Origin of the sequence: Hydrogenophaga sp. (assembly GCF_050182545.1) — a bacterium.
GTDB lineage: Bacteria > Pseudomonadota > Gammaproteobacteria > Burkholderiales > Burkholderiaceae_C > Hydrogenophaga.
The window spans coordinates 112758-170428 of sequence record NZ_JBFXCD010000008.1; the positions used below are offsets into that span (position 1 = coordinate 112758).

Annotated in this window: 53 protein-coding genes and 1 tRNA gene (2 of these 54 cut by a window edge); 8 read left to right on the top strand and 46 right to left on the bottom strand. The window is 64.9% G+C overall.

What is annotated here, in order from left to right:
- A protein-coding gene (locus AB7P10_RS10775; RefSeq protein ID WP_428293848.1) for a hypothetical protein crosses the window boundary here: on the top strand, positions 1-1207 show its 3' portion. Its footprint begins 146 nt before the window's first position; the window shows 1207 of its 1353 coding nt (coding positions 147-1353); its start codon lies off the left edge, out of view; it ends in the stop codon at positions 1205-1207.
- A 64-nt stretch (positions 1208-1271) separates the two neighbouring features.
- Here AB7P10_RS10775 and lpdA read toward each other — a convergent pair whose 3' ends face one another.
- The 3 genes from lpdA to aceE are packed head-to-tail and all read right to left on the bottom strand — an operon-like array spanning position 1272 to position 7565.
- Complete coding sequence (gene lpdA, locus AB7P10_RS10780; protein WP_428293849.1) at positions 1272-3113, bottom strand: dihydrolipoyl dehydrogenase; 1842 nt, start codon at positions 3111-3113, stop codon at positions 1272-1274.
- 60 nt (positions 3114-3173) lie between these two features.
- Entirely contained in the window at positions 3174-4838 is a 1665-nt protein-coding gene (aceF, locus tag AB7P10_RS10785) for a dihydrolipoyllysine-residue acetyltransferase (RefSeq protein ID WP_428293850.1), read from the bottom strand.
- A gap of 15 nt (positions 4839-4853) precedes the next feature.
- Positions 4854-7565 carry a pyruvate dehydrogenase (acetyl-transferring), homodimeric type gene (aceE, locus tag AB7P10_RS10790; protein ID WP_428293851.1) on the bottom strand — a complete coding sequence of 904 codons (2712 nt, stop codon included), beginning with the start codon at positions 7563-7565 and terminating at the stop codon, positions 4854-4856.
- 214 nt (positions 7566-7779) lie between these two features.
- On the opposite strand from aceE, the gene AB7P10_RS10795 reads away from it, so the two are divergent.
- The 3 genes from AB7P10_RS10795 (at position 7780) to folD (ending at position 11884) form a co-directional block, all read left to right on the top strand.
- A complete protein-coding gene (locus tag AB7P10_RS10795; protein WP_428293852.1) occupies positions 7780-10335 on the top strand; it encodes a PAS domain-containing sensor histidine kinase in 2556 nt (851 codons plus the stop codon).
- Positions 10332-10958 (top strand): response regulator transcription factor, encoded by a 627-nt coding sequence (locus AB7P10_RS10800; RefSeq protein WP_297651090.1) that lies wholly within the window; start codon positions 10332-10334, stop codon positions 10956-10958. The genes AB7P10_RS10795 and AB7P10_RS10800 overlap by 4 nt, the downstream gene beginning before the upstream one ends.
- A gap of 74 nt (positions 10959-11032) precedes the next feature.
- Entirely contained in the window at positions 11033-11884 is an 852-nt protein-coding gene (gene folD / locus AB7P10_RS10805; protein WP_428293853.1) for a bifunctional methylenetetrahydrofolate dehydrogenase/methenyltetrahydrofolate cyclohydrolase FolD, read from the top strand.
- On the opposite strand, the gene AB7P10_RS10810 is transcribed toward folD, so the two are convergent.
- The 22 genes from AB7P10_RS10810 to rpsB all read right to left on the bottom strand — a co-directional run bounded on the left by AB7P10_RS10810 (position 11881) and on the right by rpsB (position 34653).
- The gene (locus tag AB7P10_RS10810) at positions 11881-12321 is read right to left on the bottom strand and encodes a DUF4149 domain-containing protein (protein WP_428293854.1); all 441 of its coding nucleotides are present in this window, start codon (positions 12319-12321) and stop codon (positions 11881-11883) included. The genes folD and AB7P10_RS10810 overlap by 4 nt on opposite strands.
- Positions 12321-12797 carry a transcription elongation factor GreA gene (gene greA / locus AB7P10_RS10815; RefSeq protein WP_428293855.1) on the bottom strand — a complete coding sequence of 159 codons (477 nt, stop codon included), beginning with the start codon at positions 12795-12797 and terminating at the stop codon, positions 12321-12323. Before greA ends, AB7P10_RS10810 begins: the two co-directional genes overlap by 1 nt.
- Positions 12798-12928: 131 nt before the next feature.
- Complete coding sequence (locus AB7P10_RS10820) at positions 12929-13657, bottom strand: alpha/beta fold hydrolase (RefSeq protein WP_428293856.1); 729 nt, start codon at positions 13655-13657, stop codon at positions 12929-12931.
- A gap of 128 nt (positions 13658-13785) precedes the next feature.
- The gene (locus AB7P10_RS10825) at positions 13786-14760 is read right to left on the bottom strand and encodes a helix-turn-helix domain-containing protein (protein WP_428293857.1); all 975 of its coding nucleotides are present in this window, start codon (positions 14758-14760) and stop codon (positions 13786-13788) included.
- Between the two features lie 85 nt (positions 14761-14845).
- The gene (gene carB / locus AB7P10_RS10830; RefSeq protein WP_428293858.1) at positions 14846-18103 is read right to left on the bottom strand and encodes a carbamoyl-phosphate synthase large subunit; all 3258 of its coding nucleotides are present in this window, start codon (positions 18101-18103) and stop codon (positions 14846-14848) included.
- A gap of 24 nt (positions 18104-18127) precedes the next feature.
- The gene (carA, locus tag AB7P10_RS10835; RefSeq protein ID WP_428293859.1) at positions 18128-19294 is read right to left on the bottom strand and encodes a glutamine-hydrolyzing carbamoyl-phosphate synthase small subunit; all 1167 of its coding nucleotides are present in this window, start codon (positions 19292-19294) and stop codon (positions 18128-18130) included.
- Between the two features lie 198 nt (positions 19295-19492).
- Positions 19493-20269, bottom strand: coding sequence for a TrmH family RNA methyltransferase (locus AB7P10_RS10840; RefSeq protein ID WP_428293860.1), 777 nt, complete (start codon positions 20267-20269; stop codon positions 19493-19495).
- A complete protein-coding gene (gene rnhB, locus AB7P10_RS10845) occupies positions 20266-20913 on the bottom strand; it encodes a ribonuclease HII (protein WP_428293861.1) in 648 nt (215 codons plus the stop codon). Before rnhB ends, AB7P10_RS10840 begins: the two co-directional genes overlap by 4 nt.
- Positions 20885-22030 (bottom strand): lipid-A-disaccharide synthase, encoded by a 1146-nt coding sequence (gene lpxB / locus AB7P10_RS10850; protein WP_428293862.1) that lies wholly within the window; start codon positions 22028-22030, stop codon positions 20885-20887. The genes rnhB and lpxB overlap by 29 nt, the downstream gene beginning before the upstream one ends.
- 7 nt (positions 22031-22037) lie before the next feature.
- Complete coding sequence (gene lpxA / locus AB7P10_RS10855; protein ID WP_428293863.1) at positions 22038-22832, bottom strand: acyl-ACP--UDP-N-acetylglucosamine O-acyltransferase; 795 nt, start codon at positions 22830-22832, stop codon at positions 22038-22040.
- 19 nt (positions 22833-22851) lie between these two features.
- Positions 22852-23292: a 3-hydroxyacyl-ACP dehydratase FabZ gene (gene fabZ, locus AB7P10_RS10860; protein WP_428293864.1), complete on the bottom strand. Its 441-nt coding sequence runs from the start codon at positions 23290-23292 to the stop codon at positions 22852-22854.
- Positions 23289-24341 carry a UDP-3-O-(3-hydroxymyristoyl)glucosamine N-acyltransferase gene (lpxD, locus tag AB7P10_RS10865; protein ID WP_428293865.1) on the bottom strand — a complete coding sequence of 351 codons (1053 nt, stop codon included), beginning with the start codon at positions 24339-24341 and terminating at the stop codon, positions 23289-23291. Before lpxD ends, fabZ begins: the two co-directional genes overlap by 4 nt.
- A gap of 14 nt (positions 24342-24355) precedes the next feature.
- Positions 24356-24874 carry an OmpH family outer membrane protein gene (locus tag AB7P10_RS10870; protein WP_428293866.1) on the bottom strand — a complete coding sequence of 173 codons (519 nt, stop codon included), beginning with the start codon at positions 24872-24874 and terminating at the stop codon, positions 24356-24358.
- Positions 24874-27198, bottom strand: coding sequence for an outer membrane protein assembly factor BamA (gene bamA, locus AB7P10_RS10875; protein WP_428293867.1), 2325 nt, complete (start codon positions 27196-27198; stop codon positions 24874-24876). Before bamA ends, AB7P10_RS10870 begins: the two co-directional genes overlap by 1 nt.
- A gap of 13 nt (positions 27199-27211) precedes the next feature.
- Positions 27212-28576 (bottom strand): RIP metalloprotease RseP, encoded by a 1365-nt coding sequence (gene rseP, locus AB7P10_RS10880; RefSeq protein ID WP_428293868.1) that lies wholly within the window; start codon positions 28574-28576, stop codon positions 27212-27214.
- Positions 28577-28632: 56 nt separating this feature from the next.
- Entirely contained in the window at positions 28633-29817 is a 1185-nt protein-coding gene (gene ispC / locus AB7P10_RS10885; protein WP_428293869.1) for a 1-deoxy-D-xylulose-5-phosphate reductoisomerase, read from the bottom strand.
- A gap of 10 nt (positions 29818-29827) precedes the next feature.
- The gene (locus tag AB7P10_RS10890; RefSeq protein WP_428293870.1) at positions 29828-30649 is read right to left on the bottom strand and encodes a phosphatidate cytidylyltransferase; all 822 of its coding nucleotides are present in this window, start codon (positions 30647-30649) and stop codon (positions 29828-29830) included.
- A complete protein-coding gene (gene uppS, locus AB7P10_RS10895; protein WP_428293871.1) occupies positions 30642-31385 on the bottom strand; it encodes a polyprenyl diphosphate synthase in 744 nt (247 codons plus the stop codon). The genes AB7P10_RS10890 and uppS overlap by 8 nt, the downstream gene beginning before the upstream one ends.
- Positions 31386-31431: 46 nt before the next feature.
- Positions 31432-31992 (bottom strand): ribosome recycling factor, encoded by a 561-nt coding sequence (gene frr / locus AB7P10_RS10900; protein ID WP_297651052.1) that lies wholly within the window; start codon positions 31990-31992, stop codon positions 31432-31434.
- 41 nt (positions 31993-32033) lie between these two features.
- Entirely contained in the window at positions 32034-32744 is a 711-nt protein-coding gene (gene pyrH / locus AB7P10_RS10905; RefSeq protein WP_428293872.1) for a UMP kinase, read from the bottom strand.
- A gap of 150 nt (positions 32745-32894) precedes the next feature.
- Positions 32895-33782, bottom strand: a complete 888-nt coding sequence (tsf, locus tag AB7P10_RS10910; protein WP_428293873.1) for a translation elongation factor Ts — start codon at positions 33780-33782, stop codon at positions 32895-32897.
- Between the two features lie 115 nt (positions 33783-33897).
- Entirely contained in the window at positions 33898-34653 is a 756-nt protein-coding gene (gene rpsB / locus AB7P10_RS10915; protein ID WP_428293874.1) for a 30S ribosomal protein S2, read from the bottom strand.
- A gap of 356 nt (positions 34654-35009) precedes the next feature.
- Here rpsB and AB7P10_RS10920 point away from each other — a divergent pair, with 356 nt between their 5' ends.
- Positions 35010-36308, top strand: coding sequence for an FAD-dependent oxidoreductase (locus AB7P10_RS10920; RefSeq protein WP_428293875.1), 1299 nt, complete (start codon positions 35010-35012; stop codon positions 36306-36308).
- A 124-nt stretch (positions 36309-36432) separates the two neighbouring features.
- The gene (locus AB7P10_RS10925; protein ID WP_428293928.1) at positions 36433-38022 is read left to right on the top strand and encodes an NAD(P)H-hydrate dehydratase; all 1590 of its coding nucleotides are present in this window, start codon (positions 36433-36435) and stop codon (positions 38020-38022) included.
- A gap of 9 nt (positions 38023-38031) precedes the next feature.
- Here the strand turns inward: AB7P10_RS10925 and AB7P10_RS10930 are convergent, their stop codons facing one another.
- Both AB7P10_RS10930 and rnr read right to left on the bottom strand, forming a co-directional pair.
- Positions 38032-38583: a YggT family protein gene (locus AB7P10_RS10930; protein ID WP_428293876.1), complete on the bottom strand. Its 552-nt coding sequence runs from the start codon at positions 38581-38583 to the stop codon at positions 38032-38034.
- 268 nt (positions 38584-38851) lie between these two features.
- Complete coding sequence (gene rnr / locus AB7P10_RS10935) at positions 38852-41143, bottom strand: ribonuclease R (protein ID WP_428293877.1); 2292 nt, start codon at positions 41141-41143, stop codon at positions 38852-38854.
- Positions 41144-41177: 34 nt separating this feature from the next.
- On the opposite strand from rnr, the gene AB7P10_RS10940 reads away from it, so the two are divergent.
- A tRNA-Leu gene (locus AB7P10_RS10940) sits at positions 41178-41262 on the top strand.
- 88 nt (positions 41263-41350) lie between these two features.
- Here AB7P10_RS10940 and rimO read toward each other — a convergent pair.
- Both rimO and phaR read right to left on the bottom strand, forming a co-directional pair.
- On the bottom strand, positions 41351-42736 hold the full coding sequence (gene rimO, locus AB7P10_RS10945) for a 30S ribosomal protein S12 methylthiotransferase RimO (protein ID WP_428293878.1): 1386 nt from the start codon (positions 42734-42736) through the stop codon (positions 41351-41353).
- A 43-nt stretch (positions 42737-42779) separates the two neighbouring features.
- Positions 42780-43322: a polyhydroxyalkanoate synthesis repressor PhaR gene (phaR, locus tag AB7P10_RS10950; RefSeq protein WP_428293879.1), complete on the bottom strand. Its 543-nt coding sequence runs from the start codon at positions 43320-43322 to the stop codon at positions 42780-42782.
- 365 nt (positions 43323-43687) lie between these two features.
- Here phaR and AB7P10_RS10955 point away from each other — a divergent pair, with 365 nt between their 5' ends.
- Positions 43688-43945, top strand: coding sequence for a hypothetical protein (locus tag AB7P10_RS10955; RefSeq protein WP_428293880.1), 258 nt, complete (start codon positions 43688-43690; stop codon positions 43943-43945).
- 22 nt (positions 43946-43967) lie between these two features.
- On the opposite strand, the gene AB7P10_RS10960 is transcribed toward AB7P10_RS10955, so the two are convergent.
- The 17 genes from AB7P10_RS10960 to AB7P10_RS11040 all read right to left on the bottom strand — a co-directional run.
- The gene (locus AB7P10_RS10960; RefSeq protein WP_428293881.1) at positions 43968-44447 is read right to left on the bottom strand and encodes a DUF2514 family protein; all 480 of its coding nucleotides are present in this window, start codon (positions 44445-44447) and stop codon (positions 43968-43970) included.
- Positions 44444-44923: a TIGR02594 family protein gene (locus AB7P10_RS10965; RefSeq protein WP_428293882.1), complete on the bottom strand. Its 480-nt coding sequence runs from the start codon at positions 44921-44923 to the stop codon at positions 44444-44446. The genes AB7P10_RS10960 and AB7P10_RS10965 overlap by 4 nt, the downstream gene beginning before the upstream one ends.
- Positions 44920-45297: a hypothetical protein gene (locus AB7P10_RS10970; protein ID WP_428293883.1), complete on the bottom strand. Its 378-nt coding sequence runs from the start codon at positions 45295-45297 to the stop codon at positions 44920-44922. Before AB7P10_RS10970 ends, AB7P10_RS10965 begins: the two co-directional genes overlap by 4 nt.
- Positions 45294-45689, bottom strand: coding sequence for a hypothetical protein (locus tag AB7P10_RS10975; RefSeq protein WP_428293884.1), 396 nt, complete (start codon positions 45687-45689; stop codon positions 45294-45296). Before AB7P10_RS10975 ends, AB7P10_RS10970 begins: the two co-directional genes overlap by 4 nt.
- On the bottom strand, positions 45686-46597 hold the full coding sequence (locus tag AB7P10_RS10980) for a tail fiber protein (protein WP_428293885.1): 912 nt from the start codon (positions 46595-46597) through the stop codon (positions 45686-45688). The genes AB7P10_RS10975 and AB7P10_RS10980 overlap by 4 nt, the downstream gene beginning before the upstream one ends.
- Before the next feature lie 7 nt (positions 46598-46604).
- A complete protein-coding gene (locus AB7P10_RS10985; RefSeq protein ID WP_428293886.1) occupies positions 46605-48680 on the bottom strand; it encodes a hypothetical protein in 2076 nt (691 codons plus the stop codon).
- A 2-nt stretch (positions 48681-48682) separates the two neighbouring features.
- Complete coding sequence (locus AB7P10_RS10990; RefSeq protein WP_428293887.1) at positions 48683-49993, bottom strand: hypothetical protein; 1311 nt, start codon at positions 49991-49993, stop codon at positions 48683-48685.
- Positions 49993-50685 carry a hypothetical protein gene (locus AB7P10_RS10995; protein ID WP_428293888.1) on the bottom strand — a complete coding sequence of 231 codons (693 nt, stop codon included), beginning with the start codon at positions 50683-50685 and terminating at the stop codon, positions 49993-49995. Before AB7P10_RS10995 ends, AB7P10_RS10990 begins: the two co-directional genes overlap by 1 nt.
- Positions 50669-51166 (bottom strand): GNAT family N-acetyltransferase, encoded by a 498-nt coding sequence (locus tag AB7P10_RS11000; protein WP_428293889.1) that lies wholly within the window; start codon positions 51164-51166, stop codon positions 50669-50671. The genes AB7P10_RS10995 and AB7P10_RS11000 overlap by 17 nt, the downstream gene beginning before the upstream one ends.
- Positions 51163-51726, bottom strand: a complete 564-nt coding sequence (locus AB7P10_RS11005; protein ID WP_428293890.1) for an aspartyl/asparaginyl beta-hydroxylase domain-containing protein — start codon at positions 51724-51726, stop codon at positions 51163-51165. Before AB7P10_RS11005 ends, AB7P10_RS11000 begins: the two co-directional genes overlap by 4 nt.
- Positions 51727-51890: 164 nt before the next feature.
- A complete protein-coding gene (locus tag AB7P10_RS11010) occupies positions 51891-52226 on the bottom strand; it encodes a hypothetical protein (RefSeq protein ID WP_428293891.1) in 336 nt (111 codons plus the stop codon).
- 12 nt (positions 52227-52238) lie between these two features.
- Positions 52239-52571, bottom strand: coding sequence for a hypothetical protein (locus AB7P10_RS11015; protein WP_428293892.1), 333 nt, complete (start codon positions 52569-52571; stop codon positions 52239-52241).
- Position 52572: 1 nt separating this feature from the next.
- Complete coding sequence (locus tag AB7P10_RS11020; RefSeq protein ID WP_428293893.1) at positions 52573-53973, bottom strand: packaged DNA stabilization protein; 1401 nt, start codon at positions 53971-53973, stop codon at positions 52573-52575.
- 2 nt (positions 53974-53975) lie between these two features.
- Positions 53976-55505, bottom strand: coding sequence for a hypothetical protein (locus tag AB7P10_RS11025; RefSeq protein ID WP_428293894.1), 1530 nt, complete (start codon positions 55503-55505; stop codon positions 53976-53978).
- Positions 55502-55993, bottom strand: coding sequence for a hypothetical protein (locus AB7P10_RS11030; protein ID WP_428293895.1), 492 nt, complete (start codon positions 55991-55993; stop codon positions 55502-55504). The genes AB7P10_RS11025 and AB7P10_RS11030 overlap by 4 nt, the downstream gene beginning before the upstream one ends.
- A gap of 74 nt (positions 55994-56067) precedes the next feature.
- Complete coding sequence (locus tag AB7P10_RS11035) at positions 56068-57210, bottom strand: hypothetical protein (protein ID WP_428293896.1); 1143 nt, start codon at positions 57208-57210, stop codon at positions 56068-56070.
- 3 nt (positions 57211-57213) lie between these two features.
- A protein-coding gene (locus AB7P10_RS11040) for a packaged DNA stabilization gp4 family protein (protein ID WP_428293897.1) crosses the window boundary here: on the bottom strand, positions 57214-57671 show its 3' portion. 28 nt of this gene lie beyond the right edge of the window; the window shows 458 of its 486 coding nt (coding positions 29-486); its start codon lies off the right edge, out of view; it ends in the stop codon at positions 57214-57216.

A 57671-nucleotide genomic window follows, 5' to 3' on the forward strand; every position in this document is an offset into this window, starting at 1 on the left:
CGGTCTGGGTGGCTTCTACTGGATGGCCCTGCCATCCGGATGGAAGCCGCAAACCGGTGTGCTCGTCATGCACGCCCATGGCGGCCCGGCCGACACAGGCCCTGCCAAACGGGAGCGCAGCGAGGCGGACCTCAAGCGGTGGGCTGTGACAGTGAAGGCGGGATACGCCTGGGCCGGTGCCAGCTACCGGCGCGGCGGCTTCGGCGTGAGCATGGCCGCCGAGGACACCGAACGCGTGCGCCGGATCTTCGTGAGGCACTTTGGCCCGCCCCGCCGCACCCTCCTGCACGGTCAGAGCTACGGTGCCGCCGTCGCCTCCAGGGCAGCGGAACTCTATGCCATGGTGGACGGGCCGACGGGTCAGGTGCGTGGCCCCTATGACGGCGTGCTGCTCACCAGTGGCGTGCTGGGTGGCGGCACGCGCGCCTACGACTTCCGGATCGACCTGCGCACGGTCTATCAGTACGTGTGCAAGAACCACCCACGCGCCGACGAACCGCAGTACCCGCTGTGGCAAGGGTTGCCCATGGACTCAAAGCTCACGCGCGCCGAACTCGCCGCGCGCGTGGACGCCTGCACGGGCGTGCGCAAACCTGCGGCCCAGCGCACCGAGCAACAGAAGGCGAATCTGGCCACCATCACCCAGGTCATACAGATCCCGGAGCGCTCGCTGATCGGCCACCTCAACTGGGCGACCTGGCTGTTTCGCGATCTCACGCAGCTGCGCCTGGGCAACCGCAACCCGTTCGGCAACGCCACCGTGCGGTACAAGGGTTCCGCGGACGATGCGGCCCTGAACGCGGGCGTGCCACGCTATGCCGCCGACCCTACCGCCGTGGCCGATCTGGCGATGGACAGCGACCCTCAGGGGAAGATCAATGTGCCCGTGCTCACGCTGCACGCGGTGAACGATCCCACCGCCTTCGTGGAACTCGAATCCGCCTACCGCGAGATCGTGGAGCGCGCCGGCAACGGCGCCCTGCTGGTGCAGACCTTCAGCGACGAGTCCGAGCACAGCTATCTCAGCGAACCGCAGTACCCTGCCTTGTTCACGGCGCTGCTGGACTGGATCGACAAAAAGGACAAGCCCACGCCACAGAAAGTGGCGGCGCTGTGCAAGGGGTATGAGGCCGCCTACGGCGACACCTGCAAACTGCTGCCGGATTTCCGCAGCGCGCCACTGGCCAGCCGCGTCGCCCCACGCTGAATCGCGCACCCATGAAAAAAGGCCGCCAGCCCGCGAGGGCTTGCGGCCTTTTCCCGATGCTGGATTACTTGCGCTGCGGTGGCACGTCCGTGCAGGAACCGTGCGCGATCTCGGCGGCCATGCCGATGGATTCGCCCAGCGTGGGGTGCGGGTGAATCGTCTTTCCGATGTCGACCGCGTCCGCGCCCATCTCGATGGCCAGGGCAATCTCGCCGATCATGTCGCCCGCGTGCGTGCCCACCATGCCGCCGCCCAGGATCTTGCCGTGGCCATGGGCCTCGGGTGAATCGTCAAACAGCAGCTTGGTCACGCCCTCGTCGCGGCCGTTCGCAATGGCGCGGCCCGATGCGGACCAGGGGAACAGGCCCTTCTTCACCTTGATGCCCTGCGCCTTGGCCTGGTCCTCGGTCAGGCCCACCCAGGCCACCTCGGGGTCGGTATAGGCCACGCTGGGGATCACGCGCGCGTTGAACGCGGCACTGGCCAGTTCCTTGTTGCCCTGCAGCTCACCGGCGATCACCTCGGCCGCCACGTGCGCCTCGTGCACCGCCTTGTGCGCCAGCATGGGCTGGCCCACGATGTCGCCGATGGCGAAGATGTGCGGCACGTTGGTGCGCATCTGGATGTCGACGTTGATGAAGCCGCGGTCGGTCACAGCCACGCCGGCCTTGTCGGCAGCGATCTTCTTGCCATTGGGCGTGCGGCCCACCGCCTGCAGCACGAGGTCATAGACCTGCGGCTCGGTCGCCTTGCCGCCTTCTTCGGCCGCCGAGAACGTCACCTCAATGCCCGCGGGCGTGGCCTTGGCCCCCACCGTCTTGGTCTTGAGCATGATGTTGTCGAAGCGCTTGGCGTTCATCTTCTGCCAGATCTTCACCAGGTCGCGGTCGGCGCCCTGCATCAGGCCGTCGAGCATCTCCACCACGTCCAGGCGCGCGCCCAGCGTGCTGTAGACCGTGCCCATCTCCAGGCCGATGATGCCGCCGCCCAGGATCAGCATGCGCTTGGGCACTTCCTTGAGCGCCAGCGCTCCGGTGCTGTCGACCACGCGCGGGTCCTCGGGCATGAAGGGCAGGCGCACGGCCTGCGAGCCGGCGGCGATGATCGCCTTCTTGAACGCGATCACCTGCTTCTTGCCGGTCTTGTCCTGCGCCGGGCCGCTGGTTTCTTCCACCTCGAGGTGGTTCGCCCCCACGAATGCGCCATAGCCGCGCACGGTGGTGACCTTGCGCATCTTGGCCATCGCCGCCAGGCCGCCGGTGAGCTTGCCGATCACCTTTTCCTTGTGGCCTCGCAGCTTCTCGATGTTGACCACCGGGCGGCCGAATTCAACGCCCAGGTCGGCCATGTGGCTGACCTCATCCATCACGGCGGCCACGTGCAGCAGCGCCTTGGAAGGGATGCAGCCCACGTTCAGGCACACGCCGCCCAGGGTGGCGTAGCGCTCGACCAGCACCACCTTCAGCCCCAGATCCGCCGCGCGGAAGGCGGCCGAGTAGCCACCGGGGCCGCCGCCGAGCACGAGCACATCGCAATCCAGATCGGCGCTGCCGGCGAAGCTGGCCGCAGCCGGAGCGGCCACAGGGGCCGATGCGTGCACAGCCGCTGGGGCCGGGGCCGCGGGCGTCGGCGCTGCGGGCGCCGGTGCCGGAGCGGCAGACGCCGCGCCCTCGGCTTCCAGCGTGAGCACCACGCTGCCCTGTTTGACCTTGTCGCCCAGCTGAACCTTGAGTTCCTTGACCACGCCCGCCGCGCTGGATGGAATCTCCATCGAAGCCTTGTCGGACTCCACGGTGATGAGTGACTGCTCTGCCTTGACGGTGTCGCCCACCTTCACCAGCAGCTCGATCACCGCCACTTCGTCGAAGTCGCCAATGTCGGGAACCTGAATGTCGATCAGTGCCATAAATTTCCTTGTTCGGTTGGGGTCAGAGCACCGCTGCGCGGTGGTCTGACCCGCAAGGCATCAGAGGAGAACACGACGGAAGTCGCTCAAGATCTGGCCCAGATACGCGTTGAAGCGCGCGGCGGCGGCCCCGTCGATCACCCGGTGGTCCCAGGTCAGCGACAGCGGCAGCATCAGGCGCGGCACGAAGGCCTTGCCATCCCACACCGGCTCCATCTGGCTCTTGCACACGCCCAGGATGGCCACCTCGGGCGCGTTGATGATGGGCGTGAAGTAGCGCCCGCCTATGCCACCCAGGCTGGAGATGGTGAAGGTCGCTCCGCTCATCTCGGCCGGGCTGAGCTTGCCCTCGCGTGCCTTCTTCGCCAGTTCGCCCATTTCCTGACTGATCTGCAGCACGCCCTTCTTGTCCGCATCCTTGAGCACCGGCACCATCAGGCCGTTGGGCGTGTCGGCCGCGAAGCCGATGTGCCAGTACTGCTTGTAGATCAGGGCATCGCCGTCGAGCGAGCTGTTGAACTCGGGGAATTTCTTCAGCGCGGCCACGCAGGCCTTGATCAGGAAGGCCAGCATCGTGACCTTGACGCCGCTCTTCTCGTTTTCCTTGTTGGTGGCAACGCGGAAGGCTTCGAGCTCGGTGATGTCGGCATCGTCGTGGTTGGTGACGGCGGGGATCATGACCGCGTTGCGCAGCAGGTTGGCGCCGCTGATCTTCTTGATGCGACCCATCTCCTTGCGCTCGATCGGGCCGAACTTGGCGAAGTCGACCTTGGGCCAGGGGATCAGGCCCAGGCCGGCACCATCGCCGCCACCACCAGCCGGGGCCTTGGCCGCCTGCGCCTTCGTCTGTGCCGTGCCGCTCATCACCGCCTTGGTGAAGGCCTGCACATCGTCGAGCACGATGCGCCCCTTGGGTCCGCTGCCCTTGACTTCTTCCAGGGGCACGCCGAGTTCGCGCGCGAACTTGCGCACCGAGGGCGAGGCGTGCGGCAGACCGATGGGGGCTGTCGTGGGGTTGTGCGCCGCAGCGGCGGCAGGTGCGGAGGTGGTGGCTGCCTGGGGTGCGGCCGCGGCAGATGCCGCAGGGCTACTGGCCGCAGCTGGCTTGGCTGCCTCGCCCCCCTGGGGAGCAGGCTGTGGAGCGGAACTCGCGGCGGCGGAACCCTCCAGAACGGCCAGCAGATCCCCGATGTTCACCGTGTCACCCACCTTGACCTTGAGCTCCTTCAACACGCCGGCGGCCGACGAGGGAATTTCCATCGAGGCCTTGTCCGACTCCACCGTGATCAGGCTCTGCTCCAGTGCGATCGCGTCGCCGGGTTTGACCAGCACCTCGATCACCGCCACGTCCTTGAAGTCGCCGATGTCAGGCACGCGCACTTCGACCGGACCTGCCGCAGCAGGCGCTGGCGCGTTGGCAGGTGCAGGTGCAGGAGCGGGTGCCGAAGCGGCCGGCGCGGTCGCCGCTGGCGCAGGGGCTGCTGCGCCCTCCGTCTCCAGGACCAGCACCACCGAACCCTCTTTCACCTTGTCACCCAGCGAGACCTTGAGCTCTTTCACCACACCCGCAGTGCTGGAGGGAATCTCCATCGAGGCCTTGTCGGATTCGACCGTGATCAGCGACTGCTCGGCCTTGACCACATCACCCACCTTCACCAGCAGTTCGATCACCGCCACTTCATCAAAATCCCCGATGTCCGGGACCTTCACATCAATCTGTGCCATGTTGTTGTCTCCGGTTCAGGCGTACAGCGGGTTCACTTTGTCGACAGCAATGCCGTACTTCTTGATGGCGTCGGCCACCTTGGCCGCGGGCAGCTTGCCGTCTTCACTCAAGGCCTTGAGTGCGGCCACAACGATGTAGTGGCGGTTGATTTCGAAGTGCTCACGCAGCTTGCTGCGGAAGTCGCTGCGGCCGAAGCCGTCGGTACCCAGCACCTTGTAGGTCCGGTCCTTCGGAATGAAGGGCCGGATCTGTTCGGCGTAGTTCTTCATATAGTCGGTGGACGCAACCACCGGCCCGGAGGTGGACGACAGCTGCTCCGCCACGAAGGGCACGCGCGGCGTCTCGGTCGGGTGCAGCAGGTTCCAGCGGTCGGCGTCCTGACCATCGCGGGCCAGTTCGTTGAAGCTGGGGCAGCTCCACACGCCGGCGCTCACGCCCCAGTCCTCCTCCAGCAGCTCCTGCGCGGCAATGCTCTCGCGCAGGATGGTGCCGCTGCCCAGCAGTTGTACGCTGGGCGCGTCCTTCTTCAGCGCGGGCGCCTGCTTGCAGTAGTACATGCCCTTGATGATCTGCTCCTCGGTACCCGGCTGCAGGCCCGGCATGGCGTAGTTCTCGTTGAGCAGGGTCAGGTAATAGAAAACGTTGTCCTGTTTCTCCACCATGCGCTTGAGGCCATGGTGCAGGATCACGCCCACCTCGTGGGCGAAGGTCGGGTCGTAGCTGATGCAGTTGGGGATCGTGCCGGCCAGGATGTGGCTGTGCCCGTCCTCGTGCTGCAGGCCTTCGCCATTGAGCGTGGTGCGCCCGGACGTGCCACCGAGCAGGAAGCCGCGCGCCTGCATATCGCCCGCCGCCCAGGCCAGGTCGCCGATGCGCTGGAAGCCGAACATCGAGTAGTAGACGTAGAACGGCACCATGATGCGGTTGCTCGTGCTGTAGCTGGTGGCGGCCGCGATCCAGCTGCTCATGCCGCCGGCTTCGTTGATGCCTTCCTGCAGGATCTGACCGGCCTTGTCTTCCTTGTAGTACATGACCTGGTCCTTGTCGACCGGGGTGTACTGCTGGCCCGCAGGGTTGTAGATGCCGACCTGGCGGAACAGGCCTTCCATGCCGAAGGTGCGCGCCTCGTCCACCAGGATGGGCACCACGCGCGGGCCCAGGGCCTGGTCCCGCAGCAGCTGCGTCAGGAAGCGCACATAGGCCTGCGTGGTGGAGATTTCGCGGCCTTCCGCCGTGGGATCGAGCACCGCCTTGAAAGTCTCGAGCGACGGGACCGTGAAGCTCTCATCGGCCTTCACGCGGCGCTTGGGCAGATAGCCGCCCAGCGCCCTGCGCCGCTCGTGTAGGTACTTCATCTCCGGCGTATCGTCCGCCGGCTTGTAGAACGGGATCTTCGGGAGTTCGCTGTCGGGAATCGGCAGGTTGAAGCGGTCGCGGAAGATCTTGATGTCCTCGTCGGTGAGCTTCTTGGTCTGATGCACCGTGTTCTTGCCCTCGCCCGACTTGCCCATGCCGTAGCCCTTGACGGTCTTGATCAGCAGCACCGTGGGCTGGCCCTTGTGGTGCACGGCCTTGTGGTACGCGGCATAGACCTTCTGTGGATCGTGACCGCCGCGCTTGAGGTTCCAGATGTCGTCGTCGCTGAGGTGGGCCACCATTTCCAGCGTCTTGGGGTCGCGGCCGAAGAAGTGCTTGCGCACGTAAGCGCCGTCGTTGGCCTTGAAGGCCTGGTAGTCGCCGTCGACCGTGTCCATCATGATCTTGCGCAGCGCGCCGTCCTTGTCGCGTGCGAGCAGGTTGTCCCACTCGCTGCCCCACAGCAGCTTGATCACATTCCAGCCGGATCCGCGGAATTCGCCCTCGAGTTCCTGGATGATCTTGCCGTTGCCGCGCACGGGGCCGTCCAGGCGCTGCAGGTTGCAGTTCACCACGAAGATCAGGTTGTCGAGGTTCTCGCGGGCGGCCAGGCTGATGGCACCAAGCGACTCCACCTCGTCCATCTCGCCGTCGCCACAGAACACCCATACCTTGCGGTTCTCGGTGTTGGCGATGCCACGGGCATGCAGGTACTTCAGGAAGCGTGCCTGATAGATCGCCATCAGCGGGCCCAGCCCCATGGACACGGTGGGGAACTGCCAGAACTCTGGCATGAGCTTGGGGTGCGGGTAGCTCGACAGCCCTTTGCCGCCGACTTCCTGACGGAAGTTGAGCAATTGCTCCTCGGTCAGGCGGCCTTCCAGGTAGGCGCGGGCGTAGACGCCGGGCGAGACGTGGCCCTGGATGTACAGGCAGTCGCCGCCATGGTTCTCGCTCTCGGCATGCCAGAAGTGGTTGAAGCCGGCCCCGAACATGTGGGCCAGCGAGGCGAACGAGCCGATGTGACCGCCAAGGTCACCCCCATCTTCGGGGTTGTGGCGGTTGGCCTTGACGACCATGGCCATGGCGTTCCAGCGCATGTAGGCGCGCAGACGCTCCTCGATTTCAATGTTGCCGGGGCAGCGCTCTTCCTGGTCCGGCTCAATGGTGTTGACGTAACCCGTGGTCGCGGAGAACGGCAGGTCGATGCTGTGCTGGCGCGCCTCTTCGAGCAATTGCTCCAGCAGGAAGTGCGCCCGCTCCGGCCCCTCCCGCTCGATCACGGCGCCCAGCGCCTCCATCCACTCACGCGTTTCCTGTGCGTCCAGATCACCCGCGCCACGGCCATTGAGTGCGTCGTTCGCTGCCATCGTTGTCTCCTGTTGATTGAATCGAGCTTACGGATGTGTTTCCGCAGTGTCACGGATTCTTCCATAAAAGTTTTCAATTTTCAACATATGCTTTGTCATTTCATATATTGAAATTCTAATCGCCATTCCTCAGTACCGCATGGCAGCAGAAGTCGTCGCCGTCTCGACCGAGGCAAGGACTTGTGAGGCCCTGCTCACGTAGACTTGCGGGCTCATGATTCCGCAACCCCACGCCCCGACATTGCCGCCAGCGCCCGCCAGGGCGGTGTGGTGGAAACGCTGGTGGCGGCGCCTTCCTCCGTCGCGTCAGGATCGATTTGCCACCCTGGGTCCGTTGCTGGCGGTACTGCTTTTTCTCTCTGCCATCGTGGTGGCCATCACCTACCTTCGCTATGAGGAACTGGAGCGCGAACAGGAGGCGGTGACGCGCGACGTCGAGTACGCTCAGCAACGCCTGCGCCTGCGCCTGCTCGAGCGCCAGGAGCAACTCATGCGCCTTGCACGCGAAGTCAGCAACAAGGACATCGCGGGCGACGAGTTCGAGTTCCAGGTGGAGTCACTGGTCAGCCAGTTCCCGGAGATGTTTGCGATCAGCTGGATCGACGGGCGGCGCAACGTATTGGCCAGCTACGCGTCCCCCAGCGCGCCCGCTAGGCTGATGCGTCCTGTTGGCAGCACGCTCTCACCGGGCGAGACCGATGGCTCCTTCGAGCTCGCACGAGACCTGCGCCAGCCCATCTATTCCCGCCCACTGGGAGAGGAACCCCGCAACGCCACACTGATGCTGCACGTGCCGTTCACCGAGCAAGGTCGGTTCGCCGGCACGATCATGGGGGAGTATTCGATCGACGGCCTGATGCGCTTCGGCATTCCGCCCGAGATCATGGCCCGCTACGCCGTGGCCTTGATGGACGACCGTGGCCACGTGCTGGCGGGAAGCCTGCAAACACCCACCACCGTGCTGCGGCTGCTGCCCTGGTCCAACCCGCCGCTGGAGCACGAGGTACCGGTTTCTCCCGTGGGCAACGGCCTGATCCTCAAGGCCCAGGGCTACCGCACTTCGCAAGACATCGTAGGCAGCGGTTTCTTCTGGGTGATCGGCGCGCTGTCCGCACTCACGGTCTGGATGCTCCTCGGCACCTGGCGGCACACCCGCCGGCGCGTGCAGGCCCAGCAGGCACTGGTGGCCGAGACCAACTTCCGCCGCGCCATGGAGAACTCCATGCTCACGGGCATGCGCGCGCTCGACATGCAGGGGCGCATCACCTACGTGAACCCCGCCTTCTGCTCCATGACCGGCTGGACCGAAGGCGAACTTGTAGGGCGTACCGCACCCTTCCCTTACTGGCCCGAGGAGGAGCACGACCAGCTCGCGGCCCGTCTGGAGGACGAACTGCGCGGCCGCTCCACGCCCGGCGGATTCGAAGTGCATGTGAAGCGCCGCGATGGCAGCATCTTCGACGCCCGCATGTACGTCTCGCCACTGATCGACCCCAAGGGTCATCAAACCGGCTGGATGACGTCCATGACCGACATCACCGAGCCCAAGCGCATCCGGGAAGAACTCTCCGCCTCGTACGAGCGGTTCACCACCGTGCTCGAGAGTCTCGATTCGGCGGTCTCCGTGGCCCCGCTCGGCAGCGACGAGATGCTGTTCGCGAACAAGATGTACCGCCTGTGGTTCGGCACCCGTGGTGCCGGCCACCGGCATCTGGTCGATCTGGCGGGCAACCAGCCCTCGCCCAGCCCGGACGACGGCGATGCGGTCGACTCGTTCGCCGGCATGCCCACCGACACCCTCACGGACGCGGGCGCCGAAAACGCCGAGGTGTTCGTGGAAGAGCTCGACCGCTGGCTGGAAGTGCGCACGCGTTACCTGACCTGGGTCGACGGGCGTCTGGCGCAGATGGTGATCGCCAGCGACATCACGCCACGCCGCTATGCGGAAGCCCAGGCATCGCGCCAGGCCGAGCGTGCGCAGACCGCCAGCCGCCTGATCACGATGGGTGAGATGGCTTCGAGCGTGGCGCACGAACTCAACCAGCCGCTGACCGCCATCACCAACTACTGCAACGGCATGATCACGCGCGTGAGCGAGCAGCGCATCAGCACCGACGAATTGCTGGGTGCGCTGGAGAAAACATCCCGCCAGGCGCAGCGTGCCGGTCAGATCATCCAGCGCATCCGCGCGTTCGTGAAACGCAGTGAACCCAACCCCAGCCCCTCGGACGTGGCCCAGATGGTGAGCAATGCCATCGAGCTGGCCGACATCGAGCTGCGCCGCCAGCAGGTCCGCCTTTCTCCCTACGTGGCTGCGCGAATGCCCAGCCTCATGGTCGATCCGATCCTCATCGAGCAGGTGCTGATCAACCTGCTGAAGAACGCGGGCGAAGCGATTGCGCAGGCTGGCCGCGCACCCGGCGAGCGCTACGTCGAGCTGCGCGTCGGACCGCGCCGCCTGGACGACGTCGACGTGGTGGAGTTCTCGGTGCGCGACTCGGGCAATGGCGTGCCCGACGAAATGATCGAACGCATCTACGAGGCCTTCTACAGCACCAAGAGCGAGGGCATGGGCATCGGCCTCAAGCTGTGCCGCAGCATCGTCGAGTCGCACCACGGCAGGATGCAGGTGCAGAACATCTACAATGGCGAGGAGGTGGTAGGCTGCTGCTTCAGCTTCTGGATCCCTGTGGTCTCGCGGCTGCAGACCCAAGACGTCGCGGCCGGGCCCGCCACAGAGCCGCTGACGGACACTGAAAGAGCGAGATGAGTTTGATCCCCAAAAAAGGCAGCGTCTACGTGGTCGATGACGACGAGGCCGTGCGCGACTCACTGCAATGGCTGCTCGAAGGCAAAGACTTCCGGGTCCGTTGCTTCGAATCGGCCGAAGCCTTTCTCAGCCGCTACGACGCACGCGAAGTCGCCTGCCTGATCGCCGACATCCGCATGGGCGGCATGACGGGCATGGAGCTTCAGGAGCGCCTGATCGAACGCCAGTCCCCCCTGCCCATCGTCTTCATCACGGGGCATGGTGACGTACCCATGGCGGTGGAATCGATGAAGAAGGGCGCGCTGGATTTCATCCAGAAGCCGTTCAAGGAGGACCAGCTGGTGGCCCTGGTCGAACGCATGCTTGAACACGCGCGCGAGGCCTTCGCAACCCACCAGCAGGCTGTGAGTCGCGATGCCTTGCTCTCCAAACTCACCAGTCGGGAAGCCCAGGTGCTCGAACGCATCGTGGCGGGTCGCCTGAACAAGCAGATCGCCGACGACCTGGGCATCAGCATCAAGACGGTGGAGGCCCACCGCGCCAACATCATGGAAAAGCTGGGCGCGAACACCGTGGCCGACCTGCTCAAGATCGCGCTCGGGCAGACGCCGGCCAAAGCCTGACCCACAGTTCCTCCTGCGACGCCCGCCGCTTCTGCCGCGGGCGTTTGTATTGTCCCAGCGAAAATGTTCACACCATGACCGCCCAGATCATCGACGGCAACGCTCTCTCCCGCCAACTGCGTGCCGATGTCAGTGCACGCGTCGCTGCGCTCAAGGCCAGGGGCATCACGCCGGGCCTGGCGGTGATCCTGGTGGGCGACAACCCCGCTTCGCAGGTCTATGTGCGCAACAAGGTCAAGGCCTGCGAGGACACCGGCATGCATTCGGTGCTGGAGCGCTGGCCCGCAACGCTGAGCGAGGCAGATTTGCTGGCCCGTGTCGATGCCATGAATCAGGACGCCACCGTCCACGGCATCCTGGTCCAGTTGCCTCTGCCCGCTCACATCGATGCCCAGAAAGTGATCGAGGCGATCTCCCCGGCCAAGGATGTCGACGGCTTTCACATGGCCAGCGCGGGAGCCCTCATGACCGGGATGCCCGGTTTCTGGCCCTGCACGCCCTATGGGTGCATGAAGATGCTGGAGAGCATCGGCTATGAACTCAGGGGTAAGCATGCGGTGGTGATCGGGCGCAGCAACATCGTCGGCAAGCCCATGGCATTGATGCTGCTGCAGAAGAGTGCCACGGTCACCATCTGCCACAGTGCCACCAGCGATCTCAAGGCAATGACGCTGCAGGCCGACGTGATCGTCGCCGCCGTGGGCAAGCGCAACGTGCTCACCGCCGACATGGTCAGGCCCGGAGCCGTGGTGCTCGACGTCGGCATGAACCGCAACGACGAAGGCAAACTCTGCGGCGACGTGGACTTCGACGGCGTGAAAGAGGTGGCCGGCTGGATCACACCCGTGCCCGGCGGCGTGGGCCCCATGACCATCACCATGCTGATGGTCAACACACTCGAATCGGCCGAGCGCCTCGTCGCCTAGGTTGGACGGGGCGCGCTCAGGCGCCAAAGCACCACGCCCACGCACAACCACTGCCCCAGCACCATCGCCGAGCCCACACCGTGCCACAGGCGCAGGTCGCCACCGCTGGCGCGCGCGGTGACGATGTTCTGAGCGACACCGAACTCCTGCAGCAGGGCAAGCAGCATGGCAAACAGCACGAAGCCGATGGTGGTGAGTGCTGGTGCAGAGATGGTCGAGCCCCCCGTGCTGCGCCACCGGCGCAGGATCGTCAACAGCGCCAGACCCAGCACCAGGCCCGCCCAGCACTGCAAGCTGAAGACGCGCGCGGCCACGGGCCCGGCAACGGCCGGTCTGCCCAGGCTGGCGAACAGCAGCGGCACAGCCAGAAAGCTCAGCGCACTGATACCACCCCACCACAGGGCAGCGATCAGCACAGCAAGGCGCTGCAGAGGCATCAGGCGTAGCGCACGGCCACGATTTCGTAGTGCCGCACGCCGCCCGGCGCCTGCACCTCGGCAACCTCGCCCTCTTCCTTGCCGATCAGCGCGCGCGCAATCGGGCTGCTGATGTTGACGAGGCCGAGTTTGAGGTCGGCTTCGTCCTCGCCCACGATCTGGTAGGTCACTGCGGCTCCGCTATCTTCGTCTTCCAGCTCCACCGTGGCGCCGAACACCACACGCCCGCCCGCGTCCAGCGCGGCGGGGTCGATGATCTGGGCGGCGGAGAGCTTGCCCTCGATCTCCGCGATGCGGCCTTCGATGAAGCCCTGGCGGTCCTTGGCGGCGTCGTATTCGGCGTTCTCGCTCAGGTCGCCCTGCGCGCGCGCTTCGGCAATCGCATTGATCACCCAGGGACGGTCCACGGTCTTGAGGCGGTTGAGCTCTTCCTTGAGCTTTTCGGCGCCGCGTTTGGTGATCGGAATGGTGGCCACGGTGACGTTCTCCTACAGGCTGCGGCGCTTCGCCGGCACAAAAGCAAACCGCCGGGCGTTGCCGCTCGGCGGTGTTCATGAAAAGCCATTATGCCGCGAAAGAATCCGGCGCCCAAGCAGGCGAACGCATGTCAATCTCGCCCGGCTTCCTCGATCTTGCGCGCGAGCAACTCCGGGTTGGTGAAGCACAGCTCGTGGCTGCCCGGGCAGGCCACCAGACGGTACAGGCCCAGCCGCTCCGACAGCCGCGGGTGCCAGGGAAGGCTGTGAGGCATCGCGGTATCTTCGGTGCACAGCAGATAGCTTTTTCCGATGGGCTTGGTCGCCAGCTCGCTCTGCAATTGGACCGGTTCGGTAAAGGTCCGGTAGGGCTGGAGGTTGAGCGAATCGAAGGCGCTTTGCGCAAGGGCCGCGTCGGCGTCGTTGATGAATGCTTCCCGCCAGATCGGGTACGGCAGCATCACGGCGTTCCCGTTCGCGGCGGCGATCCCGTCGAACAGTGCCTTGTAGTGCGGTGGAACCATGTCGTTGAGGCACTCACCGTTCAGGGGAACGAATGCGTTCCAGTACACCAGCCGCGCGATGCGCGCGGGCACCACGTCGGCGGCCTTGCTGATGACCATGCCGCCATAGCTGTGGCCCATCAGGCGAACGCCGTGCAGGTCGTTCTGCACCAGATAGTCCACCAGCGACTGGGCGGCTTCGCTCAAACCCATCGTGGCACGGTCGTCGCCCGCGCGGTTGCCGGCCAGCGTGGGGCAATGCACGGAGTGGCCGCGCTCGCGCAGATGCCGGGCAACCGGTTCCATCTCCGCGCCGGTGTGCCAGGCGCCGTGCACAAGCACATAGGTATCTGCCATGTCTGTCTCCTCGGGTTGCCAGTCCCGACAGGATGTCGGGACAACCGGGAGAAGCATATGCAGACATCAGGGGGCGAAATGGCCTGCCTGTGCCACCCTGATGGCCATCGCGTGCCAGGCGCGGGGCCTCAGTGCGTCAGGCGGAGGCGACGCCAGCGCGCGGGCGTGGCGCCGAATTCTCGCTGGAACTCGCGCACGAAGTGCGAGGCGTCCACAAAGCCGCAGCGCCGCCCCAGCTCGGCCACCGTGACACCGGACAGGCGGGGCTGCGCCAGCAACTGCGCGGCGCGGACCAGACGCTGCCGCCGCAATTCCAGTGCAAAGCTGGTAGCGCCTGCGGCAAAAGCCCGATGCAGCGTGCGCACGGAAACGCCGAGTTCTGCAGCCACACCGGTCGCCGCAAGACCAGAGACATCCAGGCGCTCCTGGAGCAGGCGTCGCGCCCGCGCCAGCAGGCCATGGGCGGCGGGCGTGGTCATGATCGACGACGGCTCGATCGCTGCGGCGAGCATGGCACCGAGTTGATCGCTCAACAGCTCGGCCGGGTAGCGAGCCGCCAGCAGCGGTTCGTGCGCAAACTGCAGGGTCAGGCCCGACAGAGCGCGTCCCCAACCCTGATCGCGCCGTGCCACGCGCGGCAGAGCATCGTCCACTTTGGCCAGCCATTGGCCGACCCAGGCGCGCGGCAGTTGGATGGACATCACCGCGACCGATTCCGGAAAGTGCAGTTCGTACAACTGGGCCGAATCGACCAGCACCAGGTCACCGGGTCGAAGTCCCACCCGGTGGCTCCCCTGTCGCACATGCCAGGGCGCCTCGCGCTGCGCGATCAGGTAGAACGGATGCTGCGCGCTGCACGCAATACCGGCACGGGTGCGGAAAACGTCCTGCGTCGACGCCTCGACCTGGTTGAACGAAAGGGCCCCCACCTCCACGCTCGTCAGTTGCCCTTCAAACACGGGCGCCTGCCGGGAGCTGCAGTCCATTTCCAGGAACGCCTCGCAAATCGCACCGACCCAGTAGTCCAGCCGCCGGGGTGCGTCCACCCGATCGGTGGACCACCTGCGTGCGATGTGGTGATCCGGAGTCTGGCCCATGTCCATGGGCCGCAATGTAGCGTGCGGAACTCTCACCCAGTGCTGGCGCAAACCCGCAGTCCGGAAGACCGCGGGAACGCCAGGAGCCGGATCAGAGTTGCGCGTGCATCTCCTGCACCGAGATCACGCCCAGCTTGTCCAGGTACTTCATGCCTTCCACGGCGGCTTCCGCGCCGGCAATGGTGGTGAAGGTGGTCACGCGCGCCAGAAGCGCGGAGGTGCGGATCGCGCGCGAGTCGCTGATGGCGTTGCGGCGCTCCTCCACCGTGTTGATCACCAGCACGATGTCACCGTTCTTGAGCGCATCGACGATGTGCGGGCGACCTTCGGTGACCTTGTTGACCGTCTGCACGGCAATGCCGGCGGCGTCGATCGCCGCGGCCGTTCCGCGCGTGGCCACCAGTTCGAAGCCCATGGCCACGAGCTCGCGGGCAACGTCCACCGCGCGCGGCTTGTCACCGTTCTTCACCGTGAGGAACACCTTCCCGGAAGTCGGCAGGCGCGTACCGGCCCCCAGCTGGCTCTTCACGAACGCCTCGCCGAAGGTCTTGCCAACGCCCATCACTTCGCCGGTCGACTTCATCTCGGGGCCGAGGATGGTGTCCACACCGGGGAACTTTACGAACGGGAACACTGCCTCCTTGACGCTGAAGTACGGTGGCGTGACCTCGGCGCCGATGCCTTGCGCGTCAAGCGATTGGCCGGCCATGCAGCGCGCAGCAACTTTGGCCAGCTGAATGCCTGTGGCCTTGGATACGAAGGGCACGGTGCGCGAGGCGCGCGGGTTCACTTCGAGCACGAAGATCACGTCCTTCTTCACGCCGTTCTCTTCCACCTCCTGGATCGCGAACTGCACGTTCATCAGGCCGACCACGTTCAGGCCCTCGGCCATGGCCGCCGTCTGCCGCTTGAGTTCGTCCACGGTGGCCTTGCTCAGGTAATACGGCGGCAGGGAACAGGCGGAGTCGCCACTGTGCACCCCGGCCTGCTCAATGTGCTCCATCACGCCACCGATGAAGACGCGGCCCGTGGCGTCACGAACAGCGTCCACGTCGCACTCGATGGCGTCGTTGAGGAAGCGGTCAAGCAGCACCGGCGAGTCGTTGCTCACCTTGACCGCCTCGCGCATGTAGCGTTCCAGGTCGCGCTGCTCGTGCACGATCTCCATGGCCCGGCCACCCAGCACGTAGCTCGGGCGCACCACCAGGGGATAACCCAGCGCAGCGGCCTTCTCCAACGCCTCCGATTCGGCTCTGGCGGTGGCGTTGGGGGGCTGACGCAGGCCCAGGGTGTGGAGCAACTGCTGGAAACGCTCGCGGTCTTCGGCCGCGTCGATCATGTCCGGGCTGGTGCCGATGATAGGCACGCCCGCGGCCTCCAGGCCGAGCGCGAGCTTGAGCGGCGTCTGGCCCCCGTACTGCACGATCACGCCCAGGGGTTTTTCCTTGTCGACGATCTCCAGCACATCTTCCAGCGTGAGGGGCTCGAAGTACAGGCGATCGCTGGTGTCGTAGTCGGTGGACACGGTCTCGGGGTTGCAGTTGACCATGATGGTCTCGTAACCGTCCTCGCGCATGGCGAGCGCGGCATGCACGCAGCAGTAGTCGAACTCGATGCCTTGCCCGATGCGGTTGGGACCACCACCGAGGACCATGATCTTCTTCTTGTTCGTGGGCTCGGCCTCGCACTCACCGTCCCCGTGGCCTTCGTAGGTGGAATACAGGTACGCCGTGTCGGTGGCGAACTCGGCGGCGCAGGTGTCCACGCGCTTGAACACCGGGCGGATGTTCTCGGCAATGCGCCGCTCGCGCACGGCCTGGTCGTTGGTCTTGAGCAGCTTGGCCAGGCGGCGATCAGAGAAGCCCTTCTTCTTCAGACCACGCAGCGTTTCAGCATCGATGGCCTCCAGGCTGGTTTTCTCCAGCGCCAGCTCGATCTTCACGATCTCTTCGATCTGCACCAGGAACCAGGGATCAATCTTGGTGAACTGGTGAACCTCTTCCATCGTCCATCCGGCAGCGAACGCGTCACCAACGTACCAGATGCGGTCAGGGCCAGGTTCACCGAGCTCGCGCTCCAGTGTCTCGCGGTCCTGCGTCTTTTCGTTCATGCCGTCAACGCCGACTTCCAGGCCGCGCAACGCCTTCTGGAACGACTCTTGAAAGGTGCGACCCATGGCCATGACCTCGCCCACGCTCTTCATCTGCGTGGTCAGGCGGCTGTCGGCAGTAGGGAACTTCTCGAACGCGAAACGAGGGATTTTGGTGACCACGTAGTCAATGCTCGGCTCGAAACTCGCGGGCGTTGCGCCGCCCGTGATTTCATTGCGCAACTCGTCCAGTGTGTAGCCGACGGCCAGCTTGGCCGCGACCTTGGCAATGGGGAAGCCTGTCGCTTTGGAGGCCAGCGCCGACGAGCGGGAGACGCGCGGGTTCATCTCGATGACGACCATGCGGCCATCCTTCGGATTGATGGAGAACTGCACGTTGGAGCCACCGGTGTCCACGCCGATCTCGCGCAGCACGGCCAGTGAGGCGTTGCGCAGGATCTGGTACTCCTTGTCGGTCAGCGTCTGGGCGGGCGCCACGGTGATCGAGTCACCGGTGTGCACGCCCATAGGATCCAGGTTCTCGATCGAGCAAACGATGATGCAGTTGTCCGCCTTGTCGCGCACCACTTCCATCTCGTATTCTTTCCAGCCGAGCAGCGATTCCTCGATCAACAGCTCGTTGGTGGGCGATGCTTCCAGGCCGCGCTTGCAGATGGTCTCGAATTCTTCCGGGTTGTAGGCGATGCCGCCCCCCGTACCGCCGAGTGTGAAGCTGGGGCGAATCACCACGGGGAAACCCACCGTCTTCTGCACGCCCCAGGCCTCTTCCATGCTGTGCGCGATGCCCGAGCGCGCCGAGCCCAGACCAATTTTGGTCATGGCGTCCTTGAACTTCAAGCGGTCCTCCGCCTTGTCGATCGCCTCGGGCGTGGCGCCGATCAGCTCCACGTCGTACTTCTCGAGCACGCCGTGGCGCCACAGATCGAGCGCACAGTTCAGCGCCGTCTGCCCGCCCATGGTGGGCAGGATCGCAAACCCGCCCTGGACCAGCGGGCGCTCTCTGGCGATGATCTTCTCGACCGTCTGCCAGGTGATGGGCTCGATGTAGGTGACGTCGGCCGTGGCCGGGTCGGTCATGATGGTCGCAGGGTTGCTGTTGATCAGCACCACGCGGTAGCCCTCCTCGCGCAGCGCCTTGCAGGCCTGCACGCCGGAGTAATCGAACTCACAGGCCTGGCCGATGATGATCGGGCCGGCGCCGATGATGAGGACGGTTTGTATATCGGTTCTTTTGGGCATGGTTCGCGGTGGGTGTGCGCCGGCTCAGGCGGTGGCGGGCACGCGGGCCTGCATCAGGTCGATGAAACGGTCGAACAGGTAGCCGATGTCGTGGGGGCCGGGCGAGGCTTCGGGGTGACCCTGGAAGCAGAACGCCGGCTTGTCGGTGCGGGCCAGGCCTTGCAGCGTGCCGTCGAACAAGCTCACATGCGTGGCGCGCAGCGTGGCTGGCAGCGACTTCTCGTCGACCGCGAAGCCGTGGTTCTGACTGGTGATGCTCACGCGGCCATTGTCGAGGTCCTTGACGGGATGATTGGCCCCGTGGTGGCCAAACTTCATCTTGAAGGTTTTCGCCCCGCTCGCCAGCGCCAGGATCTGATGGCCCAGGCAGATGCCGAAGGTGGGCACGCCAGATTCGATGATTTCGCGCGCTGCGGTGATGGCGTAGTCGCATGGCTCCGGGTCGCCCGGGCCGTTCGAGAGGAAGACGCCATTGGGCTTGAGCTTGAACACATCGGACGCGGGCGTCTGCGCCGGCACCACGGTGATCTTGCATCCGCGCGCGCTGAGCATGCGCAGGATGTTGTGCTTCACGCCAAAGTCGTAGGCCACCACGTGGAAACGCGGCGCGATCTGCTCGCCATAGCCAAAGCCGAGCTGCCACTCGGTCTGTGTCCAGGCATAGGGCGTCGTGGCAGACACGACCTTTGCCAGGTCGGTGCCCGCCATGTTCGGTGCGGCTTTCGCGGCGGCCAGGGCCGTGGCGCGGTGTGTCTCGGTAATAGCCTCACCGGCGGGCAAGGCGAGGATGCAACCGTTCTGCGCACCGTGCGTGCGCAGTCGACGCGTGAGCGCACGGGTGTCGAGGTCGGCAATGGCCACCGTGCCTTCGCGCTGCAGGTACTGGGAGAGGGTCTCGCTGCTGCGGAAGTTGGAGGCCAGCAGAGGCAGGTCTTTGATGATCAGGCCGGCGGCGTGGACACGGCTGGCTTCCACGTCTTCGGCGTTGGTGCCGGTGTTGCCGATGTGCGGATACGTGAGCGTCACGATCTGCCGGCAGTAACTGGGATCGGTGAGGATTTCCTGGTAGCCGGTGAGCGCGGTGTTGAACACCACCTCGCCCGCCGTCTGGCCGGTGGCGCCAATGGAAATGCCTGTAAAGACCGTGCCGTCGGCGAGCGCGAGAAGGGCTTTCGGGTGGACGGGAAGCACGGAATTCTCCAGAGTGGGGCTGCAACGCCCTCGCGCCGGCGGCAGGTGCCGCGCAGGCTTCGCGCCCGCCTCACACCAGGCCTGTGCCGGGCAGAAACAGATCGAAAAACCTGGGGTGAAAAGCCGGGGCGCGCAGGGTTTGCGCCGATTGCGGGTAAACCCCGGAATTATAGCCCGGCGCTGCCGTCGGCCATGCGCTCAGAGGGCCCGAAGCGCTGCGCTCGCGTGCAGGCAGATGGCGGCGGCGGCGGCCACATTGAGCGACTCCTCGCCACCCGGTTGCGCGATGCGCACAAACCCATTGGCGCGTGCCGTCAGCGCCGCACCGACCCCCTGCCCTTCATGACCCAGGACCCAGGCACAGGGCCATGGAAGACTGGCTTCGTGCAGCCAGTCACCCTGGTGCGAACTCGTCACGAGCAGTGGCACATCGAGACCAGCGAGGTCAACTTCAAGCAGGCCCTCGATCAGGCGCAGGCCGAAGTGCGCGCCCATGCCGGCACGCAACACCTTCGGCGACCACAGTGCGGCCGTCCCCTTGAGCGCAAAGACCTGGCCAAAGCCGAAAGCCGCCGCGCTGCGCAGGATGGAGCCGACGTTGCCCGGGTCCTGCAAACGGTCGAGCACCACGGTGGCCGCGCCAGCCTGCGGTGTGACGGCCGCAGGCAGATGCCACACAAACCCCACGCCCGCAGGGGACTCGAGCCCGCTGATGCCGGCCATCAACGCATCGGGCACGACGACGATCTGCTGGGCCGCATCGCGCAAGTCGTGGGGCGCCTGGGGCCAGAACGATTCAGAGAAGACCGCGGTGGCAGGTCGATGCCCGCGGGCCAGCAGGGCGCGGCACAGGTGGTCGCCTTCCAGCCAGACCTGCCCCTGCTTTCGGTATGCGGTGCTGTCGTGCGCCAGCAAGCGCAATCGCTTGAGCAGCGGGTTGTCGCGCGAAGTGATGACGGTGGGCACGGCGGTCATGGCGCTGCTTCGCGATCGGTGGCCGGCTCGGCCAGTGCCCGCGCCACCGGTGCAAACGAACGGCGGTGCACCGCGAGCGCACCGTGCATCCGAAGCGCCTGCATGTGCTGCGCCGTGCCGTAACCCTTGTGACGATCAAAACCATATTCAGGGTGCTGCAGATGCAACTCGCACAGCAAGCGGTCGCGCGTGACCTTGGCGAGGATGGAGGCGGCGGAGATCGCCGGCACCAGCGCGTCTCCCGAGACGATGGCTTCGGCCAGCACGTCCAGCGGCGGCAGGCGGTTGCCATCCACAAGGACTTTGGTTGGCTTGAGACGAAGGCCAAGCACCGCGCGGCGCATGGCCAGCAGGGTGGCCTGCAGGATGTTGAGCCGGTCAATTTCCTCGACCGAGGCCTGGGCCACGCAGCAGCACAGGGCCTTGGCGCGAATCTCGTCGTACAGGCGCTCGCGCCGCGACGCGCTGAGCTGCTTGGAATCGGAGAGCCCCTTGATGGGTGCACGGTCATCGAGAATCACGGCGGCCGCGACCACCGGTCCGGCCAGTGGCCCGCGCCCGGCCTCATCCACGCCCGCGAGCAAGCCCGGAGCATCCCAGACCAGGGACGCCTGCTCAGCTTTCAAGAACTTGTTCGATCGCATCGGTCGCCAGTTGAGCGGTGTCGCGTCTCAGCGCATGGTGCAGCGAGGTGAACCGCTGCTGCAATGTGTGGATTTTCGCTGGTGCATCGAGCCATTCGGTCACCGCCCGGGCGAGCGCCTCAGGCGTGGCCTGGTCCTGCAGCAGCTCGGGGACCACGAACTCGCCGCACAGGATGTTGGGCAGGCCAACCCAAGGCTGCAACTGCTTGCGCCGCATGATCTGCCACGAAAGCCAGTTCATGTTATAGGCGACCACCATCGGCCGTTTGAACAGCGCAGCCTCCAGGGTTGCCGTGCCGCTGGCAATCAGCGTCACGTCGCATGCGGTCAGCGCCGTGTGCGACTGCCCGTCCAGCACCTGGAGTGCTTCGCCCAGCCCCGCCATGCGGGCTTCGGCCTCGATGCGGGCTCGCAACGATGGCAACGCCGGAACGACAAACCGCAGGTGGGGACGTTCGCGAAGCAACAACGTGGCGGCCCTGAAAAAGCGCTGCGCCAGGTACTGGACTTCGGATGCCCGGCTGCCCGGGAGGATGGCCACCACCGTGTTTTCGTCGCGCAATCCCAGCGTGGCCCGCGCAGCCGTGCGATCTGGCGCCAGCGGTATCACGTTCGCCAGGGGGTGCCCCACATAGGTGGCGGCAATATCGTGCCTCGCCAGCAAATCGGGTTCGAACGGAAAGATGCACAGCACATGGTCGGCGCTGCGGCGGATCTTTTCGACTCGATCGGCACGCCAGGCCCAGACCGAGGGGCACACAAAATGCACGGTGCGCACCCCGGCACCCTTCAGGCTTGCTTCCAGGTCGAGATTGAAATCTGGGGCATCCACACCAACGAACACATCGGGCCGCTCTGCGGCGAGCAGACGACGCCGCAGTTGCTCGCGGATGCCCACGATTTCACGGTAGTGTCGAAGCACCTCGACGTAGCCACGCACCGCCAGCTTCTCGCTGGGCCACCAGGCCTCGAACCCCTGTGCTGCCATCTGGGGTCCGCCAATACCAAAGGACTGCAGATCGGGCCATCGTTGCTTGACGCCCCCCAGCAGCAAGCCCGCCAGCAGATCACCCGACGTCTCGCCCGCCACCAGGGCAAAACGCTTGGAGGAATTCATGCGGAGCTTAGCGGACGATGCCGCGCTGGGGCGACACCTGCCCGAGGAAATCCAGCATCATGTTCACGTCCTGAGCCACTTCGGAGGCCCCCTCGCCCAGACCGCGGATGCGCTCAAGCGACTGGTCCAGCGTGAGGTCGTCCCGGTAGAGGGCCTTGTGCATGGCCTTCACCGCGGAAATGCGCCCGGGCGTGAAGCCTCGCCGGCGCAAGCCTTCGAAGTTCATCGAACGCGCCTGCGCGGGCTGGCCTTGGCACATCACGAAAGGAGGAAGATCGGCGAACAGCAGTGAGCACATGGCCGTCATGGCATGGGCACCAATGCGCACGAACTGATGGACCACCGTGAAGCCGCCCAGGATCACCCAGTCGTCCACCACCACATGGCCCGCCAGCTGCGAATTGTTCGCGAAGATGGTGTGGTTGCCGACCACGCAATCGTGCGCCAGGTGCACGTAAGCCATGATCCAGTTGTCATTGCCCACCTGCGTCACCGCCCGATCACCGGGCGAACCGATGTTGAATGTGCAGAATTCGCGGATGGTGTTGCGGTCGCCGATGACCAGCTCGCAGGGCTCGCCCGAATACTTCTTGTCCTGCGGAATGGCACCAAGCGAATTGAACTGGAAGATGCGATTGTCACGGCCGATGGTGGTGTGGCCCTCGATCACGCAGTGGGCACCGATGGTCGTGCCGGCCCCGATCTTCACGTGGGGCCCGATCACCGAGTACGGCCCTACGCTCACCGTACTGTCAAGTTCCGCAGCCGGATTAACCAGCGCAGTGGCATGGATCAGAGACACGAGGCGACCTCCCGCATGGTCACGCAATGGTGCGCATGGTGCACATCAGCTCGGCCTCGCAGGCCACTTGGTCACCCACCCGCGTAACGCCCTTGAACTTGAAGATGCCGGCCTTCATGCGTTCCAGCACGACATCCATGACAAGCTGGTCACCGGGCTCGACCGGTCGCTTGAAGCGCGCCGCATCGATACCCGCGAAGTAGTACACCGTCTTGTCGTCGGGCGTGACGCCCAGCGTATCGAACGCCAGCAAGGCAGCCGCCTGCGCCATGGCCTCCAGCATCAGCACACCCGGCATCACGGGACGGTGCGGAAAATGCCCCACAAAAAACGGCTCATTGATCGTGACGTTCTTCAGCGCCTTGATGCTCTTGCCTTTGTCCAGTTCGAGCACCCGATCCACCAGGAGGATGGGGTACCGATGTGGCAATTTTTTGAGAATCTCGTGAATGTCCATCATGGCTTGGGGTTGTTTTGAAGTGCCTGTCCGATTGCCTGTTCTGCGGCCTTGAGGCGCTCGCGCAAGCGGTTCAGCTGTTTGAGAGAGGCGGCATTCTTCTCCCAGACCGCATTGTCGTCGATGGGAAACATACCGGTGTAATGGCCGGGCTTGGTCAGCGAACGCGTGACCACCGAAGCGGCGGACACGTGCACACCGTCGGCCAGCCTGAGGTGCCCTAGCACCACCGCACCACCACCAATGGTGCAGTGCGCGCCGATGGCGGCACTGCCCGCCACGCCCACGCAACCCGCCATGGCCGTGTGCGCGCCCACGTGCACGTTGTGACCGATCTGGATCAGGTTGTCGAGCTTCACGCCGTCCTCAATCACAGTGTCGTCCAGCGCACCGCGATCGATGCAGGTGTTGGCACCGATTTCCACCTCGTCGCCGATGCGAACCGCCCCGAGCTGCTCGATCTTGACCCATTCGCCCTGATGCGGAGCAAAGCCGAAGCCGTCGGCGCCGATCACCACCCCGGGGTGAAGCACGCATCGCGCGCCCACCGCGCATCGGTCTCCAACCGTGACGCGCGCACCCAGCACGGTGTCCGCGCCGATCTGCGCATGTTCGCCCACCACGCTGTGTGCGCCAATGCGCGCACCCCGCGCAACGATGGCGTTTGCCCCCACCACCACGAACGGCCCTATGCTCACGCCCTCACCCAGTCGGGCACTGGCGTGAACACTGGCCAGAGGATCAACGCCTGGCGCGGGCAGGATCTCATGTTCACGGCGCCACCATTGCGTCAGGCGCGCAAAGTAGAGGTAGGGATCCTCGGCAACGATGCAAGCGCCACGCGCAAGGGCTTGAGCCTGCAATGCCGGTGGGACGATCAGCACATCCGCAGCCGTGGTCGCGATCTGGCTGGCGTAACGAGCCTGGGCCACGAAGGCCAGCTCACCGGGGCCGGCCGTGGCCAGCGGCGCCAAGCGATGGACCAACAGGTCGGCCGCTCCGTGCCGTACGCCACCCAGGGCTTCAACGATGTCGCCCAGTGGTTTCGACACGTGCAGCCCTGGAGTTACTTGGCGCCGTTCAAGCCGCTGAGCACCTTGTCGGTGATGTCGTGCTTGGGATTGATATAGACCGCTTCCTGAATCACGAGATCGTATTTCTCGGATTCGGCGACCTGCTTGATAACGCGGTTGGCACGCTCAAGCACGCTTTGCAGCTCCTCGTTCTTGCGCAGGTTGAGGTCTTCCTGAAACTCGCGCTGCTTGCGCTGGAAATCCCTGTCCTGTTCCACCAGCTGGCGCTGGCGCGCCACGCGCTGCGCATCCGGTAGCGTCGGCGACTCGCGTTCGAATTTCTCCGATGCGGCCTTGAGCTGAGCCGCCAGGCCCTGGATTTCCTTCTCGCGGCGCGAGAATTCCTGCTCCAGCTTGGTCTGCGCCGCCTTCGCCAGATTGGCCTCGCGGAAGATGCGATCGGTGTTCACGAAACCAATCCGCAGGTCCTGTGCCGATGCCACAAGCGCGCTCAAACCCAGCCCGACAACCAGCAGGGCGCGAGGGTTGAAAAAGCGAAAAAAAGTCTTCATCAAAAGGAGGTTCCGATCTGAAACTGGAATTTCTGGATTCTATCGCCAGGGAATTTGCGGATGGGGTTCGCCAGGGCGAAACGCAGCGGGCCGACGGGAGAGATCCAACTCAGGCCCACGCCGACAGAGGCCCGCAGGTCATTGGCGTTGGCCCGGGTGTCATTCTCGCCGTAGACGTTGCCGACGTCGACAAAGGCAAACATGCGCAGCGTGCGGTCATTGCCGGCACCGGGAAACGGCGCGATGAATTCGGCGTTGAGCGCCAGGCTGCGGTTGCCGCCGATATTGACGACCTGCCCCGCAGAGATGCCCGAGAGGATGGTCGATGTCGGACCCAGTGTGCCCTGATCGAAGCCCCGCACCGAGCCCAGGCCACCGCCGTAGAAGTTCTTGAAGATCGGGTAGGGCCGGCCGCCCAGCCCCTTGCCATAGCCCACCTCGGCATTGAATGCCAGCGTGTACTGCTTGCTCAGCGGGTAGTACTGTTGCAGCTGGTAGTTGGCTTTGACGTAGCGTGTGTCGCCGGCCACGCCCAGCTCGGTATTGAAGCGCTGCAGGCGACCCTGCGTGGGCACCAGGGCACTGTCGCGACCGTCTCGCGCCCAGCCGATGGTCAACGGTACCGAGGTGCTGCTGGCACCGAATGTGTCCGAGTACGTCTGATAGGCCTCGGGCAGGCCATTGCCCGGTTCGATCTTGGTCTGCTCGGCTCCGATGCCGAAGTAGATGGTGTCCTGCTCCGAAAAGGGCACACCGAACTTCACGCTTGCCCCAGGGGTGACCAGGCGGTAGTCACCACCCTGCTCGGTATAGGGCGTGGTCGTCCGGTAATACACGTCCAGGCTGCGCGAGATGCCGTCGGCAGTGAAGTAGGGATCCACCGTGCTCACGATGACCTGGCGATTGAACTCGCTGGTGTTGATGTCGATACCGAGGTAGTTGCCAGAACCGAACACGTTCTCCTGCTTGATGCCCGCGATGATCGACAGCTTCTCCGACTGCGAGTAGCCCGCGCCCAGCGTCAGGTTGCCGGTGGGCTTCTCCACCACCGTGATGGTCATGTCCACCTGATCTGGCACGCCTGGGACCTGCTGGGTTCCTACCTCCACCGAGGTGAAAAAGCCCAGACGGTCCACCCGGTCGCGCGAGAGGCGAATGCGGTCGCTGTCGTACCAGGCCGATTCAAGCTGCCGGAACTCGCGGCGGATGACTTCATCGCGTGTGCGATTGTTGCCCTCGATGTTGATGCGGCGCACGTACACGCGACGCGCTGGCTGTGACCGGAATACGAACGAGACCTGCTTGTTCACGCGATCGATGTCGCGCGCCGGCTCCACCTGCGCAAAGGCATAGCCAAACGCGCCAAAGTAGTCGGTGAAGGCCTTGATCGTGCTCGCCTCGTCCTCCGCGTTGTAGGCCTCGCCCGCGCGCAGCGTCACGAGAGACTTGAACTCCTCCTCCCGACCCAGATACTCACCCTCAAGCGCCACCGACTTCACCACATAGCGATCACCCTCGGTGATGTTGATGGTGATCGACATGTCCTCCTTCTCGGGAGAGATGGCGACTTGCGTGGAGTCAATGCGAAATTCCAGGTAGCCGCGCGTGAGGTAGTAGGAGCGAAGGGTTTCGAGGTCGGCGTTCAGCTTGGCGCGGGCATACCGGTCGGACTTGGTGTACCAGCTTAACCAGCCGCCCGTGTCGAGGTCGAAGAGGTTGCGCAGGGTTGACTCGGAGAACGCCTGGTTGCCCACGATGCGGATTTCCCGAATCTTGGCCACATCGCCTTCGACCACACTGAAATTGAGGTTGACGCGGTTGCGCTCGCTCGGCGTGACCGTGGTGACCACTTGCGCGGCGTACATGCTGCGGTTGATGTACTGACGCTTGAGTTCTTGTTCGGCTCGATCGGCCAGCGCCTTGTCGAATGGACGCCCCTCGGTCAGGCCGATGTCGCGCAGCGCCTTCTTGAGCACATCCTCTTCGAACTCCTTGATACCGGAAAAGCTCACGTCGGCTACAGAGGGCCGCTCCTCGACAATCACGACGAGCACATCGCCATTGATCTGCAGCCGCACGTCGCTGAACAGCCCCAAACCAAACAGAGAACGGATGGCGGTCGAGCCCTTGTCGTCGTTGTACTGGTCGCCGATGCGGAACGGCAGTGAGGCGAACACGGTACCAGGCTCAACGCGTTGCAGTCCTTCGACGCGAATGTCGCGAAGGGTGAACGGGTCCACCGCCCACGCCGGCAGGGCAGACAGCAGGGTCGTCGCGAGCACGGAGAGGGAAAGGCCGCGAAGACCGAAGTTGTTTTTTTTCATGGAAAGGAAGCGTTCAGCCAGCCAGGCGGGCCACATCATTGAACAAGGCGATGGACATGAGCGCCATGAGAACGACGACACCCCCTCGCTGCAGGCGCTCCATCCAGGCATCAGACACGCTGCGCCCAGTGACACCCTCCCAAAGATAATACATCAGGTGCCCTCCATCGAGGACCGGCAGAGGCAGCAGGTTCAACACGCCCAGGCTCACGCTAATCAGGGCGAGAAACAGCAGGTAAGACGTGATACCGAGACTGGCGGATTTGCCCGCGTAGTCGGCGATCGTGAGCGGGCCACTGAGGTTCTTGACAGAGGCTTCGCCAATGAGCATGCGCCCCATCATCTTGAGTGTGAGCCAGGAGACCTCCCAGGTGCGCACCACGCCTTGCACCAGTCCGTCCACGGCGCCCAGACGCACGGTGGTCATCTCGGGCTTGGCGCCGATGTAGGCCCCGACACGCCCGACCCAGGCATCGGCCTGCTGCACGGGCTCCGGCCGCACCAGCAGGGTCATCACCTGTCCAGCACGCTCGATTTCCCAACGTTGCTCGACCTGTTCACCAGTTGCGCCAGCCCCAGCCCGAATCCGGGACCGCAGGTCCTGGCCGTCACTCACGGGTTTGCCGTCCACGCGACGCACCACGTCTCCCGCACGCAATCCCGCGGCCGCGGCGGCTCCGCCGTCCATGACCTCGCCCACCACCGGCGCGCTCCAGGGGCTGGTAATGCCGATTCGCTGAAAAAGCGCGGCGTCGGCCTCGCGCACATCCAGCGCACCGAGCGCCAGCCGTACCGGGCGGGCACTACCACCTTCGCGCTCAGCCACCCACAAGGTCATGTCTTCGCTGGACAGGGCCGCCTGGGTCAATCGCCAGCGCAGGTCTTCGAATGACCCAACCGCGCTGGGACTGGCATCGGCGGCGGCTGCTTCGACCACCCACTCACCGCCTAGCAAGCCGGCGCGCTCGGCCACCGAGCCCGCCACCGGGCTGGCCAGCACCGGCTTCGGTTCCTCGACACCGGTCCAGTTCACCAACGCATAGATCAGGACCGCCAACAGCAGATTGGCCGCTGGCCCAGCCGCCACGACCGCCGCACGTGAGCGCAGTGGCTGCGTGTTGAACGCCAGATGCCGCTCAGCCGGATCCACGGGAGCTTCGCGCTCGTCGAGCATGCGCACGTAGCCGCCCAGGGGCAGCGCACAGATCACGAACTCGGTGGGACTGCCCTTCTTCCTCCAGCTCAGCAGCGGCTTACCAAAGCCCACCGAGAAACGCAGCACCTTCACCCCGCACGCCACAGCGACACGATAGTGACCGTATTCGTGCACGGCGATCAACAGGCCCAGGGCCACCACAAAAGCAAGAAGTGTGAGCATGACAGGTTCGCTTGCCAGGGAAACGACGGTGAACGGGTGACCTGCCCCGCCGGGTATCAGGCCGCCAGCCGATCGACACCGGCCTGCGCGACAGCGCGGGCCTCGGCATCAATCGCGAGCAGGTCCGCGAGATCGTGAGGCTTGGAGGGGCTCAACGCCTGCAAAGTTGCATGGTTGACGGCATGGATCTGGTCGAACCGCAGGCGGCGGTCCAGGAAGGCGGCCACCGCCACCTCGTTGGCCGCATTGAGCACCGCGGTTGTGCCTATTGGCCCTCCCAGCGCCTCCCAGGCCAGGCGCAGGCCCGGAAAACGCCGGTCGTCCGCCTCCTCGAAGCTCAAAGCGCCAAGTCGGGTGAAATCCAGCGCGGCCGCACCCGACTCGATGCGCTCGGGCCAGGACAGGCCGTACGCAATGGGGCCGCGCATGTCGGGCGTGCCCAGTTGCGCAACGACCGAACGGTCGGTGTACTGCACCATGGAATGGATCACGCTCTGCGGATGAATCAGTACCTCGATCCTTTCGGCGGGCAAGCCGAACAAGTAGCTGGCCTCGATGACCTCCAGCGCCTTGTTCATCATGGTGGCCGAATCCACCGAGATCTTGCGCCCCATGACCCAGTTGGGGTGCGCGCAGGCCTGTTCGGGCGTGACCTCGTGCAAGGTATCGGGGTCACGGGCACGAAATGGCCCACCGGAAGCCGTCAGCACGATCTTTTCCACCCGCCGCGCCCAGGTACCAGGATCTTCCGGCAGGGACTGGAACACCGCCGAATGTTCGCTATCGATCGGCAGCAAGGTTGCCCCGCTTTCACGCACCGTCTGCATGAACAGCGCCCCGCCCACCACCAGCGCCTCCTTGTTGGCCAACAGCAGCTTCTTGCCTGCGCGGGCGGCGGCCAGGCTGGGCGCCAGGCCTGCGGCGCCGACGATGGCGGCCATCACGGCGTCCACCTCAGTCGCTTCGCTGACCTCGCACAGGGCTCTGGCGCCCGAGAGCACCTGCACCGAAAGGCCGAGTTCGCGCACGTGCCCCGCAAGGCGTTGCGCATGGGCCGGACTGGTCATCACGGCATAGCGCGGGGAGAACTTCTGGCACTGTGCCAACAAGGTGTCAACCTGCGTAGCCGCGGTGAGCGCAAACACGGAGTAAAGCCCAGGATGCCGAGCGATGACGTCAAGCGTGCTGGTGCCGATTGAACCGGTGGAGCCCAGAATGGTGACGGCTTGCGGACGGGTCATGGCATGGGCCTCACAGAGTGACAAGCATCATGGCCAGCGGCAACACGGGCAGCAGCGCGTCGACGCGGTCCAGCACACCCCCATGCCCTGGCAGAAGCTGGCTCGAGTCTTTCGCCCCGGCAGCGCGTTTGACCAGGGACTCGACCAGATCGCCCACCACACTCATCGCCACCAGGAACACCAGCGAAAGCACCGCGATCAGAGGCCCAAACGCCCAGAGCCGGGCATACAGACTGCCGCCCTGTGCGTCGACCGCAAGCCAGCCACCAGCCAGCAGGAACACTCCCAGCAAGCCACTTGCCGCTCCCTCCCAACTCTTGCCCGGACTGATGGCGGGAGCCAGCTTGCGCCGTCCAAACGCCTTGCCCCCGAAATAGGCCGCGACGTCGGCCATCCAGACCAGCAACAGCACCGACAGTAAAAAGCCCAGCCCTTCCAGGCGAGCATGCACCATGGCCAGCCAGGCGCAGGCGATCAAGACAAGGCCGATCAACAGGCGCAGGCCGGCAGGCCAAGCCGTCCAACCGGGCACACCGCGTCGCAGCATCACGAAGGCGAGCGTCACCCAGACCAGCCCAAGGGCCATCCAGAGCGGGCGCAGCGACAGAGCCAGCCCACCCAGCAACCAAAACAGCGCCATCACTGCCCCCAGCCCGCCGCCGAGTGCCAGCGACAGGTGGGGCCTGCAGCCATTGAGCCGCGCCCACTCCCAGCCACCGGCCACGATGAGCAGCAGGGTCAAGGCGGCAAAGGGTTCGATCGATGGATAGAACAGCGCGGGCAACAGCACGGCCAGCAACAGCACGGCCGTGATGACGCGTTGCCTAAGCATGCCGCTGCCCCACCCCGGCGGACTCGGTGTCGACAACAGCCCGCTGCTCGGAGGTTTGCCCAAAACGGCGCTCGCGGCGCGCGTACTCGGCCAGTGCACGGTCCAGTTCGGCAGCGTCGAAATCCGGCCAGAGGCAGTCGGTGAACACCAGTTCCGAATATGCCCCCTGCCAGAGCAGGAAGTTGCTGATGCGCAGCTCACCACCCGTGCGAATCAGCAGGTCCGGATCACCCACGTGGGCCAGCGCGGTCGCACCGGACAAGGTCTCTTCGGAGATTTCAATGCCCTGCTGCACCAGGCGCCGAGCGGCCTGGACCACGTCCCACCGCCCACCGTAGTTGAAACACACGTTCAGGATCAGGGTGTCGTTGTGGGCGGTGGCACGCTCGGCAGCTTCCAATCCCTGTACCACGCGCGGAGACAGGCCAGTGCGGTCACCGGGGAAATGCAGTCGCACGCCACTCTTCTCCAGGCTGGGCACCTCGCGAGACAGCGCCATCACGAGCAGATCCATCAGACCAGAGACCTCCTCGGCAGGGCGGCTCCAGTTCTCGGACGAGAAGGCAAACACCGACAACACGGAAAGGCCGCGCTCGACGCTGGCCTTGACCACACGACGCAGGGCCTCCACCCCCTGCTTGTGCCCCGCGACACGGGGCAACCAGCGCTTTTGCGCCCACCGGCCGTTGCCGTCCATGACGATGGCCACGTGATGGGGCAATCGGGCTGCCGGCATCGGAGGAAGTGACGCGGAAGATGCCATGAACGGGAACCGCGGCCGCTCAAACGGCCAGAATGTCCTGCTCTTTGGAGGCCACCAGCCGGTCCACCTCGGCAATCATGCGATCGGTGAGCTTCTGGATGTCTTCCTGCGAACGGCGGTCATCGTCTTCGGACGCCAGTTTGTCCTTGACGAGCTTCTTCACCGCCTCGTTGGCATCGCGCCGCAGGTTGCGAATGGCAATCTTGGCGGCCTCACCATCACCCCGAACCACCTTGGTAAGTTCCTTGCGACGCTCTTCGGTCATCGGTGGCATGGGCACGCGGATCAGGTCCCCCTGGCTCGACGGATTCAGGCCCAGGTCGGATTCGCGGATGGCCTTCTCGATCTTCGCTCCCATGCCTTTTTCCCAGGGTGCCACGCCAATGGTGCGCGCATCCAGAAGGGTCAGATTCGCCACCTGCGAGAGCGGCAGCATGGATCCGTAGTACTCGACGTGCACGGTATCGAGCAGCGCCGGGTTGGGACGGCCTGTACGCACCTTCGTCAGGCCATTCTTGAGCGATTCCACCGATTGAAGCATCTTGTGCTCAGCGGTTTTCCGGATGTCGTCGGTGCTCATGAAAACTCCTCAATGCAACGAAAATAGATGCCACGAAGGCATCAGACGTGAACCAGGGTGCCTTCGTCACCGCCCTGCACCACCTTGCGCAATGCGCCGGGCTTGAAGATCGAGAACACCTTCACAGGCAGCTTCTGGTCGCGGCACAAGGCAAAGGCCGTGGCGTCCATCACCTGGAGGTTCTTGCCCATGGCCTCGTCGAACGAGATCGTCGTGTAACGCGTGGCGCTCGGGTCCTTGTTGGGATCGGCGGTGTAGACGCCGTCGACCTTGGTGGCCTTGAGGACAATCTCGGCACCGATCTCGGCACCGCGCAGAGCGGCCGCCGTATCGGTCGTGAAGAAGGGGTTGCCAGTGCCAGCGGCAAACACCACCACCTTGCCCTCTTCCAGGTACTGCAGCGCCTTGGGGCGCACGTAGGGTTCGACCACCTGCTCGATGCCGATGGCCGACATCACGCGGGCAACCAGGCCCGCCTTCTCCATGGTGTCGGCCAGCGCAAGCGCGTTCATCACCGTGGCCAGCATGCCCATGTAGTCGGCAGTGGCGCGATCCATGCCGACAGAACCGCCGGCCACGCCGCGGAAGATGTTGCCGCCACCAATGACGATGGCCACCTGGACTCCCAGTCGGGTAACGTCGGCGATCTCTTCCACCATGCGCACGATGGTGGCCCGGTTGATGCCAAATGCGTCGTCGCCCATCAGGGCCTCCCCCGACAGTTTCAGCAGAATCCGTTTGTAGGCTGGCATGGGACAACTTTCAGGAAATCGGTAAACAATGATTCAGCCAGCAAGTGTAGCGAGGACATTGCACCTGCCCGCAGCGTTGACCCACAAAAGCATGGGCCCACACGGCACAACGGGCCTTGCGGCCCGTTGCTTCACTTCAGCCCGAAAGAATCACGCACCCTTGGCGGCGGCGACCTGAGCCGCCACTTCGGCAGCAAAATCATCGACCTTCTTCTCGATGCCCTCGCCGACCACGTAGAGCGTGAAGCCTTTGACCGTGGTGCCGGACGCCTTGAGCATCTGCTCGACGGTCTGCTTGTCGTTCTTCACGAAAGGCTGGTTGAACAACGAGACCTCCTTGAGGTACTTCTGCACCGAGCCTTCGATCATCTTGGCCGCGATGTCGGCCGGCTTGCCGGATTCGGCGGCCTTGGCAGTCGCCACCGAGCGTTCCTTTTCGATCAGATCGGCAGGCACGTCGGCGCTGGTCAGGGCCACGGGCTTCATGGCGGCGATGTGCATTGCGGTGTCCTTGGCCGGGGTGTCTTCTCCTTCGAACGCCACCACCACGCCGATGCGGGTGCCGTGCAGGTAGCTGGCCAGCTTGTCCGCGCCGCTGTAGCGCTTGAACCGGCGGAAACTCATGTTCTCGCCGATCTTGCCGATCAGGCCCTTGCGCACATCTTCCAGCGTGGGGCCGAAGCCGTCCTGGCTGTATGGCAGCGCACCCAGCGCGGCCACGTCGGCCGGGTTGTGCTCGGCCACCAGCTTGGCAGCGGCGTTGGCCAGCGCCAGGAAGCTGTCGTTCTTGGTGACGAAGTCCGTCTCGCAGTTCACTTCGATCAGGGCACCCGTGTTGCCATCGATAAAACTGGCCACCACGCCCTCAGCGGTGACTCGGCTGGCGGCCTTGCCGGCCTTGGTGCCGAGCTTGACACGCAGCAACTCCTCGGCCTTGGCCATGTCGCCATCGGCCTCTGTCAGGGCCTTCTTGCACTCCATCATGGGCGCGTCGGTCTTGGCACGCAGTTCAGCGACCATGCTTGCGGTAATTGCCATTTTTCGGTTCTCCTGTGGCCAGTCCGATCCAGGGGGATCGGCCAGCGGGTCAAAAATTGCGATCTGCTTGTGAAAAAGGGGCTACACGAGCCCCTCTTGCAAGCAGGAGCGGGGCTCAGGCGGAGGCGTCTTCCTTGACCTCGACGAATTCGTCGGAGCCTTCGGCGGCCACGGCCTTGACGACGTCGCTCACCGCGTTGCTGCGACCTTCGATGATCGCGTCGGCGATGCCACGGGCGTACAGCGCCACAGCACGGGCCGAGTCGTCGTTGCCGGGGATCACGTAGTCAATGCCCACAGGCGAGTGGTTGGTGTCGACCACGCCCACCAGCGGAATGCCCAGCTTCTGGGCTTCGAGCACGGCAATCTTGTGGAAGCCCACGTCGATGATGAAGATGGCATCGGGCAGCGCGGTCATGTCCTGGATGCCGCCGATGTCCTTCTCGAGCTTCTCCATCTCGCGGGCAAACATCAGCTGTTCCTTCTTGCTCATGCTTTCAAGGCCGGCTTCCTTCTGGGCCTGCATGTCCTTGAGACGCTTGATCGAGGTCTTGACCGTCTTGAAGTTGGTCAGCATGCCGCCAAGCCAACGCTGGTCCACGAAGGGCACGCCGGCGCGGCGGGCTTCCTGGGCCACGATGTCGCGCGACTGGCGCTTGGTGCCCACCATGAGAATGGTGCCGCGGTTGGCGGAGAGCTGGCGCACGAACTTGGCCGCATCTTCGAACAGGGGCAGCGTCTTTTCGAGGTTGACGATGTGGATCTTGTTTCGATGGCCGAAGATGTACGGCGCCATCTTGGGATTCCAGAAGCGGGTCTGGTGACCAAAGTGGACACCGGCTTCCAGCATTTCGCGCATGGAGATAGACATGAAGTAACTTTCCAGAGGTTGAGTCTAAAATCCAGCCCCGATCACCTTGGCATTACCGGACCATTGACGGTCTGGTTGCCGCAGGCGACACCCGGTTGGGCTGGTTTGCGATTTGCTCTGCGAGGTGCCACCCGAACCGATACCCGGGTTTCCCACCTGCAAAGCCTATCGATTATAGCAGTCTTGCCACATCCATCCCACCCCGACCGCCTGGAAGGATGCCTGCTGGCAGGCTGTGTCCCGGCGCCACCTGCACCTCGTTCCATGCCCGACGTTCGATCTCTCGCCGTCAATTGTTCTCCCGGACGGTCCGCACCGTACAAATTCGCGCGTCGACCCTCCAGCGGGAGCCGCTCTTGAGGCTCGCTGTGGTGGGTGCGGGTGTGGTGGGCACCACGACCGCCTTCGAACTGACACTGGACGGACACGAGGTCACCGTCTTTGAACGCCGCAGCACCGTGGCAGAAGAAGCCAGTTTCGCCACCGGCGCCATCGTCGCCGCAGGCTGGACCGCCCCCTGGAGCCCTACCGAGCGAAGTCTGCGCATGTCCTGGACGTCTCGATCCGGCGGAATGAGGCTCCATCGGCTGCCGCGCGGGGGCGAGTGGCGCTGGTTGTGGCACTGGCTGCAGGCGGGAAGGCATGAGCGCCAGACCGAAAGCCACCGGCAGATGCACCAGCTGGTGCGCTACAACCAGGAGCGCCTGCTGTCCATCACCGAAGACCATGCACTTGATCACGACCGCAGCGAAGGCATGTTGGTGCTCTGGCGCGATCCGCGCGAGGCAGAGCAGGCACGGCCCGCGCTGCAACAGATGAAGGAACTGGGCATCGGATTCAGAGAGCTCTCGGCAGAACAGGCGCGCGCACTGGAACCAGCGCTGAATCCAGAAACTCCGCTGCATGGCGCGATCGAACTGACCGGTGAAGCGGTGGCCAATTGCCGAGAATTCGTTCTCTCCATCCGCACCCGGGCGCAACAGCTCGGTTGCCGCTTCGAGTTCAACACCCGCGTGGAGTCGATCAAACCCTGCGGCTCGACAGCGGTGGATCTGCGACTCGCATCCACAAGCGCACCGGCGTCCAGGCGGACCCCGCACGTGCCCGCCGAGACCGAACGGTTCGATGCAGTGATCGTCTGTGCTGGCGCACACAGCGCACCATTGCTTCACTCACTGGGTCTGCGCGCTCCTTTGCAGAACGTCCAGAGCCACTCCATCAGCGCCGCGCTGCGCGAACCACTGGACGCACCGCTGTCGGCCGTGTTCGATACCCGCCATGGTGTGTCCATTGCCCGACTCGGGCAACGCATCCGCGTGGCCGGCGGCTGCGATTTCGGCCACCGGCCAGGGCGGCTGTCGCGGTCCACGCTGCGGCGACTGTATGGCGCGTTGAACGACTGGTTTCCCGGCGCGGTTCGACTCGGCGGCCCGCACGGCAGCGTGCAGGAGTGGCAAGGCGCGCAGGCGACTGTGCCCGATGGCCTGCCACTGCTGGGTACCACGCGCGTGCCTGGTGTGTGGCTCAACCTGGGCCACGGCAGAGCCGGCTGGTCCATGGCATGCGGCAGTGCGCGCGCGGTGGCCGACCAGTTGGCAGGTCGCGACACGGACATGGAGCTTAGCGGCTGCTCGCCGCGGCGCTATGACCTCTGATCCAGGCCAGTTGCCCGCTCCGGCACTCGGGCAAGCATGGTGAAATGAGGCGCGCTGTTCCGGCCCTGGGCAGCGCAGCAACCGCCTTCAACCCACCTTCAGGATCAGGAGCGACGCCGTGAGCATGCCCCGCTTCGCCGCGCAGACAGGACCGCGCCCCATCACCCCCGCTCATCGCGAGGCCCTGTATGACGGCGCCGCGACACGCGCGACCGAACAACAGGCGATGGTCAGCCTGCCACCCCACACATTGATGGCGCGCGCCGGCCTCGCGGTGGCGCGCATGGCATTGGCCCTGCAGCCGCACGCGGGCTGCATCTGGGTGGCGTGCGGGCCAGGCAACAACGGCGGGGACGGCCTGGTCGCAGCCACCCACCTGCACCGTTGGGCAGCGGCCCGCGGTCGCGCATTCCGTGTCGTGGTCACGCACCTGTGTCCAGACGTGGCCCGCATGCCAAAGGATGCACACCAGGCCCTCGACGCTGCGCGCCAGGCCGGCATCGCGTTCAGCACGGTGCCGCCCGAGGATTTCGACCTGGCCATCGATGCGCTGCTGGGCATCGGCCCCGTGCGCGCCTTCGAAGAACCCATGGCCGCATGGCTGGGAGCGATGCGCAACACCGATCGGCCGGTGCTGCATGTTGACCTGCCCAGCGGCCTGCATCCCGACACTGGCGTCCTGATGCCGCTGGATAGTGCCGTCCGGCGCGCACAAGGTCCGCGCCACACCCTGGCACTGCTCACCCTCAAGCCCGGGCTGTTCACCGGCATGGGACGCGATGCCACTGGCAGCGTGTGGTTCGATGATCTGGGGGTCTCACCCGGTGCCGGCCTGGCGCCGACAGCCTGGCTGGAGGGCATGCCCCCACCCGACACGCCGATTTCGCCAAGACCGCACGCCAGCCACAAGGGCAGCTTCGGCGATGTCGCGGTGATCGGAGGGCAAGGAATTGCACCGCACGGCGCGGGAATGACCGGTGCTGCCGTGCTTGCTGCGCGGGCGGCCCTGCACGCGGGCGCCGGCCGCGTGTTCGTTGGCCTGCTGGACGACGGAGCCTCCCAGAACGCATCGTGGGATCCGGCTTGTCCGGAGCTCATGTTCCGCCGCCCCGACCTGCTGCTGGAGCGGAATCTGCTGCGCGCCGCCAGCGTGGTCTGCGGTTGCGGCGGCGGTGGCGCCGTCACCGCGCTCTTGCCGCGCGTGCTGTCGAATGCCTCCACGCTGGTGCTGGACGCCGACGCACTCAACGCCATCGCAAACGATTCCTCGCTACAAACCCAGCTCAGCCTCCGACGAGGTCGCGGCTGGACGACGGTGCTCACGCCGCACCCGCTTGAAGCAGCCCGCCTGCTGGGCAGCAACACCGGCGCCGTGATGGCCGATCGCCTGCTCGCAGCGCAGGCCATCGCAGAACGCCTCGGCGCATTGTGCGTGCTCAAAGGTTCAGGCACGGTGCTGGCCTCCCCGGGTGAGGTGCCGCGCATCAACCCGACCGGTAACGCCGCGCTTGCCACGGCGGGCACGGGCGATGTACTCGCGGGCATGATCGGCAGCGCGGTGGCACGGCCCGAGGAGTCAGGCCGCTCTGTGGCTGACCGAGTGGCCACCGCAGTGTTTCAGCACGGCTGGATGGCCGATCACTGGGTGGACGATGGCGGGACACCGGGCCTGAGCGCCAGCCGGCTGGCGGCGCGAGTGCGGGCCCTGGACTGAAGCGCCGACTCAGCCCAGCAACATCAGGCCGACCTGCAGGAGGATGATGAGCACCAGCACCGACAAGTCCACGCCGCCCACAAGGGGCACGACACGGCGCACCGGACGCAGGATGGGCGCACACAGCCGCTCGAGCGTGGACATCACAGGCGAATGCGGCTGCACCCAGGACAGAATGGCGTAGCCCAGCAACAGCACCATGAGACCTTGAAGCAGGGTGCGCACAAGGATGCGCACCGCCATGCTGGCAACCGTGGTGATTCCCGCCTCAGTCGACAGCGGCGCTGACGACACACTGGTGGCCAGCAACAGCCAGAGCACACCATACATCAGCGACAGCAGCATCGCAGCGAAGAGGCTGCCCCAGTCGGTGCGGCTCTGCGCGAGCCCACGAGGCAACAAACGGCGCAGTGGAGAAACCAGCCAGTCGGTCACTGCAATCACCAACCGTCCTGGCTGGGCCGACATATGAATGCGCAAGTGGTTCATCCAGGCTCGCAGCAACGCCGCCGCCACCAGGAAGAAGAAGAACGTTTCAAGGAGGAAGAAAACGATGCGCATGGCGTGGGAAGGTCTGGAGGCAAAGCGCGAGTTTAGAGGCGGATGCCGCACACCGGAAGTGGCCCACAGCCCGTTCAGCATCCGACAAGATGCTGTGGTGCGCGAGGCGCACGGAATCAGGCTCGATGCCGCTGGCCAACCGGTACAGCACGGCGGGGCACAAGGTGCAACAGGCCTGTCTTCTCGCTCAACGCTGGCAGTGCGGGATTCATGAGGGGCGAGACCACGGCAGCCAGCGAACGGTGCATGTGAAGGCTCCTCACCGGGCTCAGCGTCGGCTCTTTCGAGACTGGCTCGCGGTGCTGCGCGCGCCGCCTCGCTCGGTTTTCTTGCCGGCGGCTTTGCGTGCCGCCGGCTTCAACGCGGGCGTGGGCGTCGGCTGGCCACCGTGGCGCCCTGCCGGTGCGGACTCCCGATCGCGCCGCCCTTTGCCCGTGCGGGCAGGCGTCGCACCGTTCTCCGGCGCACCGGGCACACCAGTTTTGTCGCGCATGGCCCGCAGCACCAGATCGTCGTTGCCGCTGACCAGGCGAAAGTCGATGCGCCGACCGTCCAGATCGACCCGGCTCACCTGCACCTGCACGCGACTGCCCAGGGCATAGCGGATGCCGGTGCGTTCGCCGCGCAGTTCCTGGCGCGCCTCGTCAAAACGGAAGTACTCGCCGCCCAGTTCGGTGATGTGCACCAGGCCTTCGACGTACATCGCATCCAGCGTGACAAACAGGCCGAAGCTCGTGACCGAACTCACCACGCCGCTGAATTCCTCGCCCAGGTGCTCGCGCATGTACTTGCATTTAAGCCAGGCCTCCACATCTCGGCTCGCCTCATCGGCGCGGCGCTCGTTGGCGCTGCAGTGCAGCCCCGCTGCCTGCCACGCCAGCGTGTCCGCGGACGGCTTCTTCACCACTTCGCCGGCCGCTGGTGGCCGCGCCCGACTGGCCAGGCGCTTGCTGAGTTTGGCGTGCGCCTCGCCTGGCGTGGGCAGGGCAGGCAGCTCGTAGCGTTTGCGCGCCAGGATCGCCTTGATGACGCGGTGCACCAGCAGGTCCGGGTAGCGGCGAATCGGGCTGGTGAAATGTGTGTAGGCCTCAAAGGCCAGACCGAAGTGACCGCTGTTGATCGGCGTGTAGATGGCCTGCTGCATGGATCTCAGCAGCATGGTGTGAATCTGCTGGGCTTCCGGACGGTCCTTGGTGGCATTGGCGATCTGCTGGAAGTCGCCCGGCCTGGGGTTGTCGCCGATGGTCTGCGACACGCCCATGGCCTTGAGGTAGTTGCGCAGGATCTCCTGCTTCTCGGGCGTGGGCCCTTCGTGTACCCGGTACAGGCCGGTGTGCTTGCCTTCATGGATGAAGTCGGCCGAACAGACGTTGGCTGCCAGCATGGCCTCCTCGATGAGCTTGTGCGCATCATTGCGTGTGCGGGGAATGATCTTCTCGATACGGCCCGATTCGTCGCACACGATCTGGGTCTCGGTGGTCTCGAAGTCCACCGCGCCACGTTCGCCTCGCGCCGCCAGCAGGGCACGGTAGACATCGTGCAGGTTGAGCAGGTAAGGCACGAGCGCCTTGCGCTGTGAAGCCTCCGGGCCACGCGTGTTCTGCAGAATCGCTGCCACTTCGGTATAGGTGAAGCGCGCGTGGCTGAACATCACTGCCGGATAGAACTGGTAGGCGTGTACCTCACCCTTGGCGTTGACCAGCATGTCGCAGACCATGCACAGGCGCTCGACACCCGGGTTGAGCGAGCACAGGCCATTGGACAGCTTCTCCGGCAACATGGGGATGACCCGACGAGGGAAATACACCGAGGTGGCACGGTCATAGGCATCCACGTCGATGGGAGACCCTGTTTCGACATAGTGGCTCACATCGGCGATCGCCACCAGCAGGCGCCAACCTTTGCCCTTGCCGACCTTGGCCGGTTCGCAATACACCGCATCGTCGAAGTCGCGCGCATCCTCACCATCAATGGTCACCAGCGGCACATCGCGCAGGTCCACGCGGTGTTTGTGGTCGGCGGATCTCACGTGATCCGGCAGCGCGCGAGCCTGGGCCATCGCTGCTTCGGAAAACTCGTGCGGCACCCCGTATTTGCGCACCGCGATCTCGATCTCCATGCCGGGGTCGTCGATCTCGCCCAGCACCTCCTTGACGCGTCCCACCGGTTGTCCATACAGCGCGGGCGGCTCGGTGAGCTGCACCACCACAACCTGTCCCGGCTTGGCCGATCCGGTGGCGCCCTTGGGTATCAGAACATCCTGTCCGTAGCGCTTGTCTTCCGGTGCCACCAGCCAGACGCCGCTCTCCTGCAGCAGACGCCCGATGATGGGCGAATCGGAGCGTTCAACAATTTCGGTGACGCGCCCCTCGGGACGTCCCTTGCGGTCCAGTCGCACGATGCGGGCCTTGACCCGGTCCTTGTGCAACACCGCGCGCATTTCGTTGGACGGCAGGTAGATATCGGCCTGACCATCGTCGCGAACCACGAAACCATGTCCGTCGCGATGACCGGAAACGACACCTTCATATTCGGCCAACAGGCTGCTTTTTTCGTTCACTTTTTCTCTGCTATAATTTTGGTTTTCCTGAGATGCCCAGGTGGCGGAATTGGTAGACGCACTAGTTTCAGGTACTAGCGCCGAGAGGCGTGGAGGTTCGAGTCCTCTCTTGGGCACCAATCATAAGGGCCAGCAAACGCAAGTTTGCTGGCCTTTTCTTTTGCGACGGCAGGGCGCCATCCGACGCCCACTCGTGTGCGGCCCGCGTCAAAACGGCAACGCCAGCAGATCGTGGCCCTGCGCGGCCACGATGCGTGCCCGGGTGAAGTCCCCGACCTTCAAGGTCTTGCTGATCTTCTCCGGTGGCAGCAGTCGCACAACACCGTCGATCTCTGGCGCATCGGCGTAGCTGCGGCCAACCCCACCCTTCCTGCCCACGCCGGGCGCCGAATCCACCAGAACCTGCATGGTCGCGCCTACGCGCTGCTGGAGCTTCTCGGCCGAGACAGCTTCGGCCACCGACATGAATCGGGCCCGGCGCTCCTCTCGCAGGGCATCAGGTACCGCATCGGGCAGCGTGTTGGCCGTGGCGCCCGGGACTGGGGAATAAGCGAAGCAGCCAGCGCGGTCAATGCGCGCCTCGCGCAGGAAGTCGAGCAAGTGGTCGAATTCCTGTTCGGTTTCACCTGGAAAGCCGGCAATGAAGGTGCTGCGCACCACGATCTGTGGACAGAGTTCGCGCCAGCGCGCGATGCGCTCCAGGTTTCTCTCGCCGCTGGCCGGCCGCTTCATGCGGCGCAGAACGCTCGGGTGACTGTGTTGCAAAGGCACATCCAGATAGGGCAGACACAGGCCATCGGCCATCAGCGGAATGATTTCGTCCACATGCGGGTACGGGTACACGTAATGCAGCCGCACCCAGGCACCATAGCCTTGCGCCAGTTCGCCCAGCGATCGCACCAGGTCGAACATGCGTGTCTTCACCGGCTTGCCATCCCAGAAACCGGTGCGGTACTTCACGTCCACGCCGTAGGCCGAGGTATCCTGGCTGACCACCAACAGTTCCTTCACGCCGGACTCGAACAGCTTGCGCGCCTCGGTCAGCACATCGCCAATCGGTCGGCTTACAAGGTCGCCACGCATCGACGGAATGATGCAGAACGTGCAGCGGTGATTGCAGCCCTCGCTGATCTTCAGGTAGGCGTAGTGACGCGGTGTGAGCTTGATGCCCTGCGGCGGCACCAGGTCCACGAAAGGATCGTGCGGCTTGGGCAAATGCTCATGCACCGCCGACATCACCTCGTGCGTGGCATGCGGACCCGTGACGGCCAGCACGCTCGGGTGCATCTGGCGCACCAGATTGCCTCCTCCCTCGCCCTCGCGTGCGCCCAGGCAGCCGGTGACGATGACCTTGCCGTTTTCCGCCAGGGCTTCACCGATGGTGTCCAGGCTTTCGCGTACGGCATCGTCGATGAAGCCGCAGGTGTTGACGATCACGAGATCGGCGCCAGCAAAGGTCTTGGAGGTTTGATACCCCTCGGCGCTGAGTTGTGTGAGGATGAGTTCGGAGTCAGTCAGCGCCTTGGGACAGCCCAGGCTGACGAATCCGACCTTAGGCGCGGTGGCGGCCGATGGGGCAAGCGTTTCAGACATGCCCCGATTGTCTCAGACCGGACCCGGGCCCAGGGGCGGCGGGCTATCGCTTGAGCCCCAGGGCAGCGAGCATCTGCTCGCTGTTCTTTTGCATCTGCTCCTGCATCTGGGTAAACGCGTTGCGCGACTGCTCCAGATAGGTGCCCATCATGCCCTGCATCATGGGCGACTGCACATTCATGAATTGCTTCCAGGCTTCCGGGTTGACGCCGGTGGATTGCTCGGCCATTTTGTGCTGCAGATCCATGAAGATCTGCACATTCTTTTCCAGGTAGGCGCCCATGAAGTCCTGCATGGCGTGACCGTAGAAGCGAATGATGTTGGCCAGCACTTGCTCTGTGAAGATCGGCACCCCGGCCGTCTCTTCCTCCAGGATGATCTGCAGAAGGATGCTGCGCGTGAGGTCGTCGTTGGTTTTGGCGTCGCGGACCACGAAGGGCTCGTTGTCCATCACGAGTGCCTTCACTTCCGAGAGCGTGATGTACGACGACGTGTCCGTGTCGTAGAGACGCCGGTTCGGGTACTTCTTGATCACGCGCACGGCGCCGGAACGCTCGCTGCCGCCACCGGCCTTGGATTTTTGCACTGCGGGTCTTTCAGGGATGAATGGGCCAGAGTGGCCAATGACCGCTCCGAGGATACGGCACATTCTAGAAAGCCGTCGCGGGGTCGCGAGCATGGGTTTTCCCTGTGCGGGCGCTCCGGGAGAAGCCAAAGGCACCATGCGCGCGGCACAGGCAAAAAAAAAGCAGACCTGAGGAAGGTCTGCCCTGTTTCAATGGGGGTGTCTGACACCCGAAAAGCTTGGTAGGCGCGATTGGACTCGAACCAAGCCTAGAGGGGGCTGAAAGCGCCTGTTTTCAGGGCTTCCACTCTGATCGGTTCCCCACCGTTCCCCTGAAATCCCCCTCAATTTCCCCGGATTCTTCCCCGGTGGGCACAATTCCGCCCATGCCCTACTACGGCCCAGACACCACCCGGACTGCTCACGCCTGTGAGCTGTGCAACCACTTCGGCGGGTGGATGGAGGCTGATGATGGAGCTGCCTGGTGCAACCGGCACCAGTTCGGCCAGGCGCTTTCCTACAGCGGGTGCTGCAGCTGGCAGGCCCAGCCACCAGGATGGATCTACCCGCCGGAGCGGGAGCTGGTGGCCGCCAAAGGAAAAAACCCCCACCAGCCGAAGCCGATGGGGGCGAACGTCAGGTGAACCTGATCGAGGAGACAACCGGTCAGGGGGTCAGCGCGTCGTAGGAGCGTTCGCAGGTTTGGCCGGCGAGTGCAGCTGCTGAAGCGTACGCAGCAACTCTTTCCTCAGCCTCATCAAGCCTTCGCTGCACGTCGGCAAGCACTCGCTCGGTGGCTTCGGCTGTCGGGCCTCCGCTGGGAGCGGGGGTATTGCCGGGCTTGGGGCAGGTACGAGCACGGGCGGCGGCGAGTTCGTCGCGCAGCCGCCGACCAGCATCAGCAGCGCCAGCGCGAGCAGCTTCCAAAGCATGGGTTTTCTTCCGGGCATCTTCCACCTCCTTCTGTACAGCCGCGGTGCGGCGGTTCCCTTCATCGAGCGCGGCTCGGACGGCCACGCCTGACTCGCGTTCCCAGTCCACACGCTGGTTCACCAGCTCCAGTTCGACACCGCGCAGGCGGTAGGTCTGCACCGCGGCGGCGGCGCCCACCACGAGCACGCAGGCGATGGCGGCCTTGGTGATCACGCCTCACCCCTGGTAGCTGGCGCTGAGCCGATCTGCAGCGACACGTGCGGCCGAGGCCACGACAGCGGCCAGCGGTAGCCCGTCACCCGGCTTTCTGGGAAGGCGCGGATGTTCACCTCGTTGCCCTGGTTACCGCCCAACACCAGCAGACGGCCGTCGATGGTCAGGCCCTCGAGGAAGCCCACATGCCCACCTCCGTCGCGCGTGAAGACCACGATGCAGCCGGGTGCCGGGCCGTCCAGCTTCTGCCCCCAGGACAGGTACGATTTCGCCGACTCGTAGCGACTGGAGACGATGCCGACGTTTTCCAGGCAGAAGCCCACGAAGGCCGCGCACCAGGGCGTCTCATCGTCCTTGATGCCGCCGCGCTTGATGGTCTTCCACATCTGCACGATCAGAGGGTGGTGGGTGACACCCGGAATCTCGCGCACGCCGATGTAGCGGCGGGCCTCGGTGATCCATGCGGGGTTGCTCATTTGACGATCTCCTTGGCATCGCGCACGAGCTCGCCGAGGTCGTGGCCCTTGCGCTTGTCGGCCCAGGCGAAGCCGGCGCGCACGATGACCCACCCCGGCAGACCGCAGGCGAAGATCAGGCCGCCCAGGGCCATGAGGCCGACCACACCGCCCACAGCGAGGTGCTGCAGCTTCAAGTACTCCACCGCCAGGGCCCCGCCGCCCACGCTCGAGACGACGGTGCAGATCAGGGCCATGGCCCATTCCCGTTTGCTCTTGGGCTGAATCCACAGCATGACCACCACGGTGGCCAAGCCGGCAGGGATTCCAAAAGCGATGGCCGCCTTGTAGAGCAGGTAGCCGCCTGCCGCGGTCGATGAGGTGGGCTCGCTCATGGCAGTGGGATGTGGTTTTCGTCGAAGAGGTTGGTGTACCGGGCGATCAGGCGAGCGATGAAGCCGCGCCAGCCGCTGTCGCGCACCAGCCTCTTGCAGCGCTTGCTCAAGGTGGTTTCGCCCTCTTCTGGCAAGCCGCCCAGGTACACCGAGAAGGTGGTGAAGTTCAGCCACACGTCCACAATGGCGGCCACCAGCGTGAAAGGCATGAGCAGCTTCCACCACCGACCCCGCTCGTACTGGATGACGACCGGATAGACCGCAGCGAGCAACAGAGGCAGATAGATGAACTGCCAGAGCAATGCCTCGGTGACCGTGCGCGGCAGCACGCTCCACAGGAACGCGAGCACGTCGCGCGCGATGGGCCACAGGGGTAGGATGAGATCGGTCACAGCTTCACGCACCAAAGGACGCGGACACCGGCTGCCAAGTTGGCAGTACCGCCGGTGCTTCCGGTGTTTGCTGTGACGTTGTTGTTGGCGCCGGCACCTGTGTTGTAGCCAAGGCCTGCAGCGTTCTGGCCAAACTGACTGTGAGCGTGCGCGATTACCTCTCCAACCGTCGCCGTGCCCACATTGCCGCTCGCCTGAACAGGGACGTGGTTGGCCGGGAGGTACGGGCTACCGAACGTCGTGGAGCCGTCCCCCGCACCCCAGGTCGTGCCGATGGCAGCGAACAATGCAGCATTGACGCCCGTGCGGGAAATGTTGGTCGGTGCGGTCGGGAGGGCTCGCCACCCTGATGGGGCAACGGGGCCGGAAAATGCCTTCCAGTCGCCCGGCTGCGCGAGCTGGTCAAGCGAGATGCCCAGGAACGCCAGAAGCTCGGCCGCCGTCTTTTCCTCTGGCGGGCCACTGCCTCCCGTGGTTCGAGCCAGGACACGGCCGGTCGCCATCGTGATCCCGCTGGAGGCGATCGCACCAGCAGCAGCGGCCCCCAGCGTGGCGCGCGCGGCGGGCGCGTCGGGGTCGTCGAGCAGGGTCTCCATGTAGTCCGAGATGGTGAGAGACTCGCCGCGCGAGTAAGCCGCGTAGAACACCTGGGCCATGCTCGCATTGCGCACCATCATCGAATAGGCCGTGGCTGCGTACACCGTAGCCGGCGATCCGTTGTTGGCGATCATCCCGTTGAGCGTGCGCAGAGGCTGCGGGGCTGGAATCGTCAACTCGCGATCCCAGAACAATGGGATGGGCGTGGTCTCTGGGTCTTCATTGGGCTCGCCGACGTAGAGGTAGCCGGAGTCCAGCGGGCTCCCATCCAGGTCGTAGAACTGGGAATATGGTGAATCGATGGTGATCATGGCGGCCTCAGTGAAGGGTCGTTGAGGTGGGTGGGTCCTGGACTGCAGGCTTGCGCTTTCCGGGCGCGCGCTTCTCGTAGTGGTTCAGGGCGTCGTTGATCCGGCGACGCAGGCGCAGGTCCTTGATGTGCTTGATTCCCAGGCGCGCGCCGGTGGCGATCGGTACGGGGGCGCCGCTGATGCCGCTGATTCCCAGGTCGGCGAAGGCCGACAGCAGCGTGGCCGCTGTGTTGGAGGTGTTCACCGCGGCCTCTGGTGGCACGGTCATGGCGTACTGCGCCAAGTCGTTGATGTCGCGCATGCGCTGCGCGCCCTGCTTGCCAAAAATAAAGTCCAGGCGGCCATCGGCGTCCAGCTCCCGAACCGCCTTGTTCAGCGCGGCCGGCGAGATCACGCGATTGCCGCGGCTGTCCGTGGACACGCCCTTGGTGGCCTGGTCCCGGATCCATGTGGCGGTGGAGCCCTGCAACTCGCGCCAGGCCTGTTGCCCTTCGGCGCCGCCACGCTGGAGCACGCGGCGCACGTTGCGAACGTCATCGAGGCTTCCGCGCAGGATGGTGTGCGCGAACACGTCTTCGAAGGCCACCTGTCGGTCGGAGGTGCCGCGCCGGGTGTTGAGCAGCTTGGCGATGGTCGCCCGGTCCTCGTAGTTCTGAGCGAAGCGGCGGCGTGTGGCGCGGGCCTGTTGGTACAGCGCCCCACCCGCGCCCTCGGTGCTTTCGTCCAGCAGCCCCTTGATGATCGTGGCCTGGCGTACGTTGGTCGGTTCGAAGTCGGTGGCGCGGCTCACGGCCTGCCGGTATGTCTCGGCGATCTTGAGCGGCACGGGTTGGGCGACCAGCACCCCGCCCTCTTCCCTGGCGATTCCGGTCTGTATGGCGCGCGCGCGCGCCGTGGTCAGCAGTGGCGCCGTAGCGGCATCCGCTGCGCTCTCGTTCAGGTGTTCCACCACGGTCTGCAGCAGCACGGGCGACTCCATCTCGCCCGCCTTCTCCGCGGCCTTGTAGGCCGCCCGAATCTGCACCTTGTCGCGAGCGGCCTGCTGCACCAGCGCCTTGTCAACTGCCACGCCCACCGCGCGCAAGCTCGGCGCCTCGGCGCCGGTCTGGTCGATCCATCCGTCGAAGTTGCGCAGGATCTGATCGTTCTGGTTGACCAGGCGCTCGCGCAGCATCGCGCCATCGTCTGGAATCTTGGAGGTCTCGCGCTCGAACTTAAGCTGGGCTGCGTCTCGCGTGGACTGGCCTTTGGTGAGCGCACGATCCCCGGTAAAGCCCATGCTCTCGGCCGTCATGCGGCGCTGCGTGGCCATGTCCGTGCCGGCCGCCCCAATGCTGCCCATCGTCCCCTTGGTAGGCTGCTGCTCGGTGCGCAGGGCTTCCAGCGCGCGCCGCGGCAAGGTGGTGGCCTTGCTGGCGGCGAGCCGGGTGATGCGCGATGCGCCGTCGATGCCCGCACTCACCGCGGCGGCCCCGGTTTCACCAGCCACGGCACGCCCGGCACTCTCAGCGCCAGCGCGCGCGACAACCCGGGCTGGCGCGGCGCTGCGCGCACCTGCAGCCGCTGGCATCAGGCCGGGCAACACAGGCGCCACGGGGATGATCTGCTGCATCGCAGAGCCCACAGCCTCGGCCTGGGCCTGCCCCGATGGGGTGCGCGGCTCATAGGTCAGGGCCTGGGCGCCGGACATGGCCGACTGCTCGACCAGCTTGGCGGCCTCGGGCGTGCCGAAGTTGCCGCTGAGAATCTGCTCGGCCAGGCCCTTCAGAGTGCCGGCGATCATGCCGACCGTGCCACCGGTGGCGCCGGTCAACGCCGTCAGCGCCGCTTCACCGGTGCCGATCGCCTTCTCGCCCAGGGTGGTTGGAACCTCGGGCGTCGGCTGGGTGTTGGCGCCAGGCTCAACAGGGATCTGCGTGTAGGCTGGCGCGGGCTTGCCCGACAGGTGCGCGATCACGTCGCCATCGGTGTATCCGCTCTTCTTCGCCGCGGCCAGGTCGAAGTTGTCCTGCTTGGCGAGGAACTCCGCGATCTCCGCATCCTTGTAGCCTGCGGCCCTGGCCGCTTCAACGTCGAAGGCCATGATCAGCGCTGGAACGAGGACAGTGGCGGGCGGGCGCCAGGAGCTGCGGGGGTATCAGGCTTGCCCAGGTCGACGCCAGAGCTCTTTGCCAATGTGTCGCGACCCTTCTTCAGCAGGCGGGATGCCTCGTCAAGACTCTCGCGGAACTGCTTCTCGGATTGCTTTCGGCTCAGGTTCTGCAGCGCGCTCTGGAGCTTCTCGCCCTCGGCGTTGGACAGCGCGCCCATGCCCTTGATGTTTGGGATCTGTGCCAAGAAAGCCTGCGAGCCGAGCGTCTCGATAAGGGCGATGGCGTCCGCGCGTTCGTCGCCGTCGCCGAACGGGTTTATGGTGCCCAGCGTGGAGTTCGGGTAGAAGGCGCCACCCTCCAGCGAACCAAGCACCGAATCCAGCGACTTGTTGGACTTGATGCGCTCGACCGTGTTGAGCATGTTGTCGATGCTGGCCGCGCCTGCCTGGGCGGTGCCCACCTTCTCGCGCACCTTCTCGTCGCGCTTCTGGATGGCTTCTTCCACCTTGAGGCTCAGCTCCTGCCGCTTCAGGTCGTTGCCCTCGCGCGCGGTGGCTGCGTTCATCGCGGCGATGCGCGCGTTCATGCGGGCGATCTCGGTGTCCTCAGCCAGCTTCTTGATCTGAGCCTCGCCGAGCTTCAGGTCCAGCACCGCCTTGGACTCGGCGAACTTGGCGCCGACCACAGCCGACTGAGCGTCCGCACCGGCCTTGACCGCGCCGGCTTCAGCAGTTTTGACAGCAGACGGGTGCAGTTCACCCGCGCGCTGCTCGGTGCCGAACTTGGACAGGGCCTCGGCCGCGTCTTTGCCGCGGGGGTTGGCCGACAACTGCGCCTGCATCATCCCCAGCGCCAGGTTCGGGTTGAGTTCCACCACGCCGGCATTCGCTCGCAGGGCTTCGGCTTCCTTGGTCTGCCCGGCCGCTTCCATCGCGTCGGCGCGTGCGCGCATCTGCTCGACTGCGATCTGCGGCTGACCGCTCTTCAAGGCCGCACCCCACTTCAGCAGGTCGGCTGCATGGGACTGCTGCTGCGCGTCGTTCTTGAGCGACCAGGCCTTGGACAGGTTCTCGGCCAGGGCCGGAATCTGCGTCATCACGCTGGCATAGTCGTCGGCGGAAGCGTTGGGGTTCGACGCCAGGCGCCCCAGCAGTTCCTGCTGCTTCAGCGCCTGAGCCCGGGCGGCCTCCTGCTGTTGCAGCTTCATCTGGTTCTCGCGAATCGCCGCTCCGCCCTGATAGCCCTGCAATGCAGCCTGGAACGGGTTAACAACGTCGATGGTGTAGTCGTACGGGCCGGCCATCAGAATTTCCCCTGCAGGCCGTAGTACGCGCCGGCAGCGCCGCCGAGCGAGGACCACATGTTCGATTGCGCCCTTCCTGCCGCCAGCGCACCGCCCGCCTGCGCGGACCCGATCTGGCTCAGCAGATCGGCGATGTTGTCGCCGGTTTGCAAGCCGGCATTGCCCACGCCTGCCGCAGCGTTCTGCCCCAGGCTGGTCAAGCCGCCGAGCCTGGTGTACTGGTCATTGATCGTCTGGGCCAGCAGGGCCGGGCTGAACTGCGCCAGCGCGGCCTGGGTGTTGCCGCCACGCAGCCCGCCAGTAGCGGATGCGTTCTGAAGGATGGAGTTTTCGCCGCGCGCGAGCAGCGAGGTGAATTGCGGGGACCCCTGCAGCGCCTGGATGGCCGCGTCCTGTGCGGTGTTCCCATTCAGGCCTGCGAGGTCCTTCTGGCCGCCCAGGGCGTCAGTGCCAGCCTGCACATAGGGCTCGAGCAGCTTGCGGACCGCTTCGAACTGGCGTCGCTGCTCGGCGATGCCAGCCTCCGATGCTGCGGTCTGTGCGCCTGCCGCAGTCGATGCGGCGTCCCCAGCGGCATCAGCAGACATCACGCCGCCGACAACAGAGCTACCCACGATAGCCGCGGCAACCGTCAGTGCACGCGCCTCAAGGCCTTCTGCCGGCCAGTGCCGGGTGTTAGATGAGCTTCGCATAGAGCCTCTCCACGGGCCGGTAGCCCAAGCGCTCGAACAGCGCACCCTGGTCCAGGTGCAATTTCGTGGCGGTGAACAACTTGCGCACACCGACCTTCTTGAGCTCGCGTTCGACGGCCTGGAACAGGCGCATGGCGGTGACGCCGTGGCGGCACTCCGGCGCAATCCAGTACACATCGGTGATGCCGTGCACGGTCGATGCGTAGTGAAGGTGCGGACCGACGATGGCGACGTGGTAGCCAATCAGCAGGCCATCGCGGCGCGCGGTGACGATGTGCAGGGCGCCGGCCTCGTCGAGTTCGGCGTATCGCTTCTCGTCGATGTCCAGCGGCACATCGGCATGGTTCAGCGCCACCTCGCGCCAGTGCCGAACCAGCAGCGGCAGCATCTCGGCGCGCAGGTGCTTCCAGCGCTCCACGCGGTAGAAGGTGCCCGGCTTCGTCAGGCCTTCTGTCGCCATCGACAGCGCGGCCGCGATCATTGCGAGCACCTCGCGTCGATGACCATGTGGATGCGGTCGATCTCCGAGTCGTTGACCACCTCGTGTTCCAGCGCGTTGTTGAACCAGAAGACCGCGCCGGTCTCCCAGTACGCCTCTTCCTTCTCGCTGCGGAAGCGCACGCCTGGCGCGCTCTGGAGCACGACGTGAAAGCGGCTGTAGTAGCTGCAGTGCTCGGGCGTGTCCGCGTGCGGGTAGATCACGCCGCCGGGCGCGATGCGGTTGATCATCACGCGGCCCAGGCGCTCGCCACTCACCGCGGCGAACACCTTCATCACGATTTCCCGCGCCTCTGGCAGTTTGGCGTAGGCCGGGTAGTCGATGCTCTCGTGCTGGTCGTGCCCGGGCAGCTGGTTCGCCTTGTAAAGGGCCAGCTTGCGCTCTTGCTCCTCCGGGTCGGCGTCATCGAAGACTACCTTCTCGGGGAATCGCAGCATGATCGAATCGACCATGCCGAAGGGTCCCTGCGGGTAGTGCCGCAGGAACGTGTCTTCAGTCCAGAGGTCGGGACGCCGGGCAATTGCCAGCATCAGGGGCGTCACGTTGACGCCTGTGGCGATCCGCTGAAAATTCCGCATTGCAGTTCTCACTTCTCGCGCATGTCGCGCGGTCTGTGAGCTGCTGGCGGCTCGGAGGGTTTAGTCTCAGCGGACCCGATGATTGGCCGGGTCGAGTGCGCGAATTATAGGCACGCGCGCCTTTTGGGTCACGTTATTTCACGACCGCTGCACCGGATTGCAATCGCACCAGCCGCCGAAGCGAATGTGCTGATAGCGTCGCCAGGTGCGAGTGTGTGGCCGACGATCTCCGGGAAGGTGTACGAATCGCCTGCTGCTATCGACTTTTCTTTCACAACAAGGTTCGTTGGGCCGGCTGATCCCACGGCAGGAACCAGATTCACGGAGAGGGTCGCCGCCACCGCGCTGTGATTCGTCGCGGTGAACTTGTCGATGATGGCGACGAGACCGACAGCGGTGTACTGAGTGGTCTGGGCGTTCTCGGCGTCCTTGGAGCCGATGAGGGTTGTTGATCGTGCGGCCATGGTGTGTTCCTTTCAAACGGGTGCTACTTGCAGGGCTTGCACCTGCGTTCTGAGAACGTCGACTTCGGCACTCAGGGCGCTGAACTGCGTGCGGCAATCTGCAAGCTCTTGGGCGGCAACCTCGGCGACTGCCACTGCCGCCATCGCGAGCGCGGCCATTGCCTCGTTCTGCGCCGCGCCTGTCGCAAGCGCCACTTCTTCGACCTGGATGCGGATGGCGTCCAACTCGGTCGGCAGGACGACGGTGACGCCCTCGGTTAGGCTCTCGAAAGCCTTGATCAGCTTGTGGCTGGGCAGGAACTGTGCCAGCTCTTCGCGTGTGATTCCGCGGCGCGTGGTTGCCATGTCAGGCCGCCAACGGCTCGAGCTGAGCCTCCAGCCGCGCTACCGCCACGTGCGCATCGCTCGTGCCGCGAAAGCGCTGGATTCGGTAGTTGCGAAACTTGCCCTGCCTGCGCCAGGCGATGCGCTTGAGCCGTTCTCCCTGCTTACCGGCCGCCTTCGGGAACTCCTGGCTCCAGGTCTGGCCGTCCAGCGAGTAGCTGGTCCAGATCACGGGGTTCTTGCCGAACTGAACGCGCCCGGGAAGCACAACCATCTCCAGCTCGAAGATGAGTGCGCCGCGGCTTGCGTTGTAGAGCATGAGCGTGCCGAAATCCCAGCCGATGGTCTCGCCGTAGTGAGTCGAGATGTTGCTGTTCATCACACCGATGCGGCTGCTCGTTGGGTCGCCCGCGATCCACTGGTCGTAGCACCAGCAGAAGTTGCGGGCCTTGTAGGTTCCAGGGCCAACCACGGAGGTCGTGAGGCTGAACCAGACCGGCTCACCGATGGTTGCGCTGGCCGCGGCGTCGTAGACCCACGTCTGGTCCGGCAGGTGCATGAGCATCTGCTGATGCGCCTTGTCGGCGCGCGCCTCGAGCACAACCTCTGAAAGCTGTTGCTCGGTGTAGCCCTTCAGGATGGTCTCGATCTCCGCCGTCGCGATCTTGCCCGCGCTGCCGCTGGCCACCAGGTACACCGATGGCGCCTCGTTGCGTCCAGAGCCCAGGAATGCGATTGTCTCGGCGAACAGGCAGCAGGCCTGTGTGCCGATGACGCCACGCGGCACCTGCGCGCCGTCGATGCGCTGGAATGGGAAGTTCTCGCCGCCCACGTTGTCGAACACCTCGATGGTGTGCCGGTTGAGCACGTAGACCTCGTTCCTGACCTTGAGCAGCGACCACACAGGATCCGGGTCAACCTCGGAACTGCCGTACTTGAGCGGGTTGACCGAGTACCGGTCGTTGAGCTCCGTCACGATCAGGTATTCCCCATCGGTGGTCATGAAGTAGCCGTCCACCCACAGCTGGTCGATGACGGTGCCGATGTCGGGGTCCGTGACGCTCGTGAGCGCGACGCCATCCCAGTAGAACAGCCGACCATCGCAGGCGATCGACAGGCAGTCGAACGAATAGTCCATCGTGACGTGGCCGGTGCCGCCCACCGCGCCGAGCTCAACGACCGTGCCGTCGCGATCTACGCGAACCAGCGATGGTCCCATCACCATGTAGAGCACGCCGTTCCACTTGATGGAGCCACGGCAAGAGCCCGGGCCCGTGCCGAACAGGTCGATGCCGTCGGCAGGGCGCAGGTAGCCATTGGAGATGCCCTGAACCTTGGGAACCGGCACCATGTTGCGCGGGTAACTGGTGCGAAAGTCCGGCGCCTGGTCGGCGTAGATGCCTGACAAGATGGGTATCTGCATGGTCAGCTCAGGAACGCCGGGCGCGCGGTGGTGAGGTTGTTCGTGGTGCCCCAACCATCCGGCAAGCGATTGGTCCGCAGGTTCGTGCCGTACTCGATTTCCGCGCCCGCGCCCGAGTTCATCTTGTTGTTGTAGTACAGGACATCCTTGGCGCCGAAGCCGACGTACTTCGTCTCGCCGGGCGTGTAGTAGAAGCGGTTGTTGATGACCGACACATACTGGTTGAGTTCGACTTCCGAGCCTTCGTCGTCGTTCTCGGGCATCGCCTCGATCAGAAGCTGCGAAGCGATTGCGGAAGACGCCGACCCGACGTCGTTGTCCTCGATCAAGATGTAGCGGCTCAGTGGCTTGTAGGGTGCACCGTTCCACACACCGTAGCGGTCCGCCACGGGCCATGCGTCGATCACCGGGAGGGCCTTCGGGCCATTGTCCCAGCCCGTGATCTTCGCGTAGCTGCTCGTCGCGGCCGTGTTCTCGAGCAAGTTCCCACGAAGGTCCAAGGTGTCGAAGCCACCTCGGAGCACATGCTGCCCTGCATCGCCTGATGTCTTGTCCAGGACGCAGTTGCGGAAGCCCCAGTATTTCCCGAAGTGAATGAAGACGTAGTGGTCAGGCCAAGAGGTGATCCCTGCGCAATTCCAGAAAGCCATGCCCACCGGGAAGGCCATGTTGTCGCGAATGGTTTGGTTCGCGGTGGACACCTGCCACCCCAGGCTTTGTGTTGAGGGGGAGTAGTAGAAGGTTCCGGGGTGGTTGAGCACCGCACAGAACTCTTGCCCGATCAGCGACTCGCCGATGATCCCGACGTTGATGCCGTTGATGGTGCAATTTCGTGTGCGCTGCACCGGCGAGGCCTCCTCATACCGGTCATCGAAGTCGATGCGCGAGACGATGGGCGCTGCACCTTCTCCGAAGGGCTCAACGCGCACGCCCTCCCGACCGGCCAGGCTGAGCGTGCCCTTTGCGGTGTGATTCACGCCGCTCTCCAGGCGCAGAACCATCTTGTCGGTGATGGTCGGCCAGGACCCGCCAGCTCCGACGTTTGTCCCCGCGCCAGGGGCCGTCAGGACCGCCGTGATCGTGATGCTGCCTTGACGACCCTCCCTGTCCACAACGGTCAGCGTGATCGTGTGCGTGCCGGCCTCTTCCAGCATGAAAAAGGTCTTCGGCGGCCCCTCGATCCGGTTCTTGGGCTTCCCTGTCAGCGACCAGTTGCCGGCCGGAGTCGCACCACCCGCATCGAATCGATAGCTCATGTTCGCCCAGGCGCCGGCCTCGTCGTCGGCGTCAGTGGCCACGCTGCGCGAGCCGGTGGCATCAAGCCATACCTGCAGGGGCGTCACACCTGTGATTGTTGGCACCGTACCGTTGTCAGCGGTCACCGACTGCCTGTTGCCGTCCTCGTCCATGTAGGTGGCGACCATCTGCAGCGACAGGCCGGCAGGCACAGGGTTCGGGTAGGTCATGGCGAAGAACCCGAGGGGCGAGATCGCAACCCCGGAGTCCGTACCCTCATAGCGATAGATCGTCATACCGAGACCTTGGGTGCGGAAAGCACAGCGCCGTCGGTGCTGAGCGAGCCGAGTTTCGGGTACAGCGTGACGCTGCGGGTGATCGTGGCAAAAGCCAGCAGGAGCCAAGTTGTTGGCGCACCGGCGCGCGCAATTTCAACGGTCACGTCGTTTGTCGAATTGAACCGGATGCGAATGTGGTCCCCCGCTTCGTAGGTCCGTGGATTGGTAACGATGTCCGTGCCGCCTGGGCTCCAAACCACCCAGCTCCCAGAAAATTCGTAGGCCAGCATGTGGTAGTCGTCCACAATGCCACCGGTGGGAGCGGTGTACCAGCCAACCAACGGATTCGCTGCGCCAGGCTTGTTGCATTGCACTTCGAGACCGCCTGCGACGCCTGCGGCCAGCGTGTAATCAGATCCTGCCGCAACGCCGTTGGCTGCGTCACCGGTGTAGATCCAGCCTGTCGTGCCGTCGCCCGTCTCGCTCATGTCCGTGAGACTGGACATGCGGATGAACGTCTCGCCAGGAGGTGGTCCGCCTCCCGGTGTCACCACCGCCAAAAATGGAATGGATGAGAGCTTCACACGCTCACCGCACCGGCTGCACGCACGCTGGCTTCGGTAGTGCCATTGCTCCGCAGAGCGATGCACAAGATCTCGCCCGCGAGCAGGATCAATGGCAGGGCCTGCCCCAATTCCACCCAGGCGGCAGGATAGACAAGGTCACGATCCGCTGCGCCGGCCACGATCTCCAACTCGAAGCTCCGGCCGGCTGCCATGTTGGATGCGGTGAAGGTAATGTCGCCCGTGGCCGCGATGGTCTGGAGCGTGCCGACCAGCGCTGCAAAGTCCAGGTTCACCGCTCCAGTCGTGCCCAGCGCAGTCCCGATTGGCGTGGTGTTCAGCCGGGTGCGGATGCCGCCGATGGTGGTTTTCTTCAGTTCGTTCGAGGCTTCGCTGTCTTCGACAAACGCGGGATCGGCATCGACCGGGACGGCCTTCGTGTTGGAGACTGGCGTTGCCGACCCCGCGCCCAGCTTGCTGTCGAGCTGGGTCTGAACGTTGGAAGTGACGCTGTTGAGGTACTGCAGTTCGGTGTTGGAGACAGAGCCATCGGCCAGCTTTGCAGCGTCAAGGCCTGCGTCAATGGTCCAGACCGTCCCGCCGCCTGAGACCGTAATGTCGCCCTTATCACCGTCCGATACGCCGCCACCGCCTCCGGGAGGCGCGGCCCAAGTGCCGTCAGCCCTCAGGAAATTGGTGGTTCCGCCGCCAGAGGCGGGAGCCAGGCCGTTCGCGCCGCTGGTGACAACCGCGGTGGATGCCTTCGCATTCAGTTGGGTCTGGATATCGGACGTGACGCCGCCAAGGTACTGGAACTCTGCGTTCGAAACGGTACCGTTTGCCAGCTTTGCAGCGTCAAGGCCTGCGTTGACCTCCCATGTAGCACCGCCACCAGAAACCGTGATGTCGCCTTTGTCGCCATCAGAGACGCCGCCACCCCCGCCGGGAGGTGCAGCCCAAGTTCCATCGGCGCGGAGAAAGTTCGTCGTCCCGCCGCCCGTTGCAGGGGCGAGCCCGGCTGCGCCGCTCGACACAAGCGGCATCGCGTTGATGAGTACATCCCCCAAGGACGCGCGCCGGTCCTGCCCGTTCGCTGTGTCGTAGAAGGGGACCTGCGAAGCGCTGTTGGGCTCACCCTGGTTGAGTCGTTGGATGGACATGGGTCACTCCGGGAGGATGTTGAGATCGCCGTTCGAGCCGACAACCAGAGGGCTGCGGTCGGGCGGTGCCAAGAATGGCCGGCAGGGGATGCTGTGACGGTTGCCTGCGCCTGCTGGCATGCCGCTGCGGAACTGCTGCTGCTGAGGCTGGGCCGCGATCCACAGCAGAGTGGTGTAGCCATCCTTCGCGGCCCGCTTCGTCTCGGTCCGGATGGCCTTGCCGAAGCCCGGGCCCAAGCGAATGGCGAGGTTCAGGTACACCGGCTCGACGGCGTTTTCGGGCAGACCGGAGTCGGTATCCGGGTCCAACGTGTCGAGCATCTGGAAGGCGTAGCCCACGCGCACGCCCTTGGCCTCGAAGGTCGCCATCATGCTTTCGAGCCGGCGCAGCGCAGTGAGCTGTTCTTCGGGCGTGATGTCGAATTCGTAGCCCTGCACCCCGAGTTCGGAGAAGGCCTCGC

Coding starts and splice junctions, on each gene's coding strand:
- lpdA (WP_428293849.1), bottom strand. CDS start 3,113: ATGGCACTGATCGACATTCAGGTTCCCGACATTGGCGACTTCGACGAA.
- aceF (WP_428293850.1), bottom strand. CDS start 4,838: ATGGCACAGATTGATGTGAAGGTCCCGGACATCGGGGATTTTGATGAA.
- aceE (WP_428293851.1), bottom strand. CDS start 7,565: ATGGCAGCGAACGACGCACTCAATGGCCGTGGCGCGGGTGATCTGGAC.
- AB7P10_RS10795 (WP_428293852.1), top strand. CDS start 7,780: ATGATTCCGCAACCCCACGCCCCGACATTGCCGCCAGCGCCCGCCAGG.
- AB7P10_RS10800 (WP_297651090.1), top strand. CDS start 10,332: ATGAGTTTGATCCCCAAAAAAGGCAGCGTCTACGTGGTCGATGACGAC.
- folD (WP_428293853.1), top strand. CDS start 11,033: ATGACCGCCCAGATCATCGACGGCAACGCTCTCTCCCGCCAACTGCGT.
- AB7P10_RS10810 (WP_428293854.1), bottom strand. CDS start 12,321: ATGCCTCTGCAGCGCCTTGCTGTGCTGATCGCTGCCCTGTGGTGGGGT.
- AB7P10_RS10820 (WP_428293856.1), bottom strand. CDS start 13,657: ATGGCAGATACCTATGTGCTTGTGCACGGCGCCTGGCACACCGGCGCG.
- AB7P10_RS10825 (WP_428293857.1), bottom strand. CDS start 14,760: ATGGACATGGGCCAGACTCCGGATCACCACATCGCACGCAGGTGGTCC.
- carB (WP_428293858.1), bottom strand. CDS start 18,103: ATGCCCAAAAGAACCGATATACAAACCGTCCTCATCATCGGCGCCGGC.
- AB7P10_RS10840 (WP_428293860.1), bottom strand. CDS start 20,269: ATGACCGCCGTGCCCACCGTCATCACTTCGCGCGACAACCCGCTGCTC.
- rnhB (WP_428293861.1), bottom strand. CDS start 20,913: ATGCGATCGAACAAGTTCTTGAAAGCTGAGCAGGCGTCCCTGGTCTGG.
- lpxB (WP_428293862.1), bottom strand. CDS start 22,030: ATGAATTCCTCCAAGCGTTTTGCCCTGGTGGCGGGCGAGACGTCGGGT.
- fabZ (WP_428293864.1), bottom strand. CDS start 23,292: ATGATGGACATTCACGAGATTCTCAAAAAATTGCCACATCGGTACCCC.
- AB7P10_RS10870 (WP_428293866.1), bottom strand. CDS start 24,874: ATGAAGACTTTTTTTCGCTTTTTCAACCCTCGCGCCCTGCTGGTTGTC.
- bamA (WP_428293867.1), bottom strand. CDS start 27,198: ATGAAAAAAAACAACTTCGGTCTTCGCGGCCTTTCCCTCTCCGTGCTC.
- rseP (WP_428293868.1), bottom strand. CDS start 28,576: ATGCTCACACTTCTTGCTTTTGTGGTGGCCCTGGGCCTGTTGATCGCC.
- ispC (WP_428293869.1), bottom strand. CDS start 29,817: ATGACCCGTCCGCAAGCCGTCACCATTCTGGGCTCCACCGGTTCAATC.
- AB7P10_RS10890 (WP_428293870.1), bottom strand. CDS start 30,649: ATGCTTAGGCAACGCGTCATCACGGCCGTGCTGTTGCTGGCCGTGCTG.
- uppS (WP_428293871.1), bottom strand. CDS start 31,385: ATGCCGGCAGCCCGATTGCCCCATCACGTGGCCATCGTCATGGACGGC.
- frr (WP_297651052.1), bottom strand. CDS start 31,992: ATGAGCACCGACGACATCCGGAAAACCGCTGAGCACAAGATGCTTCAA.
- pyrH (WP_428293872.1), bottom strand. CDS start 32,744: ATGCCAGCCTACAAACGGATTCTGCTGAAACTGTCGGGGGAGGCCCTG.
- tsf (WP_428293873.1), bottom strand. CDS start 33,782: ATGGCAATTACCGCAAGCATGGTCGCTGAACTGCGTGCCAAGACCGAC.
- rpsB (WP_428293874.1), bottom strand. CDS start 34,653: ATGTCTATCTCCATGCGCGAAATGCTGGAAGCCGGTGTCCACTTTGGT.
- AB7P10_RS10925 (WP_428293928.1), top strand. CDS start 36,433: ATGCCCCGCTTCGCCGCGCAGACAGGACCGCGCCCCATCACCCCCGCT.
- AB7P10_RS10930 (WP_428293876.1), bottom strand. CDS start 38,583: ATGCGCATCGTTTTCTTCCTCCTTGAAACGTTCTTCTTCTTCCTGGTG.
- rimO (WP_428293878.1), bottom strand. CDS start 42,736: ATGTCTGAAACGCTTGCCCCATCGGCCGCCACCGCGCCTAAGGTCGGA.
- AB7P10_RS10955 (WP_428293880.1), top strand. CDS start 43,688: ATGCCCTACTACGGCCCAGACACCACCCGGACTGCTCACGCCTGTGAG.
- AB7P10_RS10965 (WP_428293882.1), bottom strand. CDS start 44,923: ATGAGCAACCCCGCATGGATCACCGAGGCCCGCCGCTACATCGGCGTG.
- AB7P10_RS10970 (WP_428293883.1), bottom strand. CDS start 45,297: ATGAGCGAGCCCACCTCATCGACCGCGGCAGGCGGCTACCTGCTCTAC.
- AB7P10_RS10980 (WP_428293885.1), bottom strand. CDS start 46,597: ATGATCACCATCGATTCACCATATTCCCAGTTCTACGACCTGGATGGG.
- AB7P10_RS10985 (WP_428293886.1), bottom strand. CDS start 48,680: ATGGCCTTCGACGTTGAAGCGGCCAGGGCCGCAGGCTACAAGGATGCG.
- AB7P10_RS10990 (WP_428293887.1), bottom strand. CDS start 49,993: ATGGCCGGCCCGTACGACTACACCATCGACGTTGTTAACCCGTTCCAG.
- AB7P10_RS10995 (WP_428293888.1), bottom strand. CDS start 50,685: ATGCGAAGCTCATCTAACACCCGGCACTGGCCGGCAGAAGGCCTTGAG.
- AB7P10_RS11000 (WP_428293889.1), bottom strand. CDS start 51,166: ATGATCGCGGCCGCGCTGTCGATGGCGACAGAAGGCCTGACGAAGCCG.
- AB7P10_RS11010 (WP_428293891.1), bottom strand. CDS start 52,226: ATGGCCGCACGATCAACAACCCTCATCGGCTCCAAGGACGCCGAGAAC.
- AB7P10_RS11015 (WP_428293892.1), bottom strand. CDS start 52,571: ATGGCAACCACGCGCCGCGGAATCACACGCGAAGAGCTGGCACAGTTC.
- AB7P10_RS11020 (WP_428293893.1), bottom strand. CDS start 53,973: ATGCAGATACCCATCTTGTCAGGCATCTACGCCGACCAGGCGCCGGAC.
- AB7P10_RS11025 (WP_428293894.1), bottom strand. CDS start 55,505: ATGACGATCTATCGCTATGAGGGTACGGACTCCGGGGTTGCGATCTCG.
- AB7P10_RS11030 (WP_428293895.1), bottom strand. CDS start 55,993: ATGTCCAGTCTCACGGACATGAGCGAGACGGGCGACGGCACGACAGGC.
- AB7P10_RS11035 (WP_428293896.1), bottom strand. CDS start 57,210: ATGTCCATCCAACGACTCAACCAGGGTGAGCCCAACAGCGCTTCGCAG.